General features: G+C 70.8%; 48 protein-coding genes and 2 pseudogenes (2 of these 50 only partly in view). 23 read left to right on the top strand and 27 right to left on the bottom strand.

Annotated elements, in window-relative coordinates; genetic code table 11:
- Positions 1-784, top strand: the 3' portion of a protein-coding gene (locus tag AB0M76_RS29875; RefSeq protein WP_365955833.1) for a sulfatase-like hydrolase/transferase. It extends 1,442 nt beyond the left edge of the window; the window shows 784 of its 2,226 coding nt (coding positions 1,443-2,226); the start codon falls outside the window, past its left edge; its stop codon occupies positions 782-784.
- 7 nt (positions 785-791) lie between these two features.
- On the opposite strand, the pseudogene AB0M76_RS29870 reads toward AB0M76_RS29875, so the two are convergent.
- The 3 genes and pseudogenes from AB0M76_RS29870 to AB0M76_RS29860 all read right to left on the bottom strand — a co-directional run.
- Positions 792-929, bottom strand: a pseudogene (locus AB0M76_RS29870) (protease); the annotation flags it as partial.
- 83 nt (positions 930-1,012) lie between these two features.
- Positions 1,013-1,618 carry a hypothetical protein gene (locus tag AB0M76_RS29865; RefSeq protein WP_365955832.1) on the bottom strand — a complete coding sequence of 202 codons (606 nt, stop codon included), beginning with the start codon at positions 1,616-1,618 and terminating at the stop codon, positions 1,013-1,015.
- A 340-nt stretch (positions 1,619-1,958) separates the two neighbouring features.
- A complete protein-coding gene (locus AB0M76_RS29860; RefSeq protein WP_365955831.1) occupies positions 1,959-2,123 on the bottom strand; it encodes a hypothetical protein in 165 nt (54 codons plus the stop codon).
- A gap of 175 nt (positions 2,124-2,298) precedes the next feature.
- Between AB0M76_RS29860 and AB0M76_RS29855 the strand changes: the two genes are divergently transcribed.
- The gene (locus AB0M76_RS29855) at positions 2,299-2,853 is read left to right on the top strand and encodes a hypothetical protein (RefSeq protein WP_365955830.1); all 555 of its coding nucleotides are present in this window, start codon (positions 2,299-2,301) and stop codon (positions 2,851-2,853) included.
- A gap of 201 nt (positions 2,854-3,054) precedes the next feature.
- On the opposite strand, the gene AB0M76_RS29850 is transcribed toward AB0M76_RS29855, so the two are convergent.
- Positions 3,055-4,329, bottom strand: a complete 1,275-nt coding sequence (locus AB0M76_RS29850; RefSeq protein ID WP_365955829.1) for a helix-turn-helix domain-containing protein — start codon at positions 4,327-4,329, stop codon at positions 3,055-3,057.
- Positions 4,330-4,572: 243 nt separating this feature from the next.
- Here AB0M76_RS29850 and AB0M76_RS29845 point away from each other — a divergent pair, with 243 nt between their 5' ends.
- Positions 4,573-5,916, top strand: a complete 1,344-nt coding sequence (locus AB0M76_RS29845) for a lipase family protein (protein ID WP_365955828.1) — start codon at positions 4,573-4,575, stop codon at positions 5,914-5,916.
- Between the two features lie 176 nt (positions 5,917-6,092).
- On the opposite strand, the gene AB0M76_RS29840 is transcribed toward AB0M76_RS29845, so the two are convergent.
- On the bottom strand, positions 6,093-7,133 hold the full coding sequence (locus AB0M76_RS29840) for a vWA domain-containing protein (RefSeq protein WP_365955827.1): 1,041 nt from the start codon (positions 7,131-7,133) through the stop codon (positions 6,093-6,095).
- A 127-nt stretch (positions 7,134-7,260) separates the two neighbouring features.
- Positions 7,261-7,407: pseudogene (locus AB0M76_RS29835) on the bottom strand (DUF4230 domain-containing protein); the annotation flags it as partial.
- Positions 7,408-7,500: 93 nt separating this feature from the next.
- Between AB0M76_RS29835 and AB0M76_RS29830 the strand changes: the two are divergent.
- Positions 7,501-7,872, top strand: a complete 372-nt coding sequence (locus AB0M76_RS29830; RefSeq protein WP_365955826.1) for a DUF3618 domain-containing protein — start codon at positions 7,501-7,503, stop codon at positions 7,870-7,872.
- 52 nt (positions 7,873-7,924) lie between these two features.
- Positions 7,925-8,410 carry a DUF6328 family protein gene (locus AB0M76_RS29825; RefSeq protein ID WP_365955825.1) on the top strand — a complete coding sequence of 162 codons (486 nt, stop codon included), beginning with the start codon at positions 7,925-7,927 and terminating at the stop codon, positions 8,408-8,410.
- Positions 8,411-8,521: 111 nt separating this feature from the next.
- On the opposite strand, the gene AB0M76_RS29820 is transcribed toward AB0M76_RS29825, so the two are convergent.
- The 3 genes from AB0M76_RS29820 to AB0M76_RS29810 form a co-directional block, all read right to left on the bottom strand.
- Positions 8,522-8,836 (bottom strand): hypothetical protein, encoded by a 315-nt coding sequence (locus AB0M76_RS29820; RefSeq protein ID WP_365955824.1) that lies wholly within the window; start codon positions 8,834-8,836, stop codon positions 8,522-8,524.
- Positions 8,837-8,873: 37 nt separating this feature from the next.
- Positions 8,874-9,236, bottom strand: coding sequence for an STAS domain-containing protein (locus AB0M76_RS29815; RefSeq protein WP_365955823.1), 363 nt, complete (start codon positions 9,234-9,236; stop codon positions 8,874-8,876).
- A gap of 174 nt (positions 9,237-9,410) precedes the next feature.
- A complete protein-coding gene (locus tag AB0M76_RS29810; RefSeq protein ID WP_365955822.1) occupies positions 9,411-11,840 on the bottom strand; it encodes a SpoIIE family protein phosphatase in 2,430 nt (809 codons plus the stop codon).
- Between the two features lie 358 nt (positions 11,841-12,198).
- Here AB0M76_RS29810 and AB0M76_RS29805 point away from each other — a divergent pair, with 358 nt between their 5' ends.
- Positions 12,199-12,384: a CsbD family protein gene (locus tag AB0M76_RS29805; protein WP_365955821.1), complete on the top strand. Its 186-nt coding sequence runs from the start codon at positions 12,199-12,201 to the stop codon at positions 12,382-12,384.
- A 103-nt stretch (positions 12,385-12,487) separates the two neighbouring features.
- On the opposite strand, the gene AB0M76_RS29800 is transcribed toward AB0M76_RS29805, so the two are convergent.
- Positions 12,488-12,964 carry a hypothetical protein gene (locus tag AB0M76_RS29800; RefSeq protein WP_365955820.1) on the bottom strand — a complete coding sequence of 159 codons (477 nt, stop codon included), beginning with the start codon at positions 12,962-12,964 and terminating at the stop codon, positions 12,488-12,490.
- Position 12,965: 1 nt separating this feature from the next.
- Positions 12,966-13,508, bottom strand: coding sequence for a hypothetical protein (locus tag AB0M76_RS29795; RefSeq protein ID WP_365955819.1), 543 nt, complete (start codon positions 13,506-13,508; stop codon positions 12,966-12,968).
- Positions 13,509-13,679: 171 nt separating this feature from the next.
- Here AB0M76_RS29795 and AB0M76_RS29790 point away from each other — a divergent pair, with 171 nt between their 5' ends.
- On the top strand, positions 13,680-14,183 hold the full coding sequence (locus tag AB0M76_RS29790) for a hemerythrin domain-containing protein (RefSeq protein ID WP_365955818.1): 504 nt from the start codon (positions 13,680-13,682) through the stop codon (positions 14,181-14,183).
- Positions 14,184-14,524: 341 nt separating this feature from the next.
- Here the strand turns inward: AB0M76_RS29790 and AB0M76_RS29785 are convergent, their stop codons facing one another.
- A complete protein-coding gene (locus tag AB0M76_RS29785) occupies positions 14,525-15,106 on the bottom strand; it encodes a DUF2231 domain-containing protein (RefSeq protein ID WP_365955817.1) in 582 nt (193 codons plus the stop codon).
- Positions 15,107-15,630: 524 nt separating this feature from the next.
- On the opposite strand from AB0M76_RS29785, the gene AB0M76_RS29780 reads away from it, so the two are divergent.
- The 5 genes from AB0M76_RS29780 (at position 15,631) to AB0M76_RS29760 (ending at position 18,230) form a co-directional block, all read left to right on the top strand.
- Complete coding sequence (locus AB0M76_RS29780; RefSeq protein WP_365955816.1) at positions 15,631-15,897, top strand: hypothetical protein; 267 nt, start codon at positions 15,631-15,633, stop codon at positions 15,895-15,897.
- Complete coding sequence (locus AB0M76_RS29775) at positions 15,876-16,112, top strand: hypothetical protein (RefSeq protein ID WP_365955815.1); 237 nt, start codon at positions 15,876-15,878, stop codon at positions 16,110-16,112. Before AB0M76_RS29780 ends, AB0M76_RS29775 begins: the two co-directional genes overlap by 22 nt.
- Positions 16,113-16,234: 122 nt before the next feature.
- A complete protein-coding gene (locus AB0M76_RS29770) occupies positions 16,235-16,480 on the top strand; it encodes a hypothetical protein (RefSeq protein WP_365955814.1) in 246 nt (81 codons plus the stop codon).
- A gap of 257 nt (positions 16,481-16,737) precedes the next feature.
- Positions 16,738-17,595, top strand: coding sequence for an FAD-dependent oxidoreductase (locus AB0M76_RS29765; RefSeq protein WP_365955813.1), 858 nt, complete (start codon positions 16,738-16,740; stop codon positions 17,593-17,595).
- Between the two features lie 146 nt (positions 17,596-17,741).
- Positions 17,742-18,230 carry a flavin reductase family protein gene (locus AB0M76_RS29760; RefSeq protein ID WP_365955812.1) on the top strand — a complete coding sequence of 163 codons (489 nt, stop codon included), beginning with the start codon at positions 17,742-17,744 and terminating at the stop codon, positions 18,228-18,230.
- Between the two features lie 96 nt (positions 18,231-18,326).
- Here AB0M76_RS29760 and AB0M76_RS29755 read toward each other — a convergent pair whose 3' ends face one another.
- The 4 genes from AB0M76_RS29755 to AB0M76_RS29740 are packed head-to-tail and all read right to left on the bottom strand — an operon-like array spanning position 18,327 to position 21,973.
- Positions 18,327-18,926: an ATP/GTP-binding protein gene (locus tag AB0M76_RS29755; protein ID WP_365955811.1), complete on the bottom strand. Its 600-nt coding sequence runs from the start codon at positions 18,924-18,926 to the stop codon at positions 18,327-18,329.
- Complete coding sequence (locus AB0M76_RS29750; protein WP_365955810.1) at positions 18,913-19,233, bottom strand: DUF742 domain-containing protein; 321 nt, start codon at positions 19,231-19,233, stop codon at positions 18,913-18,915. The genes AB0M76_RS29755 and AB0M76_RS29750 overlap by 14 nt, the downstream gene beginning before the upstream one ends.
- A 50-nt stretch (positions 19,234-19,283) precedes the next feature.
- Positions 19,284-19,706 (bottom strand): roadblock/LC7 domain-containing protein, encoded by a 423-nt coding sequence (locus tag AB0M76_RS29745; protein WP_365955809.1) that lies wholly within the window; start codon positions 19,704-19,706, stop codon positions 19,284-19,286.
- Positions 19,703-21,973 (bottom strand): nitrate- and nitrite sensing domain-containing protein, encoded by a 2,271-nt coding sequence (locus AB0M76_RS29740; RefSeq protein ID WP_365955808.1) that lies wholly within the window; start codon positions 21,971-21,973, stop codon positions 19,703-19,705. Before AB0M76_RS29740 ends, AB0M76_RS29745 begins: the two co-directional genes overlap by 4 nt.
- A gap of 412 nt (positions 21,974-22,385) precedes the next feature.
- Between AB0M76_RS29740 and AB0M76_RS29735 the strand changes: the two genes are divergently transcribed.
- The gene (locus tag AB0M76_RS29735; RefSeq protein WP_365955807.1) at positions 22,386-22,928 is read left to right on the top strand and encodes a hypothetical protein; all 543 of its coding nucleotides are present in this window, start codon (positions 22,386-22,388) and stop codon (positions 22,926-22,928) included.
- 691 nt (positions 22,929-23,619) lie between these two features.
- Here the strand turns inward: AB0M76_RS29735 and AB0M76_RS29730 are convergent.
- Positions 23,620-24,093, bottom strand: a complete 474-nt coding sequence (locus AB0M76_RS29730; protein WP_365955806.1) for a CAP domain-containing protein — start codon at positions 24,091-24,093, stop codon at positions 23,620-23,622.
- A gap of 652 nt (positions 24,094-24,745) precedes the next feature.
- Here AB0M76_RS29730 and AB0M76_RS29725 point away from each other — a divergent pair.
- Positions 24,746-25,549: a M4 family metallopeptidase gene (locus tag AB0M76_RS29725; protein WP_365955805.1), complete on the top strand. Its 804-nt coding sequence runs from the start codon at positions 24,746-24,748 to the stop codon at positions 25,547-25,549.
- Positions 25,550-25,767: 218 nt separating this feature from the next.
- Positions 25,768-27,234 carry a multicopper oxidase domain-containing protein gene (locus AB0M76_RS29720; RefSeq protein WP_365955804.1) on the top strand — a complete coding sequence of 489 codons (1,467 nt, stop codon included), beginning with the start codon at positions 25,768-25,770 and terminating at the stop codon, positions 27,232-27,234.
- A 72-nt stretch (positions 27,235-27,306) separates the two neighbouring features.
- Here the strand turns inward: AB0M76_RS29720 and AB0M76_RS29715 are convergent, their stop codons facing one another.
- Positions 27,307-27,849, bottom strand: a complete 543-nt coding sequence (locus tag AB0M76_RS29715) for an EF-hand domain-containing protein (RefSeq protein WP_365955803.1) — start codon at positions 27,847-27,849, stop codon at positions 27,307-27,309.
- A gap of 390 nt (positions 27,850-28,239) precedes the next feature.
- Here AB0M76_RS29715 and AB0M76_RS29710 point away from each other — a divergent pair, with 390 nt between their 5' ends.
- From AB0M76_RS29710 to AB0M76_RS29690, 5 genes are all read left to right on the top strand, one after another.
- Complete coding sequence (locus tag AB0M76_RS29710) at positions 28,240-30,126, top strand: hypothetical protein (RefSeq protein ID WP_365955802.1); 1,887 nt, start codon at positions 28,240-28,242, stop codon at positions 30,124-30,126.
- Positions 30,127-31,412: 1,286 nt separating this feature from the next.
- Positions 31,413-31,730 (top strand): hypothetical protein, encoded by a 318-nt coding sequence (locus AB0M76_RS29705; RefSeq protein WP_365955801.1) that lies wholly within the window; start codon positions 31,413-31,415, stop codon positions 31,728-31,730.
- Positions 31,731-31,735: 5 nt separating this feature from the next.
- Positions 31,736-33,220, top strand: coding sequence for a PrsW family glutamic-type intramembrane protease (locus AB0M76_RS29700; protein WP_365955800.1), 1,485 nt, complete (start codon positions 31,736-31,738; stop codon positions 33,218-33,220).
- 366 nt (positions 33,221-33,586) lie between these two features.
- On the top strand, positions 33,587-35,866 hold the full coding sequence (locus AB0M76_RS29695) for a hypothetical protein (RefSeq protein ID WP_365955799.1): 2,280 nt from the start codon (positions 33,587-33,589) through the stop codon (positions 35,864-35,866).
- Positions 35,867-36,273: 407 nt separating this feature from the next.
- Entirely contained in the window at positions 36,274-36,480 is a 207-nt protein-coding gene (locus tag AB0M76_RS29690) for a hypothetical protein (protein ID WP_365955798.1), read from the top strand.
- Positions 36,481-36,581: 101 nt separating this feature from the next.
- Here AB0M76_RS29690 and AB0M76_RS29685 read toward each other — a convergent pair whose 3' ends face one another.
- Positions 36,582-38,210, bottom strand: coding sequence for a sigma-70 family RNA polymerase sigma factor (locus tag AB0M76_RS29685; protein ID WP_365955797.1), 1,629 nt, complete (start codon positions 38,208-38,210; stop codon positions 36,582-36,584).
- A gap of 810 nt (positions 38,211-39,020) precedes the next feature.
- Here AB0M76_RS29685 and AB0M76_RS29680 point away from each other — a divergent pair.
- Positions 39,021-39,632 carry an RICIN domain-containing protein gene (locus AB0M76_RS29680; RefSeq protein ID WP_365955796.1) on the top strand — a complete coding sequence of 204 codons (612 nt, stop codon included), beginning with the start codon at positions 39,021-39,023 and terminating at the stop codon, positions 39,630-39,632.
- Between the two features lie 69 nt (positions 39,633-39,701).
- Here AB0M76_RS29680 and AB0M76_RS29675 read toward each other — a convergent pair whose 3' ends face one another.
- Positions 39,702-40,607: a hypothetical protein gene (locus AB0M76_RS29675; RefSeq protein WP_365955794.1), complete on the bottom strand. Its 906-nt coding sequence runs from the start codon at positions 40,605-40,607 to the stop codon at positions 39,702-39,704.
- A gap of 533 nt (positions 40,608-41,140) precedes the next feature.
- Positions 41,141-42,982, bottom strand: a complete 1,842-nt coding sequence (locus AB0M76_RS29670; protein ID WP_365955793.1) for a DUF2079 domain-containing protein — start codon at positions 42,980-42,982, stop codon at positions 41,141-41,143.
- A gap of 332 nt (positions 42,983-43,314) precedes the next feature.
- Here AB0M76_RS29670 and AB0M76_RS29665 point away from each other — a divergent pair, with 332 nt between their 5' ends.
- Positions 43,315-46,185 carry an AAA family ATPase gene (locus AB0M76_RS29665; protein WP_365955792.1) on the top strand — a complete coding sequence of 957 codons (2,871 nt, stop codon included), beginning with the start codon at positions 43,315-43,317 and terminating at the stop codon, positions 46,183-46,185.
- A gap of 22 nt (positions 46,186-46,207) precedes the next feature.
- On the opposite strand, the gene AB0M76_RS29660 is transcribed toward AB0M76_RS29665, so the two are convergent.
- The gene (locus AB0M76_RS29660) at positions 46,208-47,530 is read right to left on the bottom strand and encodes a hypothetical protein (protein WP_365955791.1); all 1,323 of its coding nucleotides are present in this window, start codon (positions 47,528-47,530) and stop codon (positions 46,208-46,210) included.
- Positions 47,531-47,747: 217 nt separating this feature from the next.
- On the bottom strand, positions 47,748-51,008 hold the full coding sequence (locus tag AB0M76_RS29655) for a cytochrome P450 (protein ID WP_365955790.1): 3,261 nt from the start codon (positions 51,006-51,008) through the stop codon (positions 47,748-47,750).
- A 187-nt stretch (positions 51,009-51,195) separates the two neighbouring features.
- On the opposite strand from AB0M76_RS29655, the gene AB0M76_RS29650 reads away from it, so the two are divergent.
- A complete protein-coding gene (locus tag AB0M76_RS29650; protein ID WP_365955789.1) occupies positions 51,196-51,867 on the top strand; it encodes a LuxR C-terminal-related transcriptional regulator in 672 nt (223 codons plus the stop codon).
- Between the two features lie 29 nt (positions 51,868-51,896).
- On the opposite strand, the gene AB0M76_RS29645 is transcribed toward AB0M76_RS29650, so the two are convergent.
- The 4 genes from AB0M76_RS29645 to gnd all read right to left on the bottom strand — a co-directional run.
- The gene (locus AB0M76_RS29645) at positions 51,897-54,299 is read right to left on the bottom strand and encodes a glycosyl hydrolase family 65 protein (RefSeq protein WP_365955788.1); all 2,403 of its coding nucleotides are present in this window, start codon (positions 54,297-54,299) and stop codon (positions 51,897-51,899) included.
- Positions 54,296-55,039, bottom strand: coding sequence for a beta-phosphoglucomutase family hydrolase (locus AB0M76_RS29640; RefSeq protein ID WP_365955787.1), 744 nt, complete (start codon positions 55,037-55,039; stop codon positions 54,296-54,298). The genes AB0M76_RS29645 and AB0M76_RS29640 overlap by 4 nt, the downstream gene beginning before the upstream one ends.
- Before the next feature lie 114 nt (positions 55,040-55,153).
- On the bottom strand, positions 55,154-56,638 hold the full coding sequence (gene zwf, locus AB0M76_RS29635; RefSeq protein WP_365955786.1) for a glucose-6-phosphate dehydrogenase: 1,485 nt from the start codon (positions 56,636-56,638) through the stop codon (positions 55,154-55,156).
- 11 nt (positions 56,639-56,649) lie between these two features.
- Positions 56,650-57,475, bottom strand: partial view of a phosphogluconate dehydrogenase (NAD(+)-dependent, decarboxylating) gene (gene gnd / locus AB0M76_RS29630; RefSeq protein ID WP_365955850.1) — the 3' portion only. The gene runs 200 nt beyond the window's last position; 826 of the gene's 1,026 nt are visible here — the last part of the coding sequence; its start codon lies off the right edge, out of view; its stop codon occupies positions 56,650-56,652.

Here is a 57,475-nt window from a genome sequence, read left to right as displayed (position 1 = left end):
CTTCGGAGTCCGGACGCAGATCCAAGGGCCGGCCGTGCCCGGTCAGGCCCTCACGGTCAGCGCGACCCTGGGCAACGGGTCGAGCAAGCCCTGGACCCGCGCACTCCTCGCGCTGCGTGCCCCGGCAGGCTGGCAGGTCCAGGCGGCCACCGCGACCGGCCAGGAGCTGCTGGCCGCCGGAGCCACGCTGGCCACGTCCTGGCGGGTCACCCCGCCCGCGACGGCCATCCCCGGCACGCAGTGGCCGCTGACCGTCGACGGCGCCGCGGAGTCACCGACCGGGCCGCTGCGCTACTCCGCCACGGAACGGGTTTCCACGGTGCCGCCGGCGCCGGTCGCCGACGCGTACCTGAGCGATCTCGAGTGGGTGTCGGCCACCAACGGCTGGGGTCCGGTGGAACGAGACCGGTCCAACGGGCGACAGGACGCCGGGGACGGCACGCCGATCTCGTTCGGCGGAGTGACCTACGCCAAGGGCCTCGGCGTCCATGCACCCTCCGAGATCGTTTACCACCTCGGCGGAACTGCGGACCGCTTCACCGCGCTCGTCGGCATCGACGCCTTCTCGACGAACCAGGCCGCCACCGGCGCGACGAAGGCCTCGGTGCGGGGCGACGGGAAGGCGCTGTTCACCAGCGGCAAGCTGACCGGCGCGGGCGGTCCCGTGCAGGTGGATGTCGACGTACGCGGGGTGAAACTGCTGCACTTGGTCGTCGAGGACGCCAACGCCAACACGGCGTTCGACCACACCTCCTGGGCCCTCGCCCGGGTGACCGTGCGCTGAGCGGGAGCGCCTCGTAGGGGGCGTCGGTGAGACGCCCGGCGATGTCGATGCCCAGGGTGTCGGAGCCGCCGCCGTTGATCCGCAGGTCGATGCTCAGGCCCTTCAGGCGCTGGGTCCGCTCCTGGCCGAGGACCGTGTCCCGTGCATCGCCGGCACTCGTACTCGGCCTCAGCTCGCGTGTCTTGGCGAGGTTGTGCATGGTGGCGACACTGCGGGGGAGCCGCGCTTTCAGGGGCGCAGGCCGGCTTGCCTGAGCGCCACCTGGGACAGCTCGCCGATGACCTGCACATCTGCCCGCCGCCAGGCATCGGCGAGACCCTCCGGCGGAACGGCGACCGATGCGAGGTCTCTCACCGGCCCGGTCAAGGCGCGCAGGGCAAGCAGATCAGCACCGCCGGGAGCGTCGAGAAGACCTCGGATCCGAGCACTACGCCGGATCCAGCGCACGCGCGGGGGCAGCCAGAGGGCCAGCACGATCGCCACCGAGGTGACGATCAGGACCAATGCGGTCAGGTCTGCCACACGGCCCACCATGTCCTGCATCGACTGCCCGGCATCGGAGAGCCCGTTGCCGGCCTCGGCGGCGGACTGCAGCGGCTTCTTCAGGATGCCCCCGACCAGCGGCACGTTCGAGGCCGCATCCCCCGCATCGCCGAGGCCGGAAGCAAGACTGCCGCCCGCGTCCTCTACCGTCCGCCCCGGCTCGGCCAGCAGCATGATCCCATCGTGGACGGCCAGCGCGAACCTCACCGCGGCCGCCACCAGGACCACGGCGATGAGGTCAGCGAGCACCTGCCGGCAACGACGTGCTCGAGTCTGGGCGTAAAGACGCATCGGCGTGCTCCTGTTCCGGCGCCATCAACGGACGGGACCGGTCCCCAACCGGATGAGGGGCGACAGCCGTGACAGCGAGCCACGGCCCACCGCCGACCGTACGCGCCACCCGCCCCGTCCAGTCGTCTTCACATGCCGACTTCACCGCCACGTTCACCCCGGACCGGGACCGCGCCTCCGCGGCCGGCGACATACGGATTCTCGGATATTCAGACCAGCCGCACAGAGAGGAGAGCGCCCCGCCGGCCCGACGCCGGACTACGCCGCCCGCGGACCCCGGAGTCAAGGTCTCAGGTGACCCGGTGCGCCGACTGCCGACCTGAAATCCAGGCCGGCCGCCTCACGGAAACATCCAGCAGTAGAGCTGTTCGCCGGCTTCGCGAGCTCGCCTGGCGAGCAGGATGATCTCTTCAGCCACCGGCTGCATGTCGTCGATGCGCGCTCCATGCAGCTCTTCCCCTTGCACCCACCTGGCGACGATGGCCGGCAGCTCGCAGTCGCGCACTCTCCCTCGGCCTCGCCGCCTGCCTCATCATCTAAAGTGTGGTCTTCCGCGTGACCGGGCCACCAGTAAGGGGCCCGTGCCGACGCCGGGGCCGCGTGAAAATTCACTGTCGCCACACGCGAGACTGTCGAACAGTGGGCACACCACCTCACATACGTGAACGGACAACTCTCCTTTGACCACGAATCCCGGATCCCGTGTCCCGGGGCGGACCTGGACGGTCCGTCTGACCGGCCACGGTGACCACACCGTCTCCGTCACCTGCAGCACCGAGGCGTGCCGCATGCCGCCCCGCTCCAAGGACCCGGCGGCCATGCGACGGTTCGCCGCCGAGCACGCCCGCGCGCACGCCCGCCTCGCCGCTGTCCGCCCCAACGCGGCGTGTGCCTGCCGGGCCGCCGAATGCGGATTCCACGAGGACACCAGAGCCTCCTGTACCGGTGCCCCGCTGCTCGTCCTCATCCACAACCCGGCCGTCGGCCAGGTCTGGACCCTCGCCGAGATCTGCCAGGCCTGCGCACCCTTGATCTCCCACACCGCCGTCCTCGGCCGCGCCCAGCAGTCGGCGCCTCCTCGTCCCTCCGCAGCTTCGGCCGCTGCTTCGCCCCTCCTCGCCTCACCGGCTCCGGCGCGTGTGGCAGTGGCCGGCGGGTTCTCGTCGCCCGAGGCCGCTCCCGAAGCTGTCTCCCGCCGCCGCCCGTACCGCGGCGGCCCCCGACGCACCCGCTGACGGCCGCCACACGACGCAGGAGCCCCGCCTGTGACTCGTAGTCGGCCGGCCGACGCCGAGGTGTCCTGTGCCATCGAACCTTGACGTCGCTTTGCGGCCTCGGCGGACGTGGTGATCGTCCCGGTCGGCCGTGACATGAGAAGGGCCGCACGGGTTGGGTTGGGTGAGTCGTGAAGCTGATCCCGGCGGAGCCGGGCGGTGTCACCCTGAGTCGGGCCTGCCCTGCCGTACGGCGTCGTGGGCGGCCAGTGCGGCGCGCAGCGTCAGCGCATCGGCGCCGCGGGAAGCGTCCAGTCCGGTGAACTCGGTCGCCTTGCGCAGGCGGTAGTCGACCGTGTTCGGGTGGACCTGGAGCCGGGCGGCGGCCCGGCGCCGGTCAAGGCTGCACGCGAGGAAGACGCGTAACGTGACGAGCAGCTCCGGGCGCGCATCGAGCGGGTCGAGCAGGGCGGCGAGCCCGTCCCTGGCCGGGCTCGGGCGGCTCAGCTGGTACTCGAGCAGCACATCGTCGAGCAGGTACAGTCCGGGCGCTCGGCCGGACGCCTCCGCCACCTCCCGTACCTCGCCGGCCAGCCGCGCGGCCTCTGCAACGCCTTCCGGTGCTGCGGCCGCCGCCGCAGCCAACAGCTCGGCGCCGCACATCCGGCCGAGCTGTTCGACCAGCCGGGAGAGCCGGTCCCGGTCCGTACGGCCGAAGTCGGCGGCCGGCGTCTCGTACGGGATCAGCACCAGCCCGCCGTCGCCGGACAGCACGGACAGCGGGACACCCCCCGTCTGGCGCTGCAGTTCATTGCGCAGCCGCCGGAGTTTGCGGCGCGCGGCGACCGAATGGTTCATGCCGGGCACCAGTTCGTCCGGGTGCGGTCCCACGGTGATGCTCAGCACCAGGTAGCAGGGCGGCAGACGGATGCCCGCGCGGTCGGCCGCGACCTGCGGGCTGCCGCCCTCCAGCAGCCGGGACAGCAGCGACTGCAGGGCGACCTGCTCGTCACTGAGCGCCGTCTGCCGCTCCTGTACGTACCCGGCTGCGACCTCGCAGCTCACCAGCCGCAGATAGGCGAGCAGTTGGCGCTGGACCAACAGCACGTCGCCCAGGTCATCCGGTTCGGCCGCCGAGAAGACCTGGGCGGCGCACTCCTCCGCACCCAGGTGATAGGCACCGACCACGGCCTCCAGCGGCACGCCCTCGTCGGCGCGCCGGGCCGAGGACTCGCGGATCGCCGCCGCTTCGGCCTGCCCCGGCAGTTCGCCGGTGCGCAGGACCGCGGCGAAGCTCCGGATGCCGCGGGTCACCTGCTTGGCGATGTCACCGCCGAGGTGTTCCGCTGACAGCGTTCCGTAGACGGGCAGCCGCTCGACGAGCCGGACCATCACCGCACGTTCCAGCGCCCCGGAGGCGTCCTGAAGCCGCTTGTCGACCGGCACGCCGCCGAACTTCGGCACCGAGTCCCGTCCCACCGCGTTGGATCCGGTCACAATCCACCTCGCACATCTCTGTTCCCCACCCCGGAGACGCGGCCGCGTACCGGCCCCATGATGTTTCCGGGACATCACCTACTGGTTGGTAACACGACTGGCCGGTGGATGGCCAGATGTGGCAGACCCGGCCGCATCGTTCACCGCAATCCCCTGCCGGGGGCCGCCCGCCCCGGCCTGACGCGCCGATGCACGCGACCTCGTGCCGGCGCGTCAGCCCCCCACCCAGGAATCGAGGAACGCATGTCCAAGGCAGCCGTTCGCCTGATCTCCGTCGTTGTCGCCACCGCGGCGGCCATGACCGCCGCGCCGGCGGCCACCGCCGCCCAGTCCATGCCTGTAGCAGCGACGTCTACGACAAGCGACCCGTTCTACACCTATGGCAGCAGCGAGCCCCTGTCCGCTTTCGCGCCGGGCACCGTGCTGAAGACCCGGACGTTGCAGTACCACCTCGTCGGCATCTCCACGCCCCTGAAGGCAGTCCAACTGCTCTACCGCACCACCGACGCCCAGGGCCGCCCGGCCGCCAACGTGACCACGGTGGTGCGCAGCCCGACGGGTGACCGCAGCAAGGCGGTGTCCTACCAGTCGTTCTACGATTCCCTCAGCCCGGAGGACGGGCCGTCCCGTGCGATCGCAGGCAACGTCGGCCTGGGCGGCCTCATCCCGAACGTCGAGGCCGTCTTCCTGGCGCCACTGCTGACGCAGGGCTACGACGTCGTCATCCCGGACACCGAGGGGCAGCAGGCGCACTTCGCTGCGGGACCGGAGTACGGGACGAACACGCTGGACTCGATCCGCGCCGCAACCAAGTCGGCGCAGACCGGACTGAATTCCGCCACCGCATTCGGCCTCATGGGCTACTCCGGTGGCTCCATCGCCACCAACTGGGCCGCTGCGCTCGCGCCGAGCTACGCGCCGGACGTCCAGCGCAAGCTGGTCGGCTACGCCGAGGGCGGCCTGCTCGTGGACCCGGCACACAACCTGAAGTACGTGGACGGCTCACTGGCGTGGTCGGGCGTCATCCCCATGGCGGTCATCGGGGTCTCGCGCTCCTACGGCATCGACCTCAAGTCCTATCTCAACGACTACGGCCTGGAGGTGTACAAGGAGCTGGAGCACGGCTCCATCCTTGACGCCCTCGGTCACTATCCCGGGCTGACCTGGAAGAAGATGGCGAAGTCGCAGTACGCCGACCCCAACTCGATCTCCGCGTTCGTGGAGGCGATGAACAAGCTCAACCTCGGCTCGGCCGCCACCCCCGCCATCCCCGGATTCATCGCCCAGGGCAACGCGGGTGTTCTGGAAGGGACCTTCGGCTACCACCCGGGAATCGGCAGGGGCGACGGCGTCATGGTCGCCGGGGACGTGCGGGCGCTCGCCCGGCAGTACTGCACCACCGGTGACTCTGCCGTCAAGTACAGCCAGTACGAGCTGCTCAGCCACACGGGCGGGTCCGTGGTCTGGGCACCCGTCGCGCTGGGCTGGCTGGGTGACCGCTTCGCGGGCAGGACGGCCCCGTCCGACTGCGGCCGCATCCCCACGGGCAATTCACTGGCACCGGAGGAGCCGGTGTCGCCGTCCTGACGTCTGTGCGAGGTCCTGCCGCGCCGAATCCGCCCGGCAGGACCTCGCAAGTGCCACCGGACCCGGGCACGTTGCCGTGGCGGTCGGGATTCCGCCGCGGGCGCATGGGGAAGGCCGCGCAGGTACGGTCGTCCAGCAGCGGCCGGTGCCAGCGGCGTGCTGAACGCGCCAGGCCGTCAGGTCATGAGCAACAGCCGCGTGTTCGACACCAGCTTCCGGTTGACGCTGGTGCTCTGCACGAAGATCGTGAAGTCGTCATTGTGGTCCGGCTTGACGCGGACTTCCGTGTCCGGCAGGCCGAGCAGGGCTCGGGCCTCCGGTCCCGTGTAGACGCGATCCGTCTTCTTCTCCAGCACCGCGATCTGCTTTTGCCCCTGGATCTTTTCTGACTTGCTCAGCTGGTAGAAGGCGCAACCGGTACGGTAAGTGTGGCCACACTCGATGACCCAGTCACGGATCGCCGCTTCGCGAGCCACGGGAATCAGCTGGTACTGCGACAGATCCACCGGGCTGAGGCCGGCATCCTTGATGCTGTCTTTGTTGACTGCTCCTGCGCCCGTGGAGAACACCGCCCGCGATCCCCGGATGCCCTTGGCGCGGCCCACCATGAATTTCTCGGTGGCCTCCCGGATAACCTGCCCGGCCTCTTCCAGACCCTGTGTGCTCGTGGCGTCCCAGATGGCGATGTTGTCCTTCGGGAAGCCGCACTGCATGGCCTCGCGCTTGCCCATCTGGTCCGGCACAAGAACGGCCAGAGTCCAGTTGTCCTCCTGTGTCTCGATCATCGTCGCCACTGCTTGCACCAGTGCACGCGGGTCCCGGGCAGGGGCATCGGGGCAGCGATGACTCGCGTTCTCCTGTCCGTCGGTCAGCACGAACGTCAGGAAGCTGTGGTCGCCGTAAAGCTGAGCCGTCTGCGCCAGCTCCCGCTGTGACTTCAGCGTGGCCGCCAGCAGAGCCGTCATTCCGCCGACGCGGTACAGCTGCTTCAGGGACGGCATGCGCAGCACGTCCTTGTCGTAGATGACGCACTCCACCCTGTCCGAGAAGACGTACACCGTGACGCGGGTTTCCTGGTCCAGTTCCTGCGATCGGCGGGCCAGGTATGCAATCTGCTGGTCGGCTACTTCGACGACCTTGCGACTCAGCTGTGACATGGACGAACTGGCATCCAGCACGAGAGCAACGTGGTTGATGTAGTTCTGGTTTCCGGACATGACCGCTCCCCTGTTTTCCGACTTGATGCTCCGATCTTCCCACCCACCACTGACAATCGATCTTGGGCTCCGGAGCGCGAGGTGCCACGCTCCCTGCTGCCGATTCGGTGTCGGGGCCGGCCCCCTTGTCGGAGAACAGATCGCCGATCCGGTCCAGCAGGCCCCGCTGCTTCGACACCGTGTACGAACGGTTCGGGTCGAGGGCTGCCGTGCCGAGCAGCGCGTGTGGCAGCCGGATCGACGCCTTGGTGCGGTCGCCGTTCACGGTGACGTTCCGCGCCGTTTCCGGGCTGCGCTCCTGCGAGCTCGCCGGTCGGCACGGCGACCTGGTGATCGCCACGGAACCGAAGCAGGAGCTCGTCAGCGGGTGGCCCACACCCGAGAGCAGCTCGGCGGGACGATCGGAGCACTGACCGCAAAGGCCGACGTCACAGCGCGGGTGAAGGACGCGGCCGCTGCCGTCAAGGGGCAGCTCGCGCAGGTCACGGGCCGGCTGCTGGATACGGCTGCGCTCGTCGGGCGCTTGGTGGAGGGCAAGGCGCCCGATCCCGGCACGGCCCGGACCAACCGCCCTGCTTTGATCGCGGCCGCCGGCGTACTGGCCGCCGTCCTGCTCGTCCGGCGAACCCGGCGAACCGGCGGGCGGGGCGAACGCGGCGCCGGCGGTGAAGGCCTCCGAGGTGGTCCGGCCGAAGCCGCACGTGACGCGCGTGACGGCCCCGTGCGCGCCGGAGCATGAGGCGGTGGCCCCGGGGTAGGCGCAGCCGGACGGGACGTTTCAGGGAGGCGTCATGCCGGATGCCAGCGGGGCCGGACGGGATGAGACCGCGGAGGAACGCGCGGACCGGCAGTGGCAGGAGCTCATCCAGGAGATCCGCGTCGCCCAGACCGGCGTCCAGATCCTCTTCGGATTCCTGCTCACGGTCGCCTTCACCCCCACCTTCCACGGGCTTGCGCAGACCGACAAGACGATCTACATCGTGACCGTGGTGCTGGGCGCGCTCGCGACGGGTGCGCTCATCGGGCCGGTCGCCTTCCACCGCATCGTCTCGGGTCGGCGGATCAAGCCCGAAGCGGTCGTGTGGGCCGGGCGCCTGACCTTCACGGGCCTCGTCCTGCTGCTGGCCACCTGTACCGCAGCCCTCTGCCTGGTGCTGCGGGTCGCGACCCACAACGCCCTCGTGCCGTGGCTCGTGGGAGGCGTGCTGGCCTGGTACCTGCTGTGCTGGTTCGCGCTACCCCTGTGGGCGCGGATCCGCTACACCGCGGAGAACTGACCGCCGGGCGCGGAGTTCACCGGGAGTCGGCCTCCACCCACACGGACTTCGCGGCCCTGCGACCGCCGGATTCCAACCCCGGTTCCGGCCCATCCGTTCCACGATGACCAGTCAGTGCCCTCCCGGCCGGGACGGGTCGGTCCGGTGCCCGGCCCGTGGTGCGGTGGGGCTCTCGTCCGTCACCTCCATCCGTAGCCGCTCCGCCGTGCAGCGCAGCACCAGGGACGTCGGCCGGCCGGCTTGCAGGCAGGCGTTGGCAATGACTTCGGAGACCAGGAGCAAGGCGTCGTCGGTGAGCTCCGATTCGCAGGTGCCCACGTCCACGGGGCCTGGCGGCCGGCACCACTCGGCGAGGCCCTGACGCGTGAACTCGCGGCAACGGGTGACCGCGTTCGCGGTGCCGTCCAGCGCGAGGCGTCGGGTCATCTCCGGTGACCCGCCATCCTCCACGGGTGCTCCGCCGCTACGTGTGCTGGGGATGTGCCAGCGCGGCTTCCACATCGGCGTGGACCCGGAACAGCCGGTCCGCACCTGTGACATGGAACATGCGTGCGACCGGCGGGTGCAACCCGACCAGTTCGAGGCTGCCGCCGGCTTGCCCGATCGCGAGTCGGCCGTGCAACAGCACGTTCAACCCTGTGGAGTCACAGAAATCCAGCCGGCTCAGGTCGACCAGCAGCCTCCCGCCGTCCTGCCACGTGGCGTCCAGGGCCTGCCGCAAGGGCTCGGCGGTGTCGTGGTCGAGTTCCCCCGCCATGACCAGAACCGTGGCCCCGGGGAGGGACTGCGCCTCGACGGTGAAACGCTCTCCGCTCGCCGTGGACATCACGTACACACCCCTTCTGCCTGCCCGCTCAGATGAACCGCTGAGGTTGTCATGGCGTCTCCCGTCCGGGATCTTCGGGGTGTATTGCGCCTACCCCGTCGCTTGCCGCCCAAGCGACCGGGGGCACGGAGGTGCAGGCGATTCAAGGATGCGGCCACGCCCGGGTGCGCCGGATCACGGGTCGTCCGGGACATGGATGTCCAGGACGCAGATGTCGTCGCGGTTGCCCGGGCACAGCGCGGCGAGCGTACGGGCGAGGGTTTCGCCCCGCCCTTCCCGGAGGAGCCGCAGGGTGGTCGCGGCGAGCCGGTCCAGTCCGACGTCGAGGTCCTCGCCCGGTTCCTCCACGAGTCCGTCGGTGTAGAGCAGCAGGTGGTCGCCGGGCAACAGGTCGATGACGGCCTGTGCGTAGGAGGTGTCGAAGGTGGCGCCGAGGAGGCTGCCCGGAGGCTGTTCGAGGAAGCTCGCCCGGTCGCCGCGGACCAGCAAGGGGGGCAGGTGGCCTGCCCGTACCCAGATCAGGCGCCGGTCCCAGGGCTGGTAGCGGGCCATGACCATGGTGGCGGTGGCGCTGGTGGACGGGTCCGAAGCGGTGTGGAGCAGGAGGGTGTTGAGTCTGCGCAGGACGTCGGGCAGGGGCGAGCCGGTCACCGTCATGCCCTTCGTCGTGAATCGCAGCTGGGCCATGGTGCCGACGGCGGCCAAGCCGTGGCCGGCCACGTCGCCGACGACGAACAGAGCGCTCTGGTCGGGGAGTTCGATGGCGCTGTACCAGTCGCCTCCGACGTTGACCCCGCTGTCGGCGGGGACGTAGGCGACGTCGATGCACAGGCCGGCCAGCTCCAGGGACTGCTCGGGAATCGGCAGCAGGGTCTCCTGGAGACGTGCGGCGAGCGCCCGTTCGGCCTGGAGCATGCCGCGCTGGAGCAGGACGGCGCGCTCGCTCTCGAGGAGCGCGAGCTCGGCGCCGCGCTGCGCGCTGAGGTCCTGGAAGAAGCCGTGCACCTCGACCGGGGTGCCGTCGGCGTCCGTCTGGGCTTCGGCGACGATCCGCAGGTGCCGCACGCCGTGCGCGGTGGCGATACGGAACGGCTGGTCAACGGCCTCCCCCTCGCTCAGCAGCCGCTGGACGGCCCCGCCCAGTCTCGGAAGGTCGTCGGGCAGGAGGTGTCGTGGCAGTTCCTCCAGTGTCATCGGCCCGTCCCGGGGGTCGCGGTCGAAGATGGCGTAGACCTGATCGGACCAGGTGATGGTGTTCGTCGTCAGGTTCCAGCCCGCCCAGCCGAGGTTGCCCAGCCGCTGCATGTCGATGAGCCGCCGAGCCTCGCGCTCGCTGGTGTCGTGGCGGATCCAGGACACGGCCAGGCGGTCTCCCAGCCTGGATGCCCGGACCGAGTAGACGGACTGCCGCGGGACGCCGGCGATCACCTCCTCATAGGTGAAGGGCTCTCCCTCGTACCCGGTTCCCGTGGTGAGGGTCTCCAGGTAGCCGTCCCACAGTGAGGTGCCCGCCACGGTCGGGTACGTCTCCAGGATCCGGCGGCCCACGAGTTCCTTGCCACGCCGCCCGGCCACATCCACTGCCTCGGGCGCCGCCGCGTCGATGCGGTAGTCCTCCACCTCGCCCGCCTCCGAGCGCAGCGGGGTGAGCAGGATCGCGGGTGTGGCCAGCGCGTCCAGCATGCGCTGGACGGACGCCACGTCGACGCCGCCCGGGGTCCCCTCGGCGTCGGCGTCGCGGGGCCGCTCCGCTCCCCCCAGCCGGCCCGCGCACAGCCGGGCCGCCCGACGCAGCAGCGCTCGGGTGTCGGCCGCGAAGCGGCCCGGCTTCGTGCGCAGGAAGCCGATGGCAGCCGTCGGGGGCCCGTCGGCGGGTACGGGGAGCCAGGCTCGCGAGGGCCACCGGTCCGGCGGCTCCGCGATGAGCAGGTAGCGGCGTGCGTCCTCGGCCGGGTCCTCCAGCCACAGGGCCCGGCGCCCGGCGATGGCCTTGTGGGCAGCGACGCCGCTGAGCGGGGGGATGTGGCGCCATTGCTCGGCGAGCTCCTCGTCGATGCCGGCGCGGCCGGTCAGCTCCAGGCTCCCGGCGGAGGCCAGGGAGTAGATCATCACCGCATCCACGCCGGCGTCCCCGCCCAGCACGGTCCGCAGCAGCTCCGCGATGTCATCACCCCCACGGGCCGTCGCCAGGCCGTCGGCGATCCGGGCCAGGAGCGGGCGCCGCGCCGCGCCGCCCACGAGATGGCGTCCGGCGCCGGAGGCCGGCGCGGCCGGCTCGTTCCCCGCGACGGCGGCCGCGGGGGCCACGGGCGGGTCGGAGGGTGCGCGCCCGGGCGGCGGGTGCGAGCGCATCCGCCCCAGGACGATCCAGCACTCCTCCAACAGGGTGCGGCCCCGCTCACCGGCACGGCCGAGGAGCATCTCGTAGGCCGTGTCGGCGGATACGCACGCCTGGGCCATCAGCACACCCTTGGCCCGTTCGACGACGGCCGTGGTCGCGGCGAGGCCTTCCAGGTCCACGATTTCCGATCGCAGCCTGGCTACCACCTTGGCGAGCGCCAGCACCTCGGGTGCGGCGCCCTCACCCGCGGCGTCGCCCTTCATGCCTCGAGCATGGCACGGCCGTGCACGGCGCGGCGTGCCCAGGTTGAGGTACGTCCCACGGGGTAGGCGCCGAGGGCGACCGAGCAGCGGGCCCGGTCTCCGACGCCGCGTACGCCTAGGAACCACCTGGGCCCCGCAGCACTCGGGTGGACGAGCCCGTACGCGTGTACAACGCGGCGCCCTGACCCTGGTCACCGGCCGCAAGCCGGCCGACCTCGGCGTCGTCTGCGCGGCGTTCGTCAAAGAATCCCGGATCGCCAGGTCCCTGATGCCGGGCGGTCCGGCACGGATTGCGGGATGCCTGCCACGGAAGCAGGGTGGGCGGGCGGTATCCCCTCAAGGAAGGAAGAACCTCGTCATGAGCAAGGCAAAGGCAAAGGCAAAGGCCAAGCAGGTCAAGGGCAAGATCAAGGAGACCGCCGGCAGCGCCATGGACGACAAGGGCATGCAGGCGGAAGGGTCGGCCGAGCGGATGAGCGGCAAGGCCGAGGAGATGACGTCGAAGGCTTCGGACAAGGCGAAGAAGGCCACGGGCAGGTCTTGACCTGCGTCCCGCCCCGGGCTCGAACGGCTTGCGATGTGCGTAGAGGGTGCCCTGCCGGGCAGTGGCCCGGCAGGGCACCCACAAGCTCGACGGGACGTGCGGCTCAGGTGTCGAGCAACCGGTTGACGAGCGAACGGTAGGCCCGCAGGGCCTGCCTCAGGTCCTCCGTGGCCACCTGCTCCCCGCGGTCCCACTGCTTCTCCAGCCCGCTCCGGTGTTCGGAGAGGGTGCCCGCAAAACTTTGCATGACCTCCGCCACCAAGGCGTCCGCCGACCGGACCGCCTCCCGAGGGTCGTCGACGAACCGGCCCTGGATCTCGCTCCACGTGGTGCGGTACCGCTCCGCCTCCGCGGCGCCCAGCAGCGGTTCCTCCTCGCCCTCGGGTTCGCGACCCGGCTCCGGCTCCTGCTCACCGGCAGGCTGGTCCGCCGGCACCTGCGTCGCGTCGTTCTGCCCGCCGGTTGCCTCGCCCGGGTAGACGGCCGCGTCCCGGTCACGGGGCGGCGCCGGACGTGCGAGGTCTTCCGTTGTCAGGACGGGCTCGGACTCCCGCCCCGCCTTCTCCTCGTTTTCATGCATGTCATCGGCTCCTCTGGTCGGAGAGCAGCTCCTCGAACAGGGCGCGGTAGTGCACCATCGCCCCGCGCAGCTCCTCTGTCGTCGCCTCTCCCGCACCACTGCGCACCTTGACGGCATGGGCGGCCCGGTACGCCTCGAGCGTGCGCCCGTGCTCCACCGACAGGTCCCTCAGTTGCCCGTCATACCCCTCGGTGGGATAGCCGCGCTCACCCATCAGCCGGGTCAGGAGCTCGTCGGACTGTGCCACGGAACCTTCCGGCCGGTCCACGAACTGCTGCTGCACACGCGTCCACTCGTCCGCGTACTGGTGTCGGCGCTCGGGCGACAGCTCCTTGATGTCGAGTTGGTCGTGCCGCGCTTCTCGGGCGCGCAGATCCCGCTCGGCGGAGCGCTTGTCGCCTCGCTCCTCGACGGTGCGGTCGTACTCCGGCCCGAACTGTTCACGCAGGTGGCGTCGCCGGGCCAGCGTCCACAGCAGCGCCGTGAGCGCGAACACGACGACCACCGCCACGACGATGACGGCTATCAGCGAATTGGTTGACATCTCCGGCCTCCGTTCCGGGGGCTCTTCTCTCTTCACGCGGCTGCCCCGGTGGGCGCGGTGGAAACACGTACGGGCGGCGCCAACCACGGCAGCCGGGTTTGAACTCACCGCCATCGAGCAGGCGCCGAAGCGAAGACGGAGCAGGAAGACCGAGAGCAGGAGGTACGTGGCATGGCCGCGGACAAGCAGGAGAACCGGGACGTCGTCGCCGTGATCCTCAAGGACCACCGCACGATGGAGGACCTCTTTCGCCGGATGCGCAGTGTGGAGGAGGACCGGGCAGACGCCCTCGCGAAGTTCTCCGCCCTGCTCATCGCGCACGGAGAGGCCGAGGAGTCCGAGGTGTACGGCGCGCTGAAGAGGTTCAAGGACGTCGACAACGAGGAGGTCGAGCACGGAAGCGAGGAGCACGCCGAGGGCAATGAGGCGCTCCTGGCGCTGCTCGAGGTGTCCGAGGTGGGTTCCGACGAGTGGGACGCGCGCCTGGAGGACCTGGTCAAGGCGGTCTCCCACCACCTCGACGAGGAGGAGCGGACGATCCTCAACGGCGCCAGGGAGAACGTGCCGGACGAGCGGAGGGCCGAGCTCGGGGCGGCGTTCCTGCGGGAGCGGCAGCGGCACCTCGCGGCCGACTGCGGCAGCATCCGGAACGTGCGCGCCGTCGTACGGGGATGACGAAGACGGCGGCGGCCGGTCCCGCCGGTCCCGCCGGCGAGGACTTCTACGCCGAGCACGTGGAGGCCGAGGCGCACCTTCGCGGGGCCTGAGACCAGGGCGCAGCGCGTTGCGCACGGCCTTGTAACAGGGCCTGAGGGGCACGCCGCGGGCGATCTGCAGGGCGCCGTGCACGGGGTCGCCGTCCGCCGGCTCGAGCATCGCCTCGATGTCGTGCCCGGTGATCCGAAGGCGGCGCCCGGGCCGATGAACGTGCCGGGCTCGAAGCGGTCCATGCACACGGAGCGCCACGCTGAAGGCAGGGCAGTCCCCGTCCGGATGCTGGCTACGGTGGACAGCCCTCAGGTTGCGGGATGTGCTCCGACGGCCTGCCGATAGGCCACGTGCCCGCCCAGCGCACCGCTGACGGCGACTGCCGTCAGCCCGCCCCACGACCACAGCCTGCCCTTCGTCGAGCGGCCGCGGAGCCGAGCCGTCAGGGAGGCGGTGTAGCAGGCCACCGCAGCCACGTTGGAGACTGCGTGGGCCAGCCCGACCCGGGCCTGCTCGGGCGGCAGGTCCGCCCAGTCCGCCCAGCCGGCGACCGCTGCCGGGGCGACCCCGGCCAGCCCGACGGCGGTGAGGGTCGTTGCCGCGCGCTGTGCACCAGGTACGACGTCCAGTACAGCGGCTGACATCCAGCAGCCGATCGGTACCTGGACCAGCACGGGATGCACAGGGTGGCCCAGCGGCCTGCCGCGCAACAGTTCACGCGTCCCGCCCAGGGGGAGCGAGCGGATTCCGCGCTGGAGAACCCCGATCGCCGGATCGGCCACCGTCGTTCGTTCGAGCCGGTCCAGGGCCGTCAGCCACCATGCGGATGCGGTGTCGAGTGCCGCGGCGTGCCCGGCCGGCGTCGAGGTATCGAGGGTGTGTGCGTCCATACACGACGCCTACCCGGCATCCGGCCGCCATCCCACCCTGGCCTCGACTGCACCCGAACGGCCTGCCTGCCAACGGGGGAGTCGCGGCTGGATGAGCGTGCGGGTTCTGCGCGCTGTTGTCTTCCGGGTGCGAGCGCGAGTGGGGTGCACGCACAGCATTTCCGTAAGGCTCGGTTCCCGCGCAAAGACGATCACGACGGCCATCTCGCGTGCGTCGCGGAGGCGTAGTCCTTGGGGCGACGCCGTCCCGCCTGGCGGCGCGCCTGGTCGGCAAGGTTCAGATGGAGGGCGGGGAACCTGTCTCAGGCCCGGTGCTCTCCCAGTGCGCGGGTCAGCGCGCGGCAACGCCCCGCACGGTCCGGCGCGCATGAAATCGGGGCAGTGAAGCATGCGCGGCGTTCGGAACGTGTGGTGTACGAGGAGCGGTCGGGCCGCTCGGAGACGGTCGGGTGCGGCCTTGACGACGAGGCCTGCCGACGCGTGCTGAAGCGGTTGCGCGGGCTGGCCGGCGCGAATTCGGCTGGATGCGCCTGGTCGACCCGGCCGAGGGCGGGCTTGGGCAGTTGGCCGAGCAATCGGGCCTGCACCCCCCGGCCGTCGAGGACACGGTACAGGCGCGCCAGCGCCCGAAGCGGGAGCGCTTGGGCGACGTACTAGCCGTCGCGCTGAAGACCCTCTGGTACGTCGAGGAGGAAACGGCGGTGGAGACCGGCGAGTTGATGTCGTCTGTCGGACAGGGCGGGCAGACGGGGCGCGACGGGACATCCCCGTGGCCCGGGTGCAGTTCCTGACCGCGCCCCGGCAGCCCTACCGCGCCGACCCGAACCGGGACGAACTGATCGGCGTGGATGCTGCCCGGCTGTTCCAGCGGCTGCGCGTGGACCAGCCGGTGGACGTGGTCCACGCTGAGGCGGACCGCGGCCGGCCGTCCGCAAAGCCGACCGTGGCCCCCACACCGGCCCCCGCTTTCACGGGCACCACGGCGGCTGCGGCGACCTGCCGGTAAACGGCCGGGCGGCCGACCGGCACCGACCGGATCCGGGTTCGAGGCCGCCCACGGACTGGAAGGGGCGTGGGGGTGACGTGGCGGGGTAGTCGCACGAGACAGGCACATCGAGGGAGGACACGATGGCAGGCCATGAGAAGGCCAGGCACCACCCGCGGACCACGCCGTCCGAGGCGCTGGGCGAGAGCGGTGACCGTGAAGCCCGGCAGCAGGCGGACGACGCCGTCGTGCGGCGTTCGGGCAGGGGCGAGGGCGAAGGCGAGGCGGATGCCGGGGGCCACCGTGCCAAGCGCCACCGTCCGGGCATCGGCCGTGAGGAGCAGATCCACCCGGATGACGCGCGGCAGGGGGACTCCGAGGGCCGCTGACGGTCAGCGTGAACCGGTCCGCCCGCGTTGTAGCTGCGCCTGCGGCTGCGGCGGGGGGCGTCTGAGCGACGTGGTCGGTGCTCTGGCGCGCACGACCCTCACCGCCCGGACGCGAACGCGCACCGGGGAGGTGTACGTCTCGCCGACGTCCCGTGCGCGCCAGGCCGGGACTCCGTGATGGTGAGCTCGAGACTCGCGCAGGGGGGAGCCAGCGCGCCGACGCGTTGGCTCGGCAAAGGGCCTCTTAGGCTGGCCGGATGCGTCACCACGATCTTGTCATCATCGGTGCGGGATCCGGCAACGCCGTCGTCGACGACTCGTTCGCCGATCTGGACGTGGCCATCGTCGAGGAGCGCTGGTTCGGCGGAACCTGCCTGAACGCCGGATGCATCCCGAGCAAGATGCTCGCCTACACCGCGCACGTCGCCCGGACCGTCCGGGAAGCCGGGGCGTACGACGTGGACGCAGAGCTGCGAGCGGTGCGGTGGCGCGAGGTGCGCGACCGCATCTTCGCGCGGCTGGACGCCGAACGAGACGAAGGTCGTACGGGCCGTGAGCAGCAGGACTCGGTCACCGTGTACGAGGGCAGGGCACGGTTCACCGGCCCCAGGACCCTTCGGATCGACCGGGTGGACGGGGCCCTCGACGTCAGCGCCGGGCAGATCGTCGTCGCGGCGGGCGGTCGGCCCGTGGTCCCCGGGCCCGTCGCGGCGGCGGGCCTGCCGTACGAGACGTCCGACACCGTCATACGCATCGACGCTCCGCCCCGACACTTGGCGATCCTCGGCGGCGGTTACATCGCCGCGGAGCTGGCCGAGCAGGACTGCCGTGACAGAGGGCTGGACTATCTGGTGGGCATGGCCGGCTACGGCGATGTCGCCTACGGTTGGGCGATGGAGGACACCGCCGGATTCTGCAAGGTGCTCGCAGACCCCGGCACCGGGCGCCTTCTCGGGGCTCACCTGATGGGCCCTCAGGCCCCCACCCTCATCCAGCCCCTCGTCCTGGCGGCGACCCTCGGCATCGACGCCATCACCCTCGCCAAGTCCCCGTACTGGATCCATCCCGCGCTCACCGAGGTCGTGGAGAACGTCCTCCTCGACCTCGGCCTGTGAGCCCGCCCGCCGAGGGAGGCCAGCGGTTGGCCGAGCGCAGCCTGCCCGGCCCGGCCGCGGCTCAAGCAGCGCCGGTCAGCCGCCGATGACGGCCCGGGATGGCTGCCTGAGGGGCCACTGGACCATTCGGAACACGAGGAGGCACCGTGACGGAGCTGGACCCCTTTACCGACGTGCTCGACGGCCCGATGTACGTGGTTACGGCCGCGTCCGGCGGCGAGCGGGCCGGCTGCCTGGTGGGTTTCGCCTCGCAGTGCTCCATCGACCCGCCGAGGTTCGCCGTCTGGTTGTCGATCGCCAACCACACCTACCGCGTCGCGTGTGAGGCCGAGTACCTCACCGTGCACCTGCTCCACCGGGACGAGCGGGCGCTGGCGGAGCTCTTCGGAGGTGAGACGGGCGACCGGGTGGACAAGTTCGCGCGGGTCGGCTGGCGTCCGGGAGAAGCAGGCAGTCCGGTCCTGGAGCAGGTGCCCATGTGGTTCACCGGCCGGATCGAAGGGCGTATCGAGGGCGGCGACCACGTGGGCTTCCTCTTGGCGCCCGTAGCAGTGTGCCCGCCGATCGAGGGCCCGCGGCCCCCACTGATCCGGTACCGGGAGCTGCGGGACCTGGAGCCCGGTCACCCGGCCTGAGGCTACGGCGGGGCCCTGGACCAGGAGGAAGGGCATCCGTCGGCGGTCGTGCACTGAGCGGTGCGGCGATCCGCGCACGCACGCGCTGATGCTCGTTCAGGCGCTCGCCGCGGTCCGCGCCTCGGCGATGACCACGTCGAGCAGGGTCAGCAGGGCGTCGCGGGCGTCCGTACGGGAGCGGGCGTCGAGCAGGAGGACGGGCGTGGCCGGGTCGCGCAGGTGCAGTGCGGCGGCGATCTCCGCGGCGGTGTACGGCTGCTCGCCGTGGAAGCAGTTCGCGCCGACCACGAACGGCAGTCCCCGGCTCTCGAAGAAGTCGATGGCCGGGAAGCCGCGGTCCAGGCGCCGCGTGTCGACCAGCACGAGTGCCCCGAGGGCCCCGTTCAGCAGGTCGTCCCACATGAACCAGAACCGCTCCTGGCCGGGTGTGCCGAACAGGTAGAGGACGACTCCGGCGTCGGCGAGGGTGATCCGGCCGAAGTCCATCGCGACGGTGGTCAGTGTCTTGGACTCGATGCCGTCGAGGTCGTCGACACCGACTCCCGCGCTCGTCAGGCACTCCTCCGTACGCAGCGGCTCGATCTCGGAGACCGCCTCGACCAGAGTCGTCTTGCCGACTCCGAACCCACCGGCAATGAGGATCTTGACGGGGGACGCTTCCTGGGCAGGAGCGTCGGAGGTGTCATATCCGGGCAAGGTTGTCCCTGATTTTCATGAGCAGGTGGACATTGGTGGTCTCGGCCCCCTCCAGAGGCGGCCGATGGCTGATGAGCCCGCGGTCCGCGAGTTCGCCGAGGAGGAGCGTCATCGGAGTGAGGCGCATGTGCATCCGCGCGGCGATCTCGGCGACCGCCAGTCCGCCCGCGGGCGCGCACATGGCAAGGATGGCCCGCCATTCGGTGGGCAGGCCGCTGAGGGCGTCGTCCCCGGTGACCGCCGCCACGACCGTGGTGTCCATGGTGAGGACGGTCTGCGGAGCGGCGGCTGTACGTCCGTCGGTCAACGCGTACAGCCGGGTCCGGCGGAGGCCTCGGCGCTGCGGCTCGTCCGGCATTACGACGTCGACGTCGGTGTCGACATCGGCGCCGGGGTGCGCTCGGGGGTGCCCAGCCACTCGCCGAGCGCCTGGGCGGTTCGTACCGCCTCGCCTCCCAGCTCCCCGAGCCGTGCCTTGCGGGAGGTCACCACGATGAGTGTGCTGCCCTCCCCGCACCCGACGATGCAGAGGTACCGGTCGTTCATCTCCACCAGCTGGCGGATGACCCCGCCGCCGCCGACCTCCCTCGAAATCGCCTTCATCGTGGCGGCGATACCGGAGGCCGCGGCCGCGATGCGCTCCGCCTGGTCCCGCTCGAGCAGGTAGGCGCTGAGCTTGATCCCGTCGTTGGACAGGAGCACGGCTCCCTGGATACCGGCGATCCTGCTCAGGTTGTTGTCCAGGACGCTGTAGATCATGTCGTTGCTTGTCGTCGTCATGGCTGATCCTGTCTGAGCTCTGCTTCCACTTTCTGGGTCCCCTCTTCGTAGTCCGCCCAGGCGTCGGCCACCTCTTCGGGTGTCGCCGCGTCCCGGCCGGCGTCCGGCTCCGGGGCGCGGGGCCCGCGGAGTTGCCGGGTGAGGTGGGTCTGCGGGACGCGCTCGGGCAGGGGCGGGCGCGTGCCGTCACCGGGTCCGGAACGAGCGGTCGGCGCCGGCTCGGTCCGCAGCCGTATGGGCATGGGGGCGGGGGCCGGCAGGTCCTCGGGGGCGGGTGCCCGTACGGGGGTGAGCACGGTGGCGGGCTCCGGATCCCGGTCGGTTGCCGGCCCGGGCTCCGCCGCAGGCACCGGCACCCGCTCGCCCTTCCGTTCGGTCGGCGCGAGCAGCTCGCTCGGCAGGATCACCACGGCCGCCGTTCCCCCGTACACCGAGCGGCGCAGCGTGACCCGGGCCTGGAGCTGGTCGGCCAGGTGGCCCACCACGAAGAGGCCCAGCCGGTGCGCGTTCTCTGCGAGGACGGAGTACGGCGGCGCCGTGTGCAGTCGCCGGTTCATCTCCTCGTACCCGGAAGCCGCCACGCGCGGTCCGCGGTCCTCGATCTCGATCGACAGCCCGTCCGCCGCCAGTTCGGCGCGCACGACCACCTTCGAGCGTGGGGGCGAGAACCGGGTCGCATTGTCCAGCAGCTCGGCCAGCAGGTGGCTGATCTGACTGATCACGTGCGGCTGCACGCTCGCCTCGTCCAGCGCATGGCGTTCGATCCGCCGGAAGTCCTCGACCTCCGCGGCGGCTTCCCGCAGCAGGTCGGCCAGGCGCATGGGCTCGGTGTGCGGGTCCGGGATCTCGCCACCGGCGAGGATGAGGAGATTCTCGATCTGGCGCCGCATTCCCACCGTCAACTGATCGGACCGCATCAACTGGGCCAGGAGCGCCTCGTCGTGGCCGAACGCGTCTTGGAGGTCCTCGGTCAGGCTCAGCTGGCGGCTGACGAGGTTTCCGGTGCGTGAGGCGATGCCCGAGGCGAACAGGCCGAACCCGTGCCGCTCGGCCGCGAGCTGCCGGTGTCCGTCGACGGACACGGCGACGACGCGGGCGAAGGCGTCGCTGATCCGCCCGACCTCGTCCTGGTGCCCGCCCACGGTCGGCAACGCCTCGGCGTCGACGGCCTGCCCGCGCTGGAGCCGGTCCACCACGCGGGGCAGTGTCTCTTCTGCGATGGCGACCGTACGGGTGTGCAGGCGGTTCAGCCTGCGCAGCACGGACCGCGTGGTGAGGACGACGACCCCGGTGACCAGCAGGAGGGTGCCGCCGCTGCCCCCGACCAGCCAGTACACCTCGGTCTCCAGCTCGGAGGCCTTCGCATCGGCGTGCGCGAGCACGCTCCGCGACCGGTCCGCGTTGAGCGCGGCCAACTGCGGCGCGAACGCGTCGTGCGCGGCACGCCAGCCGCCGACATCGGCCGGCAGCTTCACTCCGGACGGGGTGTCCTGGTGGTTGCTGACGACCGCATTCTCGATGCGGATCTTGGTGCGCCAGGCGTCCGAGGCGGTGAGCTCGTCGTACGAAGCCTGTTCCGCGGGCGACAGGTACGGCACGATCCAGGTGTCGTACAGGTACCGGTGGGTACCGAGAGCATCGAGCAACTCGGAGAAGCCGGTGGACGCCAGCTCCTTGGACGGCCCGGCCAGAGCGAGGAGAGTGTCCTCGCGCGCGACCATCTCTGCCGCGGAGAACAGGGCGACGGCGGGCCTGCTCTCCTGGGAGAGTTCCGCGTCCTCCGCGTGGCTGAATTCATCCTGGTAGGCGCGGATGCTGTCGTCGATCACGCCGGTGTAGTAGTCGACCACTTGTTCGGGACTACCGCTGTGGGCATCCGCGCGCTTGCGGAACGCAGTCAACTGGTCAAGCCGGACGCTCACCTCATCGAGGTGGCCGCCGCTCTGCCCTGAAGGCTTCGCAGCGCCGCTGCTGCTGCCGGAGACCTGCCGGATCTCCGCCACCGCACGGTCCGTTGCCGCCCGCTTCTCGCGGAGGTCGTCGTCGGCGACGGAGGTGCCCGCCCACCGCGCCGCCGTCATCACCCGCTCTGCCTGCAGCTGGGTCATGAGCCCGACCAGTGGTACGCCGATGTGCTCGCCGGCTTCCACATCGGTGCGCAGGTGTTCGGACTGGGCCAGCAACCGCTGGGCGGTCACGGTCACCTGGGCGGCCATCGCCACGGTCGGGACGACGGCCAGGCAGGCCAGCATCGTACGCAGGCGCACGGTGCGGCGGCGCCGAAGGGGAGGCGGGCTTGGTGGACCTTCGGGTTCCATCGGAGACATCGGTCCTCGGGAGCGGTGGAACAGGGAGGGGTCCACGGACGGTCGAGCACAGTCCTCGGGAGAGGGCATGGGGGAACTGCCGACGCGGCCCCGTGGGGTGAGGGTGCAGATCGATCATATCCAGCCAGTCCGAATAAACGGAGAGCTTACTTACCTGCTCATACGTGGTATGGGTGCCGATACGTCACCGGCCCGAATCCGTTTGGTCGCTCTCGCTGCTCAGGCTGGAGGAGCGGGCGTGTGACCAAGAGCCCGGTCCCGTGCCAACTCGAGGCATCTGCGCCGAGTGGACGCGCCGCCGGGCGGGGATTGCCAGTCGTAGGGCGGGCCATGGCTAGCTAGGGGGGTTTGCGTGGTTGATCAGCTATCGACCCTGATCGGCGTCGTAGTGGGCGCAGCCATGTCGTACTTGGTGGGGACGCTGCACGAACGCACCCGTTGGCGACGGCAACAAGGAGCGCGGTGGGACGGCCTGCTCCTGCAGGCGTACAGCGATTATGGCCAGGCGATCATGGACTGTGTCGTTGTCTACCAGCGGCTCGCCGCTCACCGGGGTCTGACCGCAGACCCGAGTCCTGTTGAGACGACAGGCGACGCCCTGGAAGAGGCTGCCAAGGCAGAGTTGCGACGCGCCGCCATGACCGAACCCCTACGGCTGCTTGCCGATCAGGATACAGCCGCAGCGGTCCGCAAGTTGAACGATGCAGTTTGGCATCTCGAATGGCTGGCACGGGGCCGGCTAGCAGGCGAGGCCGCTGCCTGGAACGAGGCGTACAGCGTGTACAGAACAGCTCGTCGGGCTTTCTACGAAAAGGCCCGGGCGAGCCTGCAAGTACCGGGTGGGGTCATCGCGGAACGAGCCAGTTGGCCGCCCTCCTGGCGGGCGAGCGGCTGACCGGGAGCCGCTCAACCACCGATGGCAATGTGCTCAAAGATCCGCCGGCGCAGGACAACGGGGGCGGCTCCTGTGCGGGGCGGTCGGTGACCCTGGAAGGGGGGACCAGCGAAGGGAGGCCCCCGGGCGACGTTGCGACCGCCGGCAGAGCCGATGCCGGCGCAGGCCGCGGAGTCGGTGCCGGGCCCGGGCCCGGGTGTGCTGGACGGTCCCGCTGTGCCCGGACGCGTCCGGCCAGGTCGGCGAGTACCTTGCCGCGGCCGGCCCCGGGCACCCGTGGACGGGTGTGCGGTTCGCGGCCGCCTGGGGGTCCCGCGACGTCCTGGAGGCGGTCCTGGTCCACCAGGCCGGCGGATCCCGTCCCGTGTGGGACCGCCTGCGTGTCCTACCGCCGACCACCCGCCAGGCCGGCACCCGAGACACGGCCGCGGGGCTGCGCACGGTTCGGTTCCGGCAGCCGAACGGCCACCAGCTCCGGCGCGCGGCGGGGAGGGGTCGTTCAGCCGACCCCCGGTCCCGCCGCTGGGCGGCGAGCCGGCGGTCGACGTCCTCGCCGCAGCGGGTGACGCCGGGGACTATGGCGTGCGGCGGGTGCCTTCGGCGTGAGCTGGGTGAGGGCGGGCAGGAGTAGCAGCAGGGTCCTTTTCATGACGGGGAAAACGATCAAGCGGTCTGGGTCCGGCCGGTCCGGTCAGGCGTAGCGGCAGACTGTGACGCCGGCTTCAGCACCGCACCCCATCTTCGTATAATTCTTCTGGACCATGTTCCAGTAGTGGCCCCAGTTCCTGTAGCTGGGGTCATTCGTGTTCCAGTTCGGGCCGGCCGCGTCGTAGGCGGCCTTCTCTCCGGCCCACTGCGACACGGCCTGGGATGGCCCGGCACTCGACATGTTCTCGGCGCCGTTGGTGAAGCTCGTGTCGTGCGCGAGCCCACTGGCGTGGGAAGCGGGGTTGGTGGCCCATCCCTGCGAGCCTGAGGCGAGAGCCGCGTCCCAGGCGATGGGCGGCGCGCTTTCCGTCTGACGTATCGCATTGGTGTCGGCCAGGATGGCCGCCTGGTCGGCGGGGCTGACCTCGGCGGGAAGGCTGGCCGAGACGGCGGCGGACGCCGTTGCGCCCGCCCCCAAGACCATTCCTCCGGCCATCAGCGTTGCCGCAATGGCCATGGCCTGACGGCGTGCACGAGAAAGTCTTGTCATTGCGACTCCCTGGTCGCGCGTAAACAGCGGAGAGTGCCGGCGCAGTTCGCGACCGTCAACCGTCATGGGAGGGGGCAACACGGCCGGCAAGCACGATGGTGACTGAGCCATCGGCGACGCGGTGTTCTTGTAAGGGCGGCTCAAGGCCGCTTCCCCTATGGCCAGCGTATGTCCGGGTGACGGGGGTGGCGACCGGGGCGGCGGGACGGATGCCGGGCAGAGACGAACGGGACTGCACAAGTAGGGTGCGGGGAAACGAATTTGCGCGGCTTCGCCTGGACGGAATCAAGGCGGTCCCCGGGGGATGGCATGGAGGGATCAAGGGCACGACTGCTCTGGCGTTGGCGGGCGGGGCAGTGGCGTTACCGCCGGTACGCCAGAAACGGGTCAGCAGATCGAACAACGCCTGATAGGCGAAGAGGACCTCCCCGGTCTTCGAGGGAGACGGAGAGGACGTGCGTGGTCGCATCGCTCGTGCAGATCTTCGGCATCCGCGACGGGAAGATCGCCCGACTCCGTGACTGCTTCGCGCCGGACCTGATGAGTTGACGACGTCGACTTGACTGATCGAGTAGGTGATGGCGCCGCCACGGCCGGGTCCCGTGTCAGCATGCCGATCATGACTGAGAGCGCATCTGTACGTCCGGTTCGCAGGATATGGGACGGCCGGAACGATCCCGACAGCCCGGTGTCGGCGCGCGAGGAGGGGGGAGCCCCGAGCGGCGACGCATTGGTGGACGGTGCTTATGACGCCCTCGGCGTCACCTGGGACTTCTTCCGCACGGTGTACGGCCGCAACTCGATCGACGGCAGGGGCGGTCCCGTGGAGGCGGTCGTCCGCACCGGGGAGCCGGGCGTGGCCTGGCAGCGGTCGCGCATCCTCCTCGGTGACGGCGGGGTCCCGGCTGTGGAGGCGCTCGCCGAGCAGTTCACGGCCGGCATCATCCACCACACCGCCGAGCTGGAGTCGTACGGTGAGCCCGGCGCGCTCGCCGTCTCACTCGGGAACGTCTTCGGTGTCCTGGCCGAGCAGTACGGCCTGCAGCACACGGTGCAGGAAGCGGACTGGCTGTTCGGCCAGGGCAGCCGGTCCTCCGACGGAGCCGGCGGCTCCCTCAAGGATCCTGCCCGGTTCCACCAGGCGGCCCACATGGCCGAGTACGACGACACCTCCGGCGACGACGGGGGCGTCCACGCCAACGCGGGGATCCCGAGCCGCGCGTTCTACCTCGTCGCGACCGAGCTGGGCGGCCACGCCTGGGACCGGGCCGGGCGCATCTGGTACAAGGCGCTGATGGAGTACGCCGCCAGGACCACCAACTTCTCCGCATTCCGCTACGCGACCATCGGTGCCGCCCGTGACCTGGACTGGTCGACGGACGTGGTGGCCAAGGCGTGGAGCGCGGTCGGCGTGGAGCGCTGACCGCACTTCACGGGCTCGGGCCCCGGCAGCCGCGTACGGCTGCCGGGGCCCCGCGTCGTGTCGCCGTCGTGCCGCTCGGCCGCCCGATCCGCGGCGTGATACCTGACATTCTCCCGCTTTGGGCAGAGGCCACCCTGCGTGCGGTCAGGATCATGAGGGAGGGCGTTCGACATGCGAACGCCAGTGCGCACTCCCATTGTTCACAGGAGGACATTCGCATGGTCACCAGACGTCGCGTGCTCGTCGGCACGCTGGCCACGACGGGCGCGGGCCTGATCACCGGTGCCGGCCTGCTGCCCGTACTGCGCACCACCACCGCGCAGGCCGCCGACGACGCGGGCCCGGCGGTCGCGCCGGAACCGTTCACGGTGAAGTTGCCGCAGCTGCCCGTGCTCGCCCCGTACTCCACCGAGGGCGGGCGGGACGCGTACCGCGTCACCGTCAAGGAGGTCTCGCGGGAGATCCTGCCCGGGGTACAGACCAAGGTGCTGACCTACGACGGCCACTTCCCGGGGCCGGTACTGCGGGCGCGCAGCGGCCGGCCGGTGTCCATCCGGCACCGGAACACCCTGGACATGCCGATCGCCGTGCACCTGCACGGCGCAAGCGTTTCCCCGGAGAACGACGGCGCCCCGATGGACACCGTCGCCCCGGGCACGGCACGCACGTACACCTACCCGAACCAGCAGCCCAACGCCACGCTGTGGTTCCACGACCACGCCCACCACATGGAGGCCGAGCACGTCTACCGGGGGCTGTCGGCGACGTACGTCCTCACCGACGACACGGAGCGGGCCCTGCCGCTGCCCTCCGGCAGGTACGAGATACCGATCGCGCTGCGCGACGCCCGTTTCGACGAGAACGGGCAGCTGGTCTACGCGATGGACGACTTCCGGGGCCGCACCACGCTGCTCGCCAACGGACGCCCGAGCCCCTACCTGGAGGTCGCGGCCCGCAAGTACCGCTTCCGCCTGCTCAACACCTCCAACCTGCGCTTCTTCAAGCTGCGTCTCGCCGATGGCGGGCAGCTCGTACAGATCGGCTCCGACGGCGGCCTGCTGGAGCGCCCCTTCACCACCGACACTGTCTCGCTGTCCCCGGCGGAACGGGCCGACGTGGTCATCGACTTCTCCCGCTACCCGGTCGGCACGAAGATCGTCCTGGAGACCACGACGGGCGGGGGAGCGCCCGGTCAGGTCGGCAACGTGCTCCGGTTCGACGTGGTCCGCACCGCCCCCGACCCGAGCCGGGTTCCGGACGTGCTGCGCACCCTGCCGCCGGTGGACGCTCTGCCGAAGCCCGCCGTCGAGCGGCGCATCGTCCTCAGCATGGACGAGGACGGCCGCACCGAGCCGCGCGGGTTGATCGACGGGCTCCAGTGGGACCCGGACCGGACAGACCAGACGGTCACGTTCGGGACCTCGGAGATCTGGACGGTGACCAACGCCAACAAGCTCATCCCGCACAACTTCCACATGCACCTCGTCCAGTTCCGGGTACTGGAGCGGGGCGGCGCCCCCGTCGGACCGGCCGAGGCGGGCCTGAAGGACACGGTCAAGCTCCTCCCCGGCGAGACGGTGAAGCTGCACGCCACCTTCGACGCGTACCGTGGCACGTACGTCTACCACTGCCACCTGCTGGACCACTCGGCGATGGGCATGATGGCCAACTTCCGCGTGCGGTAGCCGGATCCGGGCCGGGCCCCGGCCGCAAGGCAGCTCACAGCGGCCGGCCGCCGACTGCGGGCCGCATCACCACTATTGCGGTCCGGGCCCGTACAGCAGGGCCGCCAGCCCGTGCGCACTGCCCGCGCCGCTGAAGTCCTCCCAGCTGATCGCACCGTCCCCGTCGGCGTCGATCAGGTCGAACGCCGCCGCCGCGCTCTGCGACGGCACGCCTTTGAGGGCCCGCCACGCCGTGAACTCGTGGAGGTCCATCGCCCCGTCACCGTCCCGGTCGGCCACGTTGAACTGCGCGTGGAGCACCGCCATCACCTCCGGTGAACCCGACAGCGCGCCTGGGCCGGCTTCCGAGGCCGGCAGGGACGCGAACCACTCGCGGTACTCCTCCCGACTGATCTTCCCGTCCCCGTCGCGGTCGACCAGCTCGGCCTGGCGTTCCCACAGGGCCTGATTCGCCTCGATGAGGGCACGTCCCTTCGGCGAGTTCGGCCCCGCGCCGTAAGACTGGAGCAACTGCTCCGCACTGGTCCGGTAGTCGTCCGCGGCCAGCACTCCGTCACCGTTCGTGTCCAGCCGATCGAAGATGTCGTCGGCCACTGCCACCTGCTCGGCACCCATGCCGTGAGCGTACGCGGCTCTGCTGCCGCCCCTGCCGATTGCAGCCCCCGGGGGCGTGTCCCGGGGTTCAGCTTCCGATCGACATGCGTTTCGGTCGCCTACGGGACTGGCACTCCAGCCCGAAGCCTACAAGCGGTGGGGTCGCCGTCCACCGACTCGTCCAGAGTGTTGAGAACGAGCTGCAGGGCGGCACTTGTCGGCGTACTCGGAGAAGCTGCTCGCTTCCGCTGTTTCTGTCACACGATCGGATGTCGGAACGCCTCGATCAGGTGGGACACGTCCCGACCTCGCCTTCCCCCGGGTCTGCGGCCTGCATGGTGGGTTCAGCTTTCGGCGCCGTGGCACACCCCGCCCCGCGCGCCTGCCAAGTAACGGGAGGGCCTGTACCCCATGGTATTCGCGAGGACTCTGCTGCCCGGTCTGCTCTCCTTGACCCTCACGGGCGTTCCCGCCGCGTTCCCGGACACCGCGGCCGCCGTGCCCTACGAAGGGCAGGCCCGTCACGAGACGGCGCTGTTCAGCGTGAAGGCCACCAACAACGCGGCGGCCCAGGCGTTCACCGTGAACGGCTCCCGGCTGACTCGACTCAGCGTCTACCTGAGCAGCGGGGCCGCGACCGGGACCGTAACCGCCCAGGTCCGCCGGGTTCGCGACGACGCGGGGTCGGTGGTCGCCTCGAAGACCCTGAACCTCGCCGCCCTGGGCGGCGCCGGCGCCGGCTGGGTCGAATTCCCCGTCAGCGCCGCCGTCACCGCGGGCGCCACCTACTACCTGTTCGTCCAGGCGACCACGGCGGAGAGCAAGCCGATCGCCTGGTACGGCACGCTCCAGTCCGTGCCCGGCTCGCTGACCAGCTGGAACTACGACAGGGCGTACTGGGGAGGCTGGCACGCGTACGACTCCCGGCTCGCCTTCCACGTCAATCCCACCGGCAGCGAGCGGTGCGGGGAGACGGAGCCCTGCTACGTGCCCGCCTCGGCGCTCGCGGCCCGCACGGCGGGGCTGCTGACGAACGGCGTGGACACCGAGGCCGTCCTGCCCTCCTTCGCCGTCGGCGCCTCCTACGTCGACGGCAGCAACGTGCTGCGTCTGCCCTCCGGCCGGTGGCGGTACCTTCCCACCGGTAGCTCCGCATCCAGCGTGGTCGCGGCCGACGACCCGGACGCCTTGGCGCAGATCGACGAGAACCGCGCCTGGCTGGCCGCGGGCCGGGTGCCGGGGACCACCACCGTGCAGCGGGCCGCGGTGCAGCGCGCCCTGCTGTCCATGCGGGCACTGCTCAAGCCCAACGGCGCGTTCGCCGCGGGGTGGTCGCCGGCGTGGGAGTACTCCTGGCCCCGGGACGGCGCTTTCGCCGCGGCTGCGTTCGCCGCCACCGGGCACGACGAGGAGGCGTACCGGATCCTGGGCTACGACGCGCGGACCCAGCGGGCCGACGGTACCTGGGAAGCGCGTACGAAGCTGGACGGCAGTGGACCGCCGGACGCCCGGAAGTGGCAGCTGGACGGCAACGGCTGGGTCCCCTGGGCCACCTGGCAGTGGTACGAAGCGGCGCCGGCCGGCGACCGGGACGAACGGCTGCGCACGCTCTACCCGATGGTGCGCAAGGCGGCTGACTACGCCGCGCGGTCCCTGGGACCGGACGGGCTTCCCCCTGCGTCCCCGGACTACTGGGAGCTGGACACGGCGACCACCAACATCGGTACGGCCGCTCCCCTCCTCGCCGGACTCAACGCTTCGGCCGACCTGGCCGCCCGGCTGGGCATGGGCGAAGACGCAGAGCGATGGGGGGACGCGGCCCGGCGCCTCTCCGCCGGCATCGCCGCCTTCGCCCCGCTGGGGTACCCGCGGACCGCCGACGGCAAGCACGGGCGGGACAGCGCCGTGGCGTTCATGGCGCCCCCGTTCAACACTGCCCCGCCAGGTCTGAGCGCAGCGCTGGACTCCACCTACCGTGCGCTGCTGCTGCCCAACGGTGGCGTCTCGCCCGGCAACGACCCCGACTTCAGCTGGGGATCGTACGCCTGGACGGCCAGCACCTCCTTCTTCGCCCTCGCCTGGTCGGGAACCGGCGAGCAGACGAGGGCGAGGGAGGCTCTGGACTGGGTGCTGTCCAAGAGGAACGGGCTGGGGGAGCTGCCCGAAACCGTGAACGGGGCCGGGCTGCCGTCCTCGGTCGCGCCCCTGGGCTGGACGGACTCGCTCGTCGTCCTCACCGCGCTGGCCCTGCAGGGCTCCCCCCAGCCCACCCCGCCGACGCAGCCGAACGTGACCTGAGCCGTAGCACCGCCCCGGGGCAGCACCGCCCGGCACCGCCGACACCCCGCACGGCCCACATCCGCACGTCGCGCACGGGCGCATGTCGCGATGCCGTCCCTGTGCCGGCTTTGACGGGGATAGGGGTCACCGACTCGCCGGCGCCCGTGTTCGTCACCCGAGCGGACACGGTGCCCGCCGAGGGGCAGCCGGAACCTGCGACCTCACCGTTCGGTGAGGGGACCGCAGACCGGGTCACCAACACGCACCCGGCCGTGCGCAAAAGCTCCGGCTAGGGAGCCAGGCTGGCGGTGGTACCGCACCGATGCCGACAGGCTGGCCGGTGCTGCCTCGCGTTCTCGTGACGGGCCGCGAGAGGTGCCCCGCTCCGCGCACCGGGGCCGGTGGGTTGATCAGCGCGGACCGTACAGCGTCGGGAGCGGTCCTTCTTCGCCCTGATGGCCGACACCCGGGTAGCTGGCACCGGGGATCAGGCGGAGCTGTGCGGAGGTCACCCCACGTGCTGTACTCGGCGGGCTCGGCGCCGCCGCCTTCGGCGGTTTGCCACATGGGTACGCCGATGCGGTAAGTCCACAGGCCGGTGTCCAGCTGCTGGCGGCCGGTCCGGCAGGCATCCGCCCCGGCGGAGTCCTCGTCAACGGCGATCACCTGGATCCGGACTGCCCCAGGGTGCACGAGCTCGCCGTGGACATCGGCCGTACTGCTGTGCGAGGCGGGCTTCGAGCACGTCGGCGCGGTCCGGCAGTTCGGCAACAGCCACGTGGTGGTAGCGGTCCGCCGGCCCTGACGGACGCGATGGGTTCCTCGGGGCATCGGTTGCGTATCCGCGCTCGGCGCGACCGAGCGGATGGCAATGCTCGGGGGCGGTCGCGTGGCGATGGTGGAGATCCGGTCTCTTTGCGGCGGCGCCACCGTCGGTTCCTGGCCGAACCGAGTCGGCCGGCCAGGCAGGCCCTGCCCCAGATCCCTCCCCGGCACACAGCCGGTGCGTGCCGGTCGCGAGAGGCAGCCCGGCCCGGTCGGCCTGTACCGGAGCGCCTCGCCGAGCTGGAGTGCGCAGGCGTAAGTCCGGCCTCGGGCGGGTCTCGGGACACAGGGAGTGCTCAAGGTTTTCGCCAACCCTGCGCTGACCCGATGTGTGCCTGTGTTCCTCGTCCACTCGCGGATAGCCTGCGTCCCGCCGTGCAACGTGGTGGGGCCGGTCACCCATCCGCCCGCGCATCCGCGTCATTCGACGAAAAGGGACCCATGAAGTCGCCCTTCCAGGTGAGAGCAGAGATGATCCCGTGACCGACGTGGCACACAACGCACCGCGTTCGGAGGTGCGTCTGGTGGTGATCGGCTCGGTGATCGGTGCAGTGCTGCTCGCGGTGTCGCTCGTGGTCGGTCTCGGCGGCCACAACGATCCTGAGATGCCGAAGATGCCCAGCCTGCCGGGGCTGAGCGCACCTCCGTCGCTCCCGTCCGGCCTGCCTACCGGACTTCCCTCGGGGTTCCCGTCGCACTTTCCCACCGGGTTGCCGACAGGGTTCCCGACCGACCTGCCCTCTGAGTTTGCGACCGGCATGCCCGGCATACCTGCTCTCCCGGGCGGTACGCCGTGACGGACATGTCCTCGGCCACGCCCGGGCGCCTGCGCGATGACGCGGTGGCGGGAGGGCGGGCCCTTCTGGTCGCCAGGCTCCTGATCGGGCTGTATATCGCGGAGCTACTGCTCAACGTCGCCCGGCCCCATGTACTGCCTGACGAGCCGACGGTTTCCATCTTCTACGAGCTCCCGAAGTCGATCGCCCAGCACATGCAGGAAGGGCCGTTCGCATCCTTCGACAAGCTGCTCTCCGTGCCGCGGGCCGTCTTCTGGGCTGTGATGGCGGGCATTGTGGTGGGCGTGCTGCTCCAGGTGGCCGCGGCGATCAGGCGCCCTCAGGGCCGCCGGGCCACGGTGCTCACCTGGGCGACCCTGGCCGCACTGCTGGGCCCGTTCTCGCTGATGGCCCTCACCATCGTCGCCACATATCCCCTGACCGCGCTCGCCTGCGTTCCCGGTACCGCCTTCGTCCTGTGGCTGTTGCACCACGGGCAGCGACACCCCCGAGCACCGCTGGCGGCCCTTCTCACCGCCTTCGGCTGGGGCGCGTTCATCGTGTTCGGAATGGGCCGTGCGTACACCGGACTCGCGTACGGGACCATCTACGGGTACTCGGTCAAGGGCTCGCGCTCGCTCCTCGAGGCCACCTCGCCCAAGTCCCTGTACCGCGTGATCGACCTACTGGTGCTGCACCTGAGCGTCGTGAATGCGCTGCTCGTCGGGGCGGGCGTCGTGGTCATCCTGCTCCTATTCCGGCACTTGGTCGTCGATACCGTGACCGGCCTCGCTCTCGGAGCCGCCGTCGGACTCGGGTACGCCTTCGTGGAGAGCATCCTGTTCATCAGGCTGTACGGGGCACTGAGCTCGATCACCGGCTCGACAGGCGGCTTCGAGTACTGGATCCGGCAATCGATCGGCCTCCTCGGCGGGCCGGTGGCGTGCGGTGCACTGCTCGGAGCCGGGCTCGGCCTGGCAGCCCGGAGGAAGCATCGCCGGGAGCGCGGGCTCATCGCGGGCGCCGCCTTCGTGGCCGCGGTCGGTGGCGCGGTCGCCACCGAAACGCTGTCGGCGTGGCTCTCTCACCTGGTCGGTGACCACATGGAGGCCGGCTCGGCGTTCGACACCCTCGTCGTCTCGCCGCTCCTCTGGCTGCTGCCCCAGGCGCCGTTCATCGTCCTGGCCGTACTGCTTCTGCTGGCCGGGACGCGCACTCGGGCCTCGGCGGCGCGGGACGCGCTGTCGGCCGAGGCGGCGGCGGGCGTGGCCATCACGCCCGGTGAGGAGACTGTCCTGGCGGATCCCAGGCTGCGGTTCTGGGCGCTGGCGAGCACCTGGCGTCGGTACGGGCCTTCCGCGGCGCTGACGATGCACCGCCTGCACTCCGCTCAACTGGACCTGGCCGACCGGCGACTGCACCCGCAGGCGGATTCCGAGAGGGCTGACCGATTGCATACGAAGGTCTTGCGTTTGAAGACGAAGGTTCGCGACGCGGCGGTGACGTCATGAGGCGCCGCCGACTCGGGGTGCTGATGTCGCGGGGAGCCTGCCTCATCGCGGGAGCAGTGCCGCTCGCATGCCTCGTGCTGCTCCTCGCGCCGCAACAGGCCTCAGCATGTTCGGTCAGCTATGGCTACAAGCCACAGCTGAAGATCAGTGGCAAGGACTTTCGCCTGAACGGAGGCCGTGTGTGTGCGAATGGCACGGCGCTCGCCGGTTCCACGGCCGTGGCGCTCCTGGTCGCGGGCGCGCTGGCCACCGCCGGCACACGGGCCTTCAGGCGAGGTGCGGCATGGGCCGGATCGTCCGCACCGGGGCAAGCGTTGACCGATTACCTGCAGGCTGCGGGAACGGTGGAGACGGCGCCCCTTCCCGGTGGCAACCAGCCTGGAGACGACGGTGCGCGTCCTCACTCGTAGTCCGCTGAAGGGGCGTTGGGCCGCTGCGTGCGCGTCTCAACGACGCCGCCGCCGCAAGGTCGCACTGCTCGCCGCGGCGGCCATTGCACTCATGCCCGGGGCGTCGACGGCGCTCGCAGACTCCACGCCCCCGCCCCCGACTCCGCTCTTCACGGATTCGAACGGGGTACGTCTCATCGTCCCTCCGGGGACGAACCTGGGAACCGATCAGGAACTGGAGGCGGCGTCCGGGCAACTGCTCCGGAATCCGCTGGGGCGAAGGCTCGTTGCGGCACGCACGAGGTTCGGACCGTCTCCCGGGAACGTATCGGTCGAGTGGTTCGACTTCTCCTGGATGCAGGGTGGTGAGGTTCCGTCCTGGTTCCGGGCGGACAAGTTCCGCGACGACATGCTCAGAGCACTCAATGCGGCAAATTCGAACTTCGACATAAAGAACGACTACAGCATTGCCGCCAAGGCGGTTGACCACAGCAGCGACAAGGGCCTCTACGGGGAGCTCGAGGCGAAACCTGAGAGTGGCCTGCTGGAAGTCTCGACAAGCAACGTCTATCACGATGCCCATTCCGAACAGATTCCCTTGGCCCGCATCCGTTCGGCCGGTCCGCTGAGCATCAAGACGATGTCGAAGGGCGTGAGCGATGCGGAAGCCAGGGAACTCACGGAAAAGATCCTGGTGAGGTCTTCACTGGGGCTGGCGAGCGAGAACAGCCCCTGCCTCGACAAGTGCGAGAAGGAGACCCGCGACTTCCGGTACAAACTTGCGATCGCCCACTATGGACTCATGGGAAGTTCCGAATCCAAGGCGTCCGTGGGAATCTCACAGAGTGTCATGGGCAAGGCCACGGCCGAACTGCGCAGGGAACGGAGCCGTGCGGCGGAACGCGAACGCGCCGCTGCCTTGGGTCTGCGACCAGACTGCGCCACCGGGACGGCGTACCCGCCGGGAGCGACGCCCCGAGGCGGTGGCCGGGGGGTGGTGGCGATGGCTGCAGCGCTTCCCGCAGCCGCCCCTTGCCCCCCGGCGGATGAACCCTCGTCGGGCGGGCTCGCCGAGGCGCTCGGCTCGAAGGACAACGGCGGCATCGACTTCTCCACGCTCGAAATGCGCTACTTCTCCGATGCCCCGGGCTCGGACGGCGTGCAGTACTCATACACGGCGCAGCCGGCTGCGCCTGGTCTGCAACAGGACATGGACTCCGGTCTCGACGCCCTCACCAACAGCGTTGCGGACCTGAGGGCCTGGCTCGTACTGGACCCGTCGAAGTTCTGGGTCAATCTCAATCCGACCGAGCCGGACAGGATCATGGACAGCGATCTGGGCCAGACGAATGCCGGCCGGGCGCTCCTCGAGGCAGACCTGGAGATGAAGCGCACCGAGGGTCGGCTCCTCGATCCGCACACCGAATTCGGCGCCCGTTACTGGAAGGAACTGACCGCCTCGGGGAATTCATGCTATTCCTCCAGGCTGTGGATCGTACCGGGTGACGTGCAGGTACGCGAAGACGGCGCGTCTCTCTACATCCTCAAATCCTCGCTTGCGGTGAATGCTAAATCGCAGCACATTGAGGGATTGCCTCAGTCATGCAATCCCGATCCGCAGAGTGATGCCCGCAGCGAGCAGCTGGAACAGACGATGGTGGTGCCCAAGATCGCAGAAGCGGTCAACACGGCGCCGGAGTACGCGCCGCTGCGGCGGGCCTTCCTCGCCCGTATCGTGGCCCAGTGGATACGCAAGCGGCACCAGGAGGGCCACAGCACCTCCTTCGACAAGCTGATCGACTCAGGGGACCTCGGATCGGCCAGACTCCAAAGCGCGTGGCGGCCGCGCCAGGTATTCGACAGCTACGTCCACTCGATCAAGAGTGGGGAGTTCACTTACGACCAGACCACCCAAGAGGGCGATACCACGGTCACGTCCACCATGGTGTTCGGCGGGGTCGACTTCAGCAAGCTTGACGTCAAGCGGCTCAGCGCCGCGCAGATGGACGAGGTGTACCCCCGACTGCCCCAGATCGTGAAGGCGTCGAAGGAACGACCTGCCTCCGCCGCGAACGGATCGATCTGGCTGGGCGAGACGACGGCAGCCCCGAGCAGCAGCCTCTGGTCCAAGTCGACGGACGCGGTACGTGACTTCGCGGCCAGTCGTTCCGGCATCGTCGTCATGCTGCTGGGCGCGCTGGTGCTGGTCACCTTCGGAATCCGGAGCGGCTCCGGCGGGAGGCGAACACGATCGTGACCGGGCGCAGTGCGACACAGCAGGCCCCGGCCTCCTGGGTACGGAGACCGGGGCCTGCTGTGATGACGTCGGCGACGTACGGCGCCGAGACCCTCTGCCCCCGGGTGCCGAGGACTACACGTGCGGTCAGCGTGCGAGGGCTGCCGCTGCCCGGCGTCGGGACGGGCGCTGGGATCCGCGCAGCTCGGCGCTCTCTGGAGCGACCCAGGCCTGCCGCTGCGCGAGCGGACGCTGTGGCGGCTCCTGCACGAGTCGGCGGCCGGGGCGAAGGCAGTCCTGTCGCTGAACGTCGCAGTTCTGGACCTGGACGACCGCCGGGCCCGCTCCGGCCACACCTGGGTGAGCCGGCGCTCCGGCACCGCAGGCCTCCTGCCCCGGCTGCCGGCCGGCCGGAACCGGGGGCCAGTATGCCTCTCCGACCGGCGGCCCGGCCCGGCGCGGACACCCGAGCGGGCGACCTGTGCCCGGCAACGGGCCGGCGCCGCCTGTCGTACGAGCGGGCCGATTACCTCTTCAAGACGGCCACCAAACCCCTGGGCCCGGCACGCAACGGCTCGAACCTCCGCCAGCTCAAGCCCCGTCCCGACGCCGGCCCAGCCGACGACCATGTGTGACGGCCTCTCACCAGTGGCGTACCGCAGCGACCCGTCCCGGCCGGGAGCAGCGCACGGTCCGGATCATCTGTGGGTGCTCCGCGAACGGCTCGCCGGTGCGCTCATCCCAGGGTGAAGAGGAAATTGACGGAGTTGTAGTAGTTGGGCAGCTGTACCAGGGCCGAACCTTGGCGCGGAGGATCGGCCTTCGGCCAGTTCCGCGGGCCCAGCAGGTGGTCGGGGTAGTCGCTCTTCGGGACCGGTGGCACGAACCATAGCCGGAAGGCGCCGGATCGTCCGACCGCCTCGGACCGCCAGAGCTGCGTCTCACGGCCGGTGCCGGAGCGGCAGGTGCGAAGGGTGACGTCGACGACGTTTCCACCGGCGGTGGTTCCGTCGAGGCAGGTACCGGTGCCCGTGTTCCGGAACTGGTACGTGCCCTGGCCGGCCGGCAGGCGCTGCCAGCCCTGGGATGCGTTGCCGGTGCACGGCTGGAGCTGCAACGGTCCTTCGGAACCGCTGCCGGCGAAGCCGACGCACAGCCCCGAGCCGGTGTTGACCAACGGCAGACCGGTGGGGGCGGGGGTCGGCGAGGGCGACGCGGAGGACGGCGTGGGAGTGACGGGGGCCGATGGGGCGGCGACGGCCGACATGGGGGCGCCGATGGACACGATCGGTGGCGCCGAGTCCGTCGGGGACGGCAGCAGGTACGGGTTCGGCTCCGAGCTCGGGTTCGGGCTCGCGACCGTGGGCGTCGGGGCGGCTCGCTCGGGCCGGTCCTCCGCCGGCAGCAGGACGAACGCGGTCATCGTCGTACCCGCGACGGCCGCTGCAGCGGTCCACTTGGCCGCGCCGAACCGCGCCGCGGCCACCTTCAGCCCCGCCAGCTTGCCCGCTGCCAGGTGGTGGGCGCCGTGCACGCCGGGGGACAGCGCAGAGGAGGCGGGGTGCCACAGCAGGATTCCGGCCGGCAGTAGCGCGCCCAGCCGGCTGTTGACGGCTCGCAGATCACGCTCGGCCCGTCCGCAGCCTTCGCACGCCCGCAGATGCCGTCCCAGATCGCGGGTGACGCGCTTGCCCGGTCGGCGGAGCGCGGCGGCGAGCAGGCCGCCGTAGTGCCGGCACTCGTCGCTCGCACTCTGGTCCAAGTGGGCGCGCAGGTACGCCTCGCGCAGGCCTTCCCGGGCGCGCGCCGCCAGGGAACCGACGCCCCCTGCCGAAATCCCGAGGCGCCGGGCGGTCTCGGCCGCGGGCTCGTGTTCGACGACAGCGTGCCACAGCACGGCCTGCCATCGCTCCGGCAGCGACCGGAACGCCCGCAGAACCAGCGAGCCCTCCTCCGCCAACAGGGCGGCGCCCTCGACGTCCTGGTCGTCGGACAGGCCGGCGGCCCACGTGTCGAAGTCGTCCGACAGCTGTGTGCGGGCACCGCGGCGTGCCCATTCGGCTGCCACCCGGCGCACGCAGGTGAGCAGGTACGGGCGCCAGGCGTACTCGGGGCCGGCACCCCAGGCGACCGTCCGATAGGTGCGGGTGAAGGCCTCGGCCGCGAGGTCACCGGCGGTGGCCAGGTCGCGGCAGCAGGTACGGGCGTAGGCGAGTACGGCATCGTGGTGACGGGCGAACACCTCGCCCATCACGTCGCTGAGATCGGCACCTGGCGCCGAGTCTCGCTCGCGGAGCAGCGCGCAGAGCTGTGCGTCGCTGAGGTCGTGGAGGTCCTGCCGGCGGGCAGTTCCCGATGTGCTCAACCTTGCTCCCGTTGGCTTGCTGATGGCCGGCATGGCGAATGCCAGGCAGGTGGGCAGTGGGGTGCGACGCTGCGCCCGGCCGGAATTCGCGCAAGTGTGCACGCTCCCAGGGTCTGTGAGCAACCGGCGGCCTGGGCGATGTCCGGCCTGACACGACTTCAGTAAAGGCCTGGCAAAGTCGCGGGACTGCGCCGCGACCACGCCGTCTCCCACGTACCAACGACAGGCCAGGAGGCGCGAGTGCGAGTGCGGTACCGCGAGACCCCGTCCACTCCGCTCGGCACAGCCACGCCACCACACGCACCGCGGTCGGCGCATGTCGTCCAGCACGGGCGCAGGTCTGCCGGGCCAGCCGCCGCTCCCGCAGGGCCGGCAGGCGCGGATCGGCGCGGAACCGGCCCAGCGGCCGCCGCAGTTCCGCCACCGAGGGCGTGCCGCCGTCGGCCGCCGTCGAGGTCAGGGAGGAGGCGATCTCTCTCGCGCTCTCGAACCACTCCATCTGCCCACCCCCGAGAACAGGACAGCAGATGGCGCGGTGCCCGTCACGGCCTCGCGGGGCTTTCGGGCGCACGCCGCCATGACGCGCGCCCCGACGTCCACCGTGCGGATCCACGGTTCGCGCCGCCACCGTCGATCAGGTCGAGGCGGGCGGTGCGCATGCCCGCTGGCCGGATCGGCACTCTGACGTGGCCGCGCCGGGCTGTGTTCAGCTACGTCCCGGCACGGCCACGCACCGGCACGCACTTCACCGGTGCGTCTTCCGTGTGCCGCCGCACGGCCTTTGCACGCCCCGATGAGGTAGGAGAGGTCATGCCCCGCATCACACGATGGACCGCGGTCGCCACCGTCGCCTTCGCCACCGTACTGGCCGCAACGCCCGGTGCCGGCGCGGCCGAAGGATCTGCCGCTGAGGCCAAGGCTGCGCCCCGCCCGGTGTACTGGACCGCGCAGCCGCAGGGCGTGACGGCAGCGGCGCCGCGGCGATTGCTGAACCAGGCCGTTCGGATCACCAACGACTTCGCCAAACGTCCCACCACCCAGTGCCTGGACGTCGACGCCAACGGCGGCGGCAACGGCACGGTCGTCCAGGTCTGGCAGTGCAACGGCACCACCCAGCAGCGCTGGTACCTCTGGAACAACGGCGCGCTTGAGAGCTATCGCTTCCCCGGAAAGTGCCTGGACGCGGACCTCAACGGGGGCGGCAACAACGGCACCAAGGTGCAGATCTGGGACTGCAACAACACACCGCAGCAGAGCTGGTCCCACCCCTCGGGCGACCGCGCCATCTACAACGCCCGCTTCTACGGCGGCGGCAACATCGTCATGGACCGCGACGCGAACGTCCTGGGGAACGGCGCCCGCGTCCAGTTGTGGCAGAAGAACTTCCAGTCACAGCAGTGGTGGGACGTGTGGACCGACTGACCTGGTAGTAGGGCAGCCCTGCACGGCGTCCGGACGTACGGCGCGGCGGTCGCCTCGGCCGGCCGGCGGTCATGGGCTCGGCGTGCCGGGCCGTCGGCGGTGGGGGAGCGGGCGGGTGTAGCGGCGGTGCAGTGCCTCGCGCGCGGCCTCGAAGGCGGTTTCGCCGCAGGAGGCCGGTCCCGCGGCGACGTCGGGGAGGGCATGGAGCCGGGTGCGCTCCTCGGCGGCCATGGTTTCGCAGGCCCGCAGTATGTCCAGGGTCGGGGCTCCCGCGTTGACCACGAGGACGGGCGCGTCCGGTGCAGCGGGCATCTTGAGGGGGAAGGTGACCAGCGACAGGACGGCGAGGCGGTCGCGGCTTTCGGCCCGGGCCCTGACCGTGCCCGTGGTGGCGGCCAGGTGCCCGCCGGCTGCCGTCACGTCGTGGAGCAGCCGCAGTGGGCCGGTCTCGGTCGACCGGCGGGAACGCCGGGGCGTCACGAGCGGGTCCCGGGTGGCGATTTCGTTGCAGGCGAGCTCCAGGCGGCGGGCCACGCATGGATCACGGAGGCCGGAGGCGAGGGCGAGGGCGTACGGGGCCAGGCGGCCGTCGATCAGGTCGTCGAGTGGCAGCAGCTTGAGGGTGCGGGCCCGCAGCAGCCAGGCCACCTCCACCCGGTAGCGGCCGTTGGGGTCGACGGCCTCCAGCTCGAGGCCGCTGTGCCAGCTGACGATGACCCGGTCATGGCGGTCACCAGTGGGGGCAACCTCGACGTGCACGTCCGCAACGGACCAGCGGCGGTTCCCGTACTCGGCGAGCGGCAGGCACAACTCCCCACCGGGGGCCAGGGCGCCGGACCGTGCCAGGCCGCTCAGGGTGGTGGTACCGGAGGGGCGTGAGTGCAGCACGGCGCCGACGAGGCGAACCGGCAGGAGGCTGTCGGCGAACGTCAGCACCGCCGCCCCGGGGTAACCCGGATCCGCCTCGGCCGTCATCGGGCTTCCCGAGGTGCGGGGGTACCGGTACCGGAGCGGGGAACGGCCTCGGTGTCCGACTCGGCCCGGGCCATCAGGTTCGTGAGATCCATGACGGACCGATACCAGGGCCGAGGTGCTCGCGCAGGACGCCGCGCCGGTGACGGGTCAGCCGGCGCCGGGCCCGTCGAAGGGATTCCGAGGCCGCTACACGGAGACCAGCTGCCCCGCACCCCGTACGACATCTCCCGGCCTCCGTGCCGAGCCGCAGGCCTGGCTGGCACCAGGGCGAATGGGTCCGCTGGCGCTACGGCCCCGCGGCCAGGAGGCGCTCGACAGCGACGCCCGGCGCGTGCACTGTGCTGATGGGCTGCGATGAGGAGTTCCCGGTACTCCGGCCGAGCGGGACTGCTTCGGCCGCCTGGTCTGCCCTCGGGCCAGGCTGCCGGTCGGACCGGGAGCGCTTGTCCGCGTGTGGCTTTCCAGGCCGCCTGTGGCGCGGACCTCGACGAGATCGGATGGGAGGGATTCCCCGCACGAGGTGTGCGGTGGTATCAGGCGCGGCGGAGAAGAACGATTCCGTCCCGGTGAGCGATGCTGCGGTACCCATGGCCGAGGGCGTCCTGGAGTTGCTGTACCTCGTCGGCGGCGGTGGCGAAGGGCCAGTCCCGGATGGCCGCGTCCGCCACGATGTACTCGGGATTGGGGCGGCTGTCGGGGAAGCCGAAGACGGTGACATTAGCCCGTTCGGTCAATTGTGGGGCGAGGTGGTTGGTGGCCGCCACGGTGGCGCCGCTTGGGATCTTGTCCAGGATCCAGTGGGTCGTAGCGACACGCGGGTCGTTGTGCCACGTAGCGGGCTGGACCAGCTGATAGAGCGGCGCCTGGAAGAACATGAAGGCTGTGACCACGCCGGAGACGGTGAGGGCGTGACGGACCTGAATGGTGGGCCACCGGGTGAGGGCGTCGATGAAAGCCGCGAAGACGATCGGCATGAGCACCGCGCTGTAGTGGAAGCCTGTGCCCCAGTACTGGGGGTTGTCGGAGAAGAAGCGCCAGGCCAGTGTGGGTAGCGCAACCAGTATCAGCGGTGAGCGCAGCGCCAGGAAGGCTGTGGGGGCGAGCAGGGCCAGAAGCGTCATGACCTTCACATCCGGCGTGATCATCCCGATCGTCCCCTGGTGCAGCAGATGCACCAGCCCCGAATCGGAACCCGCGCTGGGCAGCTTGTCCCAGTACGCATAGCTGCCTGCGAGGCTGAATGCCGGGATGATCACCAGCACCTCAAGCACTGTTCCCAGCAATCCGGCGGCGGCCGTGACCAGGCCCAGCCGCCAGGCCCCCTTCCAGGCGACCAGGCCGCCGATGACCGCCACCGTGAGCCCGAAGTCCTCCTTGACCAGCAGCAGAGGCAGGGCCCAGGCAATAGCCGCCCCAAGGCGGCCGCCGCCGAGAGCGGCGAGGGAGAACGCCAGCAGCGGGACCGCGAAGCAGACCTCGTGGAAGTCGAAGCCGACTGCCTGTGCGATACCCCAGGAGGCCCCGTATCCGGCCGCGACCACCACGGCCGCTGTGCGACCGAGGGCCCGCTCGGCCCACCGGGCCAGCGGCACGACAGCGATGGCGAACAGCGCGGCCTGCGCAAGCAGCAACGTAAGCGGAGAGGGCCACAGGCGGTAGAACGGCGCCAGTGTGGCCAGCACGGGCGAGAAGTGGTCTCCCATCAGCGGGAAGCCCGGCCCTTTCAGCTCCGACACCGGCAGGTGCAGGTGTGCGTAGGAGCGGACCGCCTGCTCGAAGATGCCCAGGTCATAACCGGTGGTCTGCAGCCGCTGATGACGCCGGACCGATACGCATGCGTACGCCCCGAACAGAACCGCCGCCGTACTCCAGAACCAGGACGGCCTCTTCCTGAAATGGGCGTGGCGCCGGACGGGATGGAACACCGGTCTGGTGGCCGATGTGATGGATCCATGACGGAACAGAACCCGTCGGCCCATGTACGGCAAGTAGCTTCCCTTTCCGTAATGGTTGTCTGCTTTCAGATGAAAGTTTCCGCTCTCGGGTTGGAGTCGGCGAGTCGAATGACTCCCCGAGCGGTCGGCCAGGTCGCGATAAATGCCGGATTTACTGCAGCAGTGCCGGATGACGGACGGGCATGACGATCGAACAAGTGACCGCAGGGGGGCAGAGGGCACGTTTCGGCTGCCGCGCGCCCGGGTGGTGCCCCTGCCTGGCCCGCCCGCGTCGTACACCGTGGCGATCGAGCGGTATCTCACCGGTGCGGGCACCGCGAAGTCCTCCGCGCGGATCGACCGGGTCTCGCTGACGGCGTGGGGATGGATGCCCACCGGAGCGTCCCGGCCGGTGCGGAACTGCTCGACCAGGGCGGCCACCCGGAGCGGCGATAAGGGGGCGGCCCGATCCGGCGCCGAGCGGGCCGGTACGTGGGCGGGGAGTGCTCCGAGCGCAGAGCGCTGAGCACCACACTGGGCCACTCAACCGTCCACCGCGGCCGGTCAAGAGGCTGCTTGAGCATGTCTGACGAGCGGTCCCTGCCCGCCAGACACTTCTGATGCCCGGGCGATACGCGGCAGCAACGGCCCTGATGGGTCGTCCCAGAGAAGGACCACTTCATCCGCCCCCGGCCCATCTGTTACGTCTGTGGGTGTCGCGCGACTCGATACCATCGCCTGGTCGCGCGGACGGAAAGTGAGTCGACGCCAGCATGACTGACGAAGTAAATGGGGAGCCCGTCGGCAGATTTCTCGGCCGGGCGCGAGAAGTCGCGATCCTGCGCGCGGTGCTGGAGGGCGAAGGTGGCACCTGGTGCGTCGCGGTCACCGGCGAACCGGGGATCGGCAAGAGTCGGCTCCTGACAGAGCTGGGGAAGCTCGCGGACACAGCAGGATGGACGGTACGCAGCGCACGCGCGGCGGAGTTCGAGACCCACATCCCGTTCGGTGTCTTCGTCACCGCACTCGACGACCAGCTCGCCGAGCTGGGCCCGGAGCGTCTCGCTTCCCTCGGGCAACAGCAGCTCGCACTTCTCGCGACCGTGTTCCCGGCGATTCCCGCCGTCGGTCCCGCCGACCTGGTCGACGCGGAGCGGTACCGGCTGCACCGGGCGGTTCGGGCGTTGCTGGAGCTGGTCGCCGAGCCGTCCGGGCTGGTGCTCGTCTTCGACGATCTGCACTGGGCGGACGAGGGTTCGGTCGAGCTGCTCGACCATCTTTTGCGCCACCCGCCCCAGGTGCGGGTGGTCCTGGCCTTGGCGGGCAGGCCCCGGCAGACGTCGCTGCGGCTGTGGCACGCGCTGTCCCGCGCCGCGACCGACGGGGTGGCCGAGCTGCTGGAACTCGCGCCGCTGAGCCAAGCCGATGCCGGCCACGTCATGCCGGAAGGTCTGAGCCGTTCCCGGCGGGAAGAGCTTTACCGGGCCAGTGGCGGAAACCCGTTCTACCTGGAAGCCCTGGTGCGGGCCGGTGAGCGGGGTATCGCCGTCGGTGATGCGGTGCTCCACCCCGACGGGGCGATCCCGGTGGCGGTCCACGCGGTGCTCGCCGCCGAGTTGGCCGCGTTGACCCCGCAAGAGCGGGTCGTCGCGCACGCCGCCGCGGTCGTGGGTGACGACTTCGAGGCTGATTCCCTCGCCGAAACGGCGGCAATGGACGCCGGGTCCGTGCTCGCCGCGCTCGACCGGCTCGCCGAGCGTGACCTGCTGCGGCTGGACGGCGCGACCCGCCGGTTCCGGTACCGGCATCCGCTGGTGCGCAGCGTCGCCTACCAGGACGCCGGCCCTGGCTGGCGGCTTCAGGCACACGGCCGGGCCGCGTCGGCACTCCGGAGCCGGGGCGCGCCGCCGGCCGAGTTCGCCCGCCACGTGGAGCGATCCGCCGTCCGCGGTGACCGCGAGGCGGTTGCGGCGCTCACCGAGGCGGCCGAGGCGACGATGCACACCACGCCGGCGACCGCCGGGCACTTCCTGCGGGCGGCCATCCGGTTGCTGCCCGACTCGGAGTCGGCCACGCCGCAGCGCCTCATCCTGCTCGGCCGGCTGGCACACGTACTCGGCGCCACGGGCGACCTGCGGCAGGCCAGGGAAACCATGCAGGAGGTGTTGCGTCTCCTGCCTGCCGAACTCACCCAGATCCGGGCACAGACGGCGCGGGCCTGCGCGACGGTGGAGCAGATTCTCGGGCGCTACACCGAGGCCAGGGCGATGCTGCACAGCGAGTGGAAACGTGTCGAAGGTGTTGACGCCCACTCGGCGGCCTTCCTGCTCGTCGCGCTCGTTGCCGGTGAAAGTGTGGAGCGCGTGCACGGACAGGACCGGGTGGCCGAGGCGATCGCCGCCGCGCGGGAAGTCGGGGATCCGATGCTGCTGGCGACTGCGTTGTCGGCCGCAACGCTCATCGACCGGCGGGCGGACCGGCTCGACGAGGCGGCTGCACTCCTGGACGCGCTGCCCGACAGCGACCTGGTCCGCGACATCGATGCGGCGTTCTGGCTGAGCTGGTCGGAAGTCTCCGCCGACCGGCTCACGGCGGCGAGCCGGCACATGAGCCGTGGCCTGCAACTGGCACGCGCGAGCAGGCAGTCACACAAGATCGCGCTGCTGACCGCGGTCCGCGGCATGGTGCACGCGTACCTCGGCGAGCTGGCGGCGGCGACGACCTGCTTCGACGACAGCCTGGAGTCGGCGGAACTGACCGGCAGCGAGGAACTGCGCGTCATGGCGTTGACCTTCGGGTGCTGGATCACCACCTGGCGCGGCGACCTTACCGAGGCGATCCGCCTCGGTAAGGAGGCCATCGTCGTCGACGACCAGGCGACGGCCATGAGTTCCTGGCGCAGTGGCCAGGCCGAGGCGATGCTGGCGCAGGCGATGTTGCACGCGGGTGATCCGCACGCCTGCATCGCGCTGCTGCTCACCAGTGGCGGCGGTGCCGAGCTGCCCGCGGTGGGCCTCCGGACCAGGCCGTTGGTGTACCTGTTGCTCACGGAGGCGGAGGTCGTGGCCGGCCGGGTTGCCGCGGCCGCAGCATGGGCCGCCCGAGCGGAGAACGCAGCCGGTCAGCTCGAGCTTCCGCTGCGCACCGCCATGGCACAGCAGGCCCGCGCGATCGCCACGCTGCCCACGGATCCGGCGGCAGCCGCCCCGCTCGCTGTCGCCGCTGCCGGAACGTTCGGCCGGATCGGGGCGGCCGTGGAGGCCGGGCGGGCGCACTTGCTCGCCGCGACGGCGTTCGGCGGCATCGGGGCGATGGAACAGGCCCGTACCCACCTCGTGTCCGCCCGCGCATTGTTCACGCGGTGTGACGCGCAACTGTTCCTGCCGCAGGTCGCACGTGAGGAGCGGCGCCTGAATGCGCGCGGCCCCCGGCCCGAAAGCGGCGCCGAGCGGTTCGACTTGACCGCCCGTGAGGTCGAGATAGTCAACCTGGTCTCGGACGGCCTGACCAACCGGGACATCGGCCTCCGGCTGCACTTGAGTCCCAAGACCATCGAAGTCCACCTGGGCCGGGTCTACGCGAAGGTCGGCGTCTCCGGTCGTGCTGCTCTGGCCGGCGTGTGGGCCGCCGCGGCCCGCGATTGAGGGCGCCACAGCGGCCAACAACTCAGTTGGCGAGGTCGCGTACGTACAGGTTGAACTTCCGGTTGGTGCCGTCACCGCCCAGGTTCGTCGCGCTGGTCGTGAAAGCGACGTGGTGGCCGTCGGCCGAAATCGAGGCGCTGTAGCCGTACCCATCGCTCTGCGAGCCGTCATTGGCGACGCTGACCCTGGTCGTGGTGGCGGTCACCCGGTCTCGGACGAACACGTCCCAGCTTGAGTTGGTGTCGCCGGTCACCAGCTTGTCCTCGCCGGACACGAACGCGATGTAGCGGCCGTCGGCAGAGAGCGTCGTCCGCTCCTGACCGGGGGTTCTGCTGTCGCTCAGGGCATTGGGGCCAAGGTTCACCTGCGTCGTCGTCCGGGTAACCCGGTCGTACAGGAAGATGTCGGTGTCGAACGGACCGCCGGTGTCGCCCGCCACCAGATTCGACGCCGTGGATTCGAACGCGACGTAGCGGCCGTCGCCCGAGATGGTCGCCGTGCGACTGGCGGAATTGCCTTCGTTGCCGTCGGGACCGACACTGATCCGGTCGGTGTACCCGGTCAGCTGATCATGCACAAACACGTCGTCCGCGTGATTGGTGTCGGGGAACAGGGACAGCGTCGTCGCCCCGGAAGAGAAGGCGACGTAGCGCCCATCTGCCGAAATCGTCGGCAGTTGGCTGATGTCGTTGCCCTGGCGACCGTTCGAATCGACGCTGACCCTGTTGGTCTCACCGGTCTGCCGGTCGCGCACGAAGACGTCGTGGATGTCGTTGGTGTCGCCGAACACCAGGTTCGACGCGGGAGAGTCGAACGCGACGAACCGGCCGTCGGCGGAGATCGACGGATGGAAACTCTCACTGTCGCTCTGCTCGCCGTGGCTTCCGACGCTGACCCTGGTCGTCTCACCGGTCTGCAGGTCGTGCACGAAAATGTCGCGGTAACGGTTGGTGTCACCGGCCACCAGGTTCGTCGCGGAGGACTCGAACGCGACGTAGCGGCCGTCGGCGGAGATCGACGGATTCCGGCTCACGTTGTTGGCCTGGCTGCCTGCGGAGTCGACGCTGACCCTGGTGATGACGCCGGTCTGCCGGTCGCGCACGAACACGTCGTCCGCTCGGTTGGTGTCGCCGGCCACCAGATCCCTTGCCGGCGAGGCGAACGCCACGTAGCGGCCGTCGGCGGAGATCGACGGCCCGCTGGCGGAGATACTGATCGGTGCCGTGCCTGCCGGCCTCGGCTCGGAATCCGTGGCATGCGCGACGCCGGCCGGCAGCAGCGCCGCGACGATTCCCGACGCGAGCACTGCGCGCCCTGTGTTGCGGATTACGGAGAGACGTCTCATGGGTGTCCTTCTGTTCGGTTCGCCGCCACGGCAGCGTGTTGCCCGGATCAGCGTTCCGTGTCGGACCGGCCGAAGCATGAGGGAACCCCCTACACCTTCGGCGTCGCGTTCTGCGCGCCGCGCGTGTGGACATGTCACGCTGCATTTCAGCGTGACATGTCCGATCCGGCCTCTTGCTGTGAGCAATGGCCGGTGGATCGGGCTGGACGCCGCCCCGTCAGCCGCCCACGTAGACGTCCTCCACGTAGCGGCCGTCCGCCACCAGCCCCCGGAGCCACTCCGAGGCCGTCGACCCGTCCTTCCCGCTGTACCGGACGTACAGCTGCCGGAAGGCTTCGCGGACGCCCGGGGCCATGCGGGAGCCGTCCCCGCAGACGTGGATGCGGGCGCCCGCCTCGGTCAGCCGCCAGACCTCCTCACCCTCCGCCTCGATCCGGTGCTGTACGAAGCGGACCTCGCCTTCGGGTGCCAGTGAGAAGGCGGGGCGCATGGACACGGTGCCCTCGCGGTCGGCGTCCTCCAGCTCCGTTCGGTGGAGGTAGTCCACATCCGGGTGATCGCAGCCGAAGTAGCAGAGTGCGGGGGCCAGTTCGGCTCCCGACGCACGCAGCGCGCGACGGTCGGCGATCGCCCCCCGGAAGGGCGCGAGGCCGGTACCCGCGCCGATCATGATGACCGGCGTCCGCTCGTCATGCGGAATGCGGAAGGCCTCCCGGCACGGCTGTACCCGGGCGAGGATCGTGTCGCCGGGACGTACCCGGTGCAGGTACGCAGAGCCCACTCCGCGGAACACTCCGTCCCGGCCGGAGCGGTGGGGGGCTTCCAGGAGCGAGATCATCAGGTCTGCCTGCTCCGGACCTGCCGACGGGGACGAGGAGATGGAGTAGTGGCGGGGCCGCAAGGGCTCCAGCAGTTCCAGCAGTACGGGCCACGGCAGACGGCCCTGGAGTGCGGGGTGCTCCTCGACGAGGTCCACGAGGCTGCCCGGGCGGGCTCCGTCGGCTCCCGCGGCCTCTGCCGCGATCCGTTCCAGCGCGGCCTTCTCCGGCGGGCACGGGTTGTGCGTCGCGAGGACGGCCGCTTGCTCGGCCGTCACCGGGGCCTGGAGCTCGACGTACCGGGCGAGCAGTTCGCGTACGGAGACGGGGCGGTCGAGCGGCAGGGTGGTCCGGCCGGGCCGGTGGGTCCGGATGTTCAGGACCGAGCCCAGGTCGGCACCCAGGACCCGGGCTGCCCGCTCCACCTGGTCGGGGTCGTTGGCCGGGAGGACGGCGAGGTGGTCGGCGGTGCGGTAGTGGACCCCTTCGGGAAGCCGGACGCGCAGGAAGCGCTTCGGCCTGCCCGCCGGGTGGCCGAGGTCGGCGAGGTCCCCGGTGTGCGTCACCGTCATCGGCTGAAGGTCGTGTCGCCGGGCCAGTGCGTCGAGCGGCTCACCCGTGATCTCGACGACGTCGTACGCCGGGCCGGGTGATTCCTCCGCCCGGGAGGGGGCCACGGACGCCGGGTCGCCGTAGCGCTCCAGCAGCGTACGGCGCAGGGCGGCGGTGAAGCCGCGTACCGCTCCCGCGAGGTCTCCGGAGGCGTCGGCCTCGGCACGGTCCATCAGCCGCGCCGCACCCGCCGAGGCGAGGCGGCCGTCGATGAGCGCTGGTACCTGCTGGTAGGTGGCGGCCCAGTTGCGGTCCCCGACGCCCAGGACGGCGTACTGCACGCCTTCCGCGGCACCGGGGCCCGCCTGCGTCAGCCAGGAGACGAATCCGGCCGCGTCGTCGGTGGGGCGTCCGTTGTACGACGCGGCGACGACGACCAGTGGCCCGTCCGTCGGCAGCCCGCCGTCACGGTGGTCGTCGAGTGGCGCGACACGCGTCCCGAAGCCCAGTTCCGCTGCCGTTTCGGCCAGTTCTTCCGCGTACGTGCGGCAGGTGCCGAAGTTGGATCCGTGCAGCAGCGTCAGCGTCGTACCGGGAACGGCCCGGGTGGGGGAGGCTCCCGTGGCCGGCGCCTCCGTGCCTTCCCCGTGGCCGGCCGGGAGGACCGCCCCGAGGGCCGCACGGTTGCGGGAGCGGTCGGCCGGGGTGCGCCGGCCCAGGGCCAGCGTGAACCCGTCGGGCTTGAGCGTGAGCGTCTCCTTGATGCGCAGCTCGTACCGCCCCTGGTCGATGAAGCGGTAGCGGTGCACCAGCATGCCCAGCAGCATCGTCGCCTCGTGGAGGGCGAACTGTCGTCCGATGCAGGCGCGTTCCCCGGTCCCGAACGGCTTGTACGCGTGCGGGGAACGGGCCGCCTCCGCCTCGGCGGCGAACCGGTCCGGGTCGAACTCCTCCGCGTTGTCGCCCCACACCGGGTCGCGGTGCAGCATCGGGGTCAGCACCAGCATCCGCTGCCCCGCCTTGACCGGGTAGCGGCCGCCGATCACGGTGTCGGCGCGCGCCTCGCGTGCGAACGCGGCGGCGGTCGGCCACAGCCGCAGCGTCTCGTTGAGGACCTGGCGCACGTAGCGCAGCCTGCCGATGTCCTCGAAGGCGGGCTCGGGGTCCGGGTCGTCGCCCCACAGCGCGTCGGTCTCGGCCTGGGCCAGGTGCAGCACCGCCGTGTTCTTCATGAGGTGGTACAGCGCGAACGAAAGGGCGCCCGAAGTCGTCTCGTGGCCCGCGATCAGGAACGTGATCAGCTGGTTCCTGATGTTCGCCTCGTCGAGCACCTCGCCGGACCGGGGGTGCGGGGAGCCCAGCATCAGGCCCAGGAGATCGTCGGTCGAGGTGTCCCCCGAGGCCTTGCGCTGCTCGATCACCTCGTCGACGACCCGGGCCAGGTAGGCGGCGTCCGCGGCGAACGCCACGTCCTCGGCGGTGTGGTCCGCGCCGGGCACCCGGCCGAGTTTGGCCTGGCTGTGGGCGAGGGCCCGGACGAGTGCCTGGACGAACGGGTGCGCCTGCTCACGCTCGAAGGACGCGAAGTCGTAGCCGAAGCCGGACAGGCCGATGGTGTCCAGGGTCATCCGGGTCATGTCCTCGGCGACGTCGACCGGGGCCGACACGCCGGCGCCCGCGGTGAACCGCGCGTCCCAGGAGCCGATGAGCCGCTTGGCGACCCGCAGCATGTGCGGGTGGTAGGTGCGCATCGAGGTGAGGGCGAAGGCCGGGAGCAGGATGTCGTGCGCCTTGGCCCAGTTGGGCTCGTCGTTGTACGCGGTGAACAGTCCGTCGGCGGCGACCTCGCGTACGTTCTCCAGCGCCGGACCGATGCCCTTGACGAAGCGCTGCTCGTCGGAGAGTTCCTCCACCAGCGCCGCCGCACTCACGAACACGGTCTCCCGGTCGTGGAAGCGCTGGACGAAGACCGGACCGAGCCGGCGCGCGTGCCCCATGGCCGTCTGCAGTGGGGTGCTCGTCATCCCCGAGTCGCTCACGTCGACGACCGGCAGGTGCGCAGCGTCGTCGTCGAGGGGTCCGGTGCCGGTGGTGTGCGATTCACTCATGGCGTCTGCCTCTTCTGGTCACGTCATTGCCTGGACCTGTGCACCCGCTCACTGACCGGATGCCGTGTCGTGTCCACGGTGACGCGGCCGCCGGGGCGATCGCGTACGACGACTACCTATTCTTGTAGTGGTGTTTTCCGTTCCGGGCCTTGATCGGGGGCAGTTGGCCGTGGCAGAGGGAGAGCGCGTGACACAGCCGTCACGGCATGCGTTGGGCGAGGCGGCGGCGGCCTGGCGGTCACGTTTCGTCAGCCTGTTCGACAGGGCGCCCGTGGCACTGGCGATCAGCGACGCGTACGGTCTGATCCTCGGCGCGAACCCCGCGTTCGCCTCCGCATGGCAGCTCCAACCGGGAAAACTGGAAGGCCGCCGACTCCTCGACATCCTCACTCCGACCAACGACCGGCAGCTGCGCAGACTGGACGAGGCCCTGCGCTCGCGCCGCAGGTCCCGCTACCCGGTCGAGGTGAGCTGGCAGGTCCGGGGGGCGGCCCGCCACGGCCGGGTCACCGTCGAACCGGTCTCCGACCCGCAGGACGACATCCCCCGCCTGCTGGTCTCGCTGACCGAGGAAACGAGCGGAGGCCGGCCCGAGCTGCCACCGGAGGACCCGGCCGACGGCCTGAGCCCCCAGGAGGCGCGCATCCTGCCGCTCGTCGCGGCGGGGGCGTCGGGATCGGCCATCGCCCGCGCGGTGGGCCTCACCGTCGACGGGGTCAACTACCACGTGACCCGGCTCTGCCGGCGGCTCGACGTACCCAACCGCCCCGCTCTGATCGCCCGCGCCTACGTCCTGGGCCTGCTGGACCCGACGGCATGGCCTCCGCGTGTGACGGCGGCCGGTCCGGAGCGGCCCTGAGGCGGCATCTCCGTGCCCTGCCGCGCACCTCAGGTGCCAGGGGCGCGGCCCTTGGGCTGGCGGGGTTCGGGGGAGTCGGGCGCGGGTGGGACGGGGAGGTCCGTCGGCGTGTCCATGGTGAGTGCGACCCGGGTGCCGTGATGCATCACGGTGAGGGGCCCTCCGGACAGGAGCGTGTAGCGGGCCGTCGACCGGCCCATGTCGATGCGGATCAGCCGCTCCTGGACACGGACGTTGAAGGCCAGCCGGGTCAGCGAGGACGGCAGACGCGGTGCGAACCGTACCGGGGCTTCCGGTTCCTCGGCCTGCGGGATCCCGGACGGCTGGTCCTGCGGGTGTGTGGCCGGGGCCGGACGGAGGCCGCGCAGCCCGCCGAGGCCCTGGACCAGGGCGATCCAGGTGCCGGCGAGCGAGGCCATGTGGAGGCCGTCCCGCGTGTTGTGTTCGAGGTCGTCCAGGTCCATCAGCGCCGCCTCGCGGGTATAGGCCCAGGCGAGGCGAAGGTGGCCGGTCTCGGCGGCGAGCACGGCCTGGCAGCAGGCGGAGAGGGAGGAGTCCCTGACCGTCAGCGGCTCGTAGTAGGCGAAGTTGCGGACCTTTTCCTCGGAAGTGAACTCGTCCGGGCACGTGAACATGGCCAGAACCAGATCCGCCTGCTTGACGACCTGCTTGCGGTACAGGTCGAAGTACGGGAAGTGCAGCAGCAGCGGGTACTGGTCCTCGGAGGTGCCGTCGAAGTCCCAGGGTTCCTGGTCGGTGAAGCCGTCGGACTGCTCGTGCACCTGGAGCCGCTGGTTGTAGGGGATGGCCGTCCGCGCGGCGGTGTTGCGCCAGTCCGCGATCTCCTCGGCGCCGACGCCGAGGTCCGGTGCCCGGTCCGGGTGGCGCGAGACGGCGTCCGCCGCGGCGAGGAGGTTCCGCCGGGCCATGGCGTTGGTGTAGAGGTTGTCGCGTGCGATGGCGCTGTACTCGTCGGGACCGGTGACCCCGTCGATGTGGAAGACGCCGTCGGCGTCGAAGTGGCCGAGCGAGCGCCAGAGCCGCGCGGTGTGCACCAGCAGGTCGAGTCCGGGACCGCGGTAGAACTCCCGGTCGCCGGTGAAGAGCACGTACCGCTCGACGGCTGCGGCGATGTCGGCGTTGACGTGGAAGGCGACGGTTCCGGCGGGCCAGTAGGCGGAGCACTCGGCGCCGTTGATCGTACGCCAGGGGAAGGCCGCCCCGTCCAGACCGAGTTGACGGGCGCGTTCCAGCGCGCGGGGAAGGGTGGAATGCCGCCATGCGAGTGCGGAGGCGACGGTGTACGGCGCGGTGTGCGTGAGGACGGGCAGGACGAAGGACTCGGTGTCCCAGAAGGCGTGGCCGTCATAGCCGGTGCCCGTGAGGCCCTTGGCCGGAATGGGGCGCCGCTCGCTGCGCGCGGAGGCCTGGTAGAGATGGAAGAGGCCGAACCGGACGGCCTGCTGGACCTCTTCGTCGCCCTCCACCTCGACGTCGGCGGAGGACCAGAACTCGTCCAGGCAGGCCCGCTGTGCGTCGAGCAGCCCCTGCCACCCGGTGGTGCGGGCCCCTGCCAGCCCGCCCTCCACCTGGTCGCGTACGGCGGGCAGGGAGCGCTGTGCCGACCAGCCGTAGGCCACGAACTTGACGAGTTCGAGCCGTTGCCCGGGTTCGAGGGTGGCGGTCACGGTCAGGCGGGCGACGTCCGGTTCGCTCTCGGCGGCCCACGCGGTGCCGACGGGGCCCTCCACGATGTGGTCGGCCGCCACCGCGACGCGCTGCCCGCTGGTGGCCGTGCAGTGGACGAGGCGCAGCCGGGTGTCGTGCGCGTAGTGCTCCTCGGGGAGCAGCGGGCGGTCGATGGCGGCGGCCATGCGCGGGTCGCCGGAGGCGGTGGGCAACTGCTCGTTGGCGACGAGCTCGGACTGCACGGCGATGGTGGCCGGACCGTTGACGGTCTCGACGCTGTACGAGATCGCCGCGACGGCCCGCTGCGCGAGGGAGACCACGCGGTGCGAGGTCAGGCGTACCGTCCGGCCGGAGGGCGTGGTCCACTCCGCGGACCGGCTCAGGACGCCGGTACGGAAGTCCAGGACGCGTTCGTGCGAGAGGAGTTCGCCGTAGCGCAGGTCGAAGGGGTGGTCGTCGACGAGCAGCCGGATGACTTTGCCGTCGGTGACGTTGACGGTCGTCTGCCCGGACTCCGGATACCCGTACCCGGCCTCGGCGTAGGGGAGCGGGTGGCTCGCGTAGACGCTGTTGAGGTAGGAGCCCGGCAGGCCGTGGGGCTCGCCCTCGTCGAGGTTGCCGCGCCAGCCGAGATGGCCGTTGGACTGGGCGAACACGGATTCGCTCTGCGCGAGGACATCGAGGTCGAGGGCCGTCTCCCGCAGCTGCCAGGGTTCGGTCGCGAAGTTCTCGTGAGTGATCACCCGCGGTCCAGCAGCTCGGAGAGGTCGGTGACGACGACATCGGCCCCGTGCGCACGCAGTTCGGCCGCCTGACCGGTGCGGTCGACGCCGACGACGAAACCGAAGCCGCCCGCCTTGCCGGCGGCCACCCCGGCCAGCGCGTCCTCGAACACGGCGGCATCGCGCGGGTCGGCGGCGAAGAGGCGGGCGGCCGCCAGGTAGCTGTCGGGGGAGGGCTTGCCGCGCAATCCCTGCTCGGCGATCGTGATGCCGTCGACACGGTCTTCGAAGAGGTCCTCGATGCCGGCCGCCACCAGCACGTCGCGGCAGTTGGCGCTGGAGGAGACGACAGCGCGGCGCAGGCCCGCGTCGCGTACGGCGCGCACGTAGGCCACGGAGCCCTCGTAGGGCTCCACCCCCTGCTCGCGGATCGCGCGGAGCACCAGGTCGTTCTTGCGGGTGCCCAGACCGTGGACCGTCTCCTGGTCGGGGCCGTCACTCACCGTGCCCTCGGGCAGCGTGATGTCACGGGAGGTGAGGAAGGTGCGTACGCCGTCCTCGCGGGGGCGGCCGTCCACGTACTCGTCGTAGTCGTGCACGATATCGAAGGGCACGAAGGGCGAACCGTCGCGGTCGGCCCGCTGACGCAGGTAGTCGTCGAACATCTCCTTCCAGGCGGCCGCGTGGACCTTCGCGGTCCGGGTGAGTACGCCGTCGAGGTCGAAGAGGCAGGCGCTGACGTGGTCGGGGAGTCCCAGCATGCCGTCGAGGCTAGGAGGATGTGGCGGCCGGCGGGCAGTGCGGCGCCCGGAGGACGCGCGTGATAGCCCGTGCGGCTGAGGGGGTGTGGCGTTCGGAGCAACGCGTCCGTCGCCTCACCGCCCGCCGGGCCGGTCTCGTTCGGGCAGGTGCCACCGGTGGGGGGCGACGAGGGAGGTGACGGCCCCGGGCCCCCAGGATCCGGGGGCGTACGGGACGACGGGTGGAGGGGCGTCCAGCAGCGGCGCGGAGACCTCCCACAGGCGTTCGATGCCGTCGGAGCGGGTGAAGAGGGACTGGTCGCCGAGCATGGCCTGGAGGATGAGGTGCTCGTACGCCTCCAGGGAGTTCTCGGTGGTGAAGGAGCTGCGGTAGCCGAAGACCATGTCGGCTTCCGCGAGCTGCATGGTGGGGCCGGGTTCCTTGGCGAGGAAGCGGGCGGTGATGGAGCCGGGGTCGGCGAAGTCGATGACGAGTTCGTTGGCGCGGCCGTCCGCCGCCTCCCGGGCGTCCAGGGGGAACATGCCCAGCACGGGCTCGCGCAGGCCGAGGGTGACGACGTGCCGGCCCTCGGCCAGCGCCTTGCCCGAGCGCAGGTGGAAGGGCACGCCGGCCCAGCGCCAGTTGTCGATGTCGACGCGCAGCGCGACGAAGGTCTCGGTGTCCGAGTCCGGATCGACCCCCGGCTCGGCGCGGTAGCCGGTGTACTGGCCGCGTACGACGTGGGCGGGGTCCAGGGGCCGCATGCTGCGGAAGACCTTGACCTGCTCGTCCCGGAGCGACTGCGCCTCGAGGGCGACCGGCGGTTCCATCGCCACGAATCCGAGCAGCTGGAACAGGTGCGTGACGACCATGTCGCGGAAGGTTCCGGTGCCCTCGAAGAAGTGGGCGCGGCCCTGGATGTCGATCTGCTCGGGCACGTCGATCTGCACGTGGCTGATGTGCTCGCGGTTCCAGAGCGGCTCGAAGAGACCGTTGGCGAACCGCAGGGCGAGGATGTTGTCCACCGCCTCCTTGCCGAGGAAGTGGTCGATGCGGAACACCCGGGACTCATCGAAGACGGCGTGGACGGCCGCGTTGAGTGCGCGGGCGGACGCGAGGTCCGTCCCGAAGGGCTTCTCGACGATGACACGCGCGTCCTGGGCCAGCCCCGTGGCCCCGAGCAGCCCGATGACGGAAGTGAACGCCACGGGCGGGACGGCGAGGTGGAACAACCGCCGCGGCGTGCCGCCGACGGCCCGCTCGGCCTCGCCCACCGCCGTCACCAGCGGTTCGGTCGCGTCCGTGTCGGCCGCGCCGAAGGACAGGGCGGCCTCGAACTCCTGCCACGCGGGGCCCTCGGGGCGCGAGCGGCCGAACTCCGCCACGGCCTGGCGCGCGTGGGCGCGGAACTGCTCGTCGTTCAGGGCCTCGGCCGCCGGGGCGGAGCCGACGATGCGGTAGCGCTGCGGCAGGAGCCCCGCCTGGGCGAGGTGGAAAAGGCCCGGCAGCAGTTTGCGCCTGGCCAGGTCACCCGTCGCGCCGAAGAGTACGACGACGTGGTCCGCGGGGCGCGGCTGGGGCTGGGGCTGAGGTTGGGAAGTATCGGAATCCCTGTCCATGGCGGGCCTCCTCACGCGTCCGCGCCGGGGCGCTTCTCGGCATGGCCGCCGAACTCGCTGCGCATGGCGGACAGCACCTTGGCGGTGAACTCGCCGAGCCCCCTGGACTCGTAGCGCTGGTAGAGGGAGGCGCTGATCACCGGGGCGGGCACGCTCTCCTCGATGGCCGCCAGCACGGTCCAGCGCCCTTCGCCGGAGTCGGACACGCGGCCCGTGAAGGCGTCGAGCCGTGGGGAGCGGGCCAGGGCGTCGGCGGTGAGGTCGACCAGCCACGAGCCGACGACCGACCCGCGGCGCCACACCTCGGCGACTTCGGCCACGTCGATCTCGTACCGGTAGGCCTCGGGATCGGACAGGGGAGCGGTCTCGGCGTCGGCGGTACGCGAGCGCAGGCCGGCGTCGGCGTGCTTGATGATGGCGAGGCCCTCGGCGATGGCGGCCATCATCCCGTACTCCACGCCGTTGTGGACCATCTTCACGAAGTGACCGGCGCCGCTGGGCCCGCAGTGGAGGTAGCCGTGCGACGCGGTGCCCTCGGTCCGGGTCCGGCTGGGGGTGGGCTCGGCGCTGCCGGTGCCGGGCGCGATGGTGCGGAAGAGGGGGGCGAGCCGTTCCACGGGACCCCGCTCGCCGCCGATCATGAGGCAGTAGCCGCGTTCCAGGCCCCAGACACCGCCCGAGGTGCCGCAGTCGACGTAGTGGATGCCGTGCTCGGCCAGGGCCCCGGCCCGGGTGATGTCGTCCCGGTAGTAGGAGTTACCGCCGTCGATGACCGTGTCGTCGGGCTCCAGGAGCCCGGCCAGCCGGTCCAGGGTCTCCTGGACCACGCCCGCAGGC

It is taken from the genome of Streptomyces sp. NPDC051364 (assembly GCF_040682115.1).
Taxonomy (GTDB): Bacteria; Actinomycetota; Actinomycetes; order Streptomycetales; family Streptomycetaceae; genus Streptomyces.
The sequence above is the reverse complement of the archived record's forward strand: the minus strand, read 5'-3'. Positions and strand labels throughout refer to the sequence as shown.

Coding starts and splice junctions, on each gene's coding strand:
- AB0M76_RS29730 (WP_365955806.1), bottom strand. CDS start 24,093: ATGGCCATTGCGGCAACGCTGATGGCCGGAGGAATGGTCTTGGGGGCG.
- AB0M76_RS29675 (WP_365955794.1), bottom strand. CDS start 40,607: ATGACGGCCGAGGCGGATCCGGGTTACCCCGGGGCGGCGGTGCTGACG.
- AB0M76_RS29785 (WP_365955817.1), bottom strand. CDS start 15,106: ATGGACGCACACACCCTCGATACCTCGACGCCGGCCGGGCACGCCGCG.
- zwf (WP_365955786.1), bottom strand. CDS start 56,638: ATGGACAGGGATTCCGATACTTCCCAACCTCAGCCCCAGCCCCAGCCG.
- AB0M76_RS29745 (WP_365955809.1), bottom strand. CDS start 19,706: ATGACGACGACAAGCAACGACATGATCTACAGCGTCCTGGACAACAAC.
- AB0M76_RS29815 (WP_365955823.1), bottom strand. CDS start 9,236: ATGTCCACGGCGAGCGGAGAGCGTTTCACCGTCGAGGCGCAGTCCCTC.
- AB0M76_RS29845 (WP_365955828.1), top strand. CDS start 4,573: ATGTCCAAGGCAGCCGTTCGCCTGATCTCCGTCGTTGTCGCCACCGCG.
- AB0M76_RS29640 (WP_365955787.1), bottom strand. CDS start 55,039: ATGCTGGGACTCCCCGACCACGTCAGCGCCTGCCTCTTCGACCTCGAC.
- AB0M76_RS29660 (WP_365955791.1), bottom strand. CDS start 47,530: ATGAGACGTCTCTCCGTAATCCGCAACACAGGGCGCGCAGTGCTCGCG.
- AB0M76_RS29795 (WP_365955819.1), bottom strand. CDS start 13,508: ATGTCAACCAATTCGCTGATAGCCGTCATCGTCGTGGCGGTGGTCGTC.
- AB0M76_RS29710 (WP_365955802.1), top strand. CDS start 28,240: ATGGTATTCGCGAGGACTCTGCTGCCCGGTCTGCTCTCCTTGACCCTC.
- AB0M76_RS29790 (WP_365955818.1), top strand. CDS start 13,680: ATGGCCGCGGACAAGCAGGAGAACCGGGACGTCGTCGCCGTGATCCTC.
- AB0M76_RS29800 (WP_365955820.1), bottom strand. CDS start 12,964: ATGCATGAAAACGAGGAGAAGGCGGGGCGGGAGTCCGAGCCCGTCCTG.
- AB0M76_RS29865 (WP_365955832.1), bottom strand. CDS start 1,618: ATGCGTCTTTACGCCCAGACTCGAGCACGTCGTTGCCGGCAGGTGCTC.
- AB0M76_RS29770 (WP_365955814.1), top strand. CDS start 16,235: ATGGCAGGCCATGAGAAGGCCAGGCACCACCCGCGGACCACGCCGTCC.
- AB0M76_RS29840 (WP_365955827.1), bottom strand. CDS start 7,133: ATGTCCGGAAACCAGAACTACATCAACCACGTTGCTCTCGTGCTGGAT.
- AB0M76_RS29765 (WP_365955813.1), top strand. CDS start 16,738: ATGCGTCACCACGATCTTGTCATCATCGGTGCGGGATCCGGCAACGCC.
- AB0M76_RS29805 (WP_365955821.1), top strand. CDS start 12,199: ATGAGCAAGGCAAAGGCAAAGGCAAAGGCCAAGCAGGTCAAGGGCAAG.
- AB0M76_RS29825 (WP_365955825.1), top strand. CDS start 7,925: ATGCCGGATGCCAGCGGGGCCGGACGGGATGAGACCGCGGAGGAACGC.
- AB0M76_RS29725 (WP_365955805.1), top strand. CDS start 24,746: ATGACTGAGAGCGCATCTGTACGTCCGGTTCGCAGGATATGGGACGGC.
- AB0M76_RS29720 (WP_365955804.1), top strand. CDS start 25,768: ATGGTCACCAGACGTCGCGTGCTCGTCGGCACGCTGGCCACGACGGGC.
- AB0M76_RS29690 (WP_365955798.1), top strand. CDS start 36,274: ATGCCTCTCCGACCGGCGGCCCGGCCCGGCGCGGACACCCGAGCGGGC.
- AB0M76_RS29780 (WP_365955816.1), top strand. CDS start 15,631: ATGCGCCTGGTCGACCCGGCCGAGGGCGGGCTTGGGCAGTTGGCCGAG.
- AB0M76_RS29715 (WP_365955803.1), bottom strand. CDS start 27,849: ATGGGTGCCGAGCAGGTGGCAGTGGCCGACGACATCTTCGATCGGCTG.
- AB0M76_RS29810 (WP_365955822.1), bottom strand. CDS start 11,840: ATGAAGGGCGACGCCGCGGGTGAGGGCGCCGCACCCGAGGTGCTGGCG.
- AB0M76_RS29655 (WP_365955790.1), bottom strand. CDS start 51,008: ATGAGTGAATCGCACACCACCGGCACCGGACCCCTCGACGACGACGCT.
- AB0M76_RS29680 (WP_365955796.1), top strand. CDS start 39,021: ATGCCCCGCATCACACGATGGACCGCGGTCGCCACCGTCGCCTTCGCC.
- AB0M76_RS29820 (WP_365955824.1), bottom strand. CDS start 8,836: ATGACCCGACGCCTCGCGCTGGACGGCACCGCGAACGCGGTCACCCGT.
- AB0M76_RS29665 (WP_365955792.1), top strand. CDS start 43,315: ATGACTGACGAAGTAAATGGGGAGCCCGTCGGCAGATTTCTCGGCCGG.
- AB0M76_RS29700 (WP_365955800.1), top strand. CDS start 31,736: ATGTCCTCGGCCACGCCCGGGCGCCTGCGCGATGACGCGGTGGCGGGA.